Here is a 56,176-nt window from a genome sequence, read left to right as displayed (position 1 = left end):
AGCAAGACGTGTTCATGGGCGACATGCCCCTGATGACGCCGAACGGCACCTTTGTCGTGAACGGCACCGAGCGTGTGATCGTATCCCAGATGCACCGTTCGCCGGGCGTGTTCTTTGACCACGACAAGGGCAAGACCCACTCTTCGGGTAAGCTCCTGTTCGCTTGCCGCATCATCCCCTACCGTGGTTCCTGGCTAGACTTTGAATTCGACGCCAAAGACATCGTCTTTGCCCGGATCGACCGCCGCCGCAAGCTGCCTGTGACGACCTTGCTCTATGCCCTTGGGCTGGACCAAGAGGCGATCATGGACGCCTATTACAAGACCGTCACCTACACGCTGGAAAAGAACAAGGGCTGGGTTGCACCCTTCTTCCCCGACCGCGTGCGCGGCACCCGTCCGACCTATGATCTGGTTGACGCGGCCACCGGCGAGATCTTGTTCGAAGCAGGCAAGAAAGTCACACCACGCGCCGTCAAAAAGCTGCTCGATGAAGGCAAGGTCAAAGACCTGCTGCTGCCGTTCGATCACATCGTCGGCAAGTTCGTGGCCCGTGACATCATCAACGAAGAAACCGGCGCGATCTATGTCGAAGCCGGTGACGAGTTGACGCTGGAGTACGACAAAGACGGCACGCTGATCGGTGGCACCGCGAAGGAGCTGATCGACGCGGGCATCACCGAGATTCCGCTGCTGGACATCGACAACGTCAATGTCGGCCCCTACATGCGCAACACCATGGCGATGGACAAGAACATGAACCGTGACACCGCGCTCATGGACATCTACCGCGTCATGCGTCCGGGCGAGCCGCCCACCGTTGAGGCCGCTTCCGCGCTCTTCGACACGCTGTTCTTTGATAGCGAGCGTTATGACCTCTCGGCTGTTGGTCGCGTGAAAATGAACATGCGTCTGGCGCTTGAAAAGCCCGATACACAGCGCACGCTGGACCGTGATGACATCGTTGCCTGTATCAAAGCGCTGGTTGACCTGCGCGATGGCCGTGGCGACATCGACGACATTGACCACCTCGGCAACCGTCGTGTGCGTTCCGTCGGCGAACTGATGGAGAACCAGTACCGCGTTGGGCTGCTGCGCATGGAGCGCGCGATCAAAGAGCGGATGTCTTCCGTCGAGATCGACACCGTGATGCCGCAGGACCTGATCAACGCCAAACCAGCCGCGGCTGCGGTGCGTGAATTCTTCGGCTCCTCGCAGTTGTCGCAGTTCATGGACCAAACCAACCCGCTGTCCGAAGTGACGCACAAGCGTCGCCTCTCGGCGCTTGGGCCGGGCGGTTTGACCCGTGAGCGTGCGGGCTTTGAAGTCCGTGACGTTCACCCGACCCACTATGGTCGGATGTGTCCGATTGAAACGCCGGAAGGGCCGAACATTGGTCTGATCAACTCGCTGGCCACCTTTGCCCGCGTGAACAAATACGGCTTCATCGAAACGCCTTACCGCGTTGTCAAAGACAGCACCGTCACCGACGAAGTGCACTACATGTCCGCGACCGAGGAAATGCGTCACACCGTGGCACAGGCCAACGCCAACCTCGACGAGAACATGAAGTTCGTGAACGAGCTGGTTTCGACCCGTCAGTCCGGCGACTACACGCTGGCGCCGACGGAGAACGTGGACCTGATCGACGTTTCGCCTAAGCAGTTGGTCTCGGTCGCCGCATCGCTGATCCCCTTCCTGGAAAACGATGACGCCAACCGCGCTCTCATGGGCTCGAACATGCAACGTCAGGCCGTACCGCTTCTGCAAGCCGAAGCGCCGCTCGTCGGCACCGGCATCGAAGAAGTTGTGGCACGCGATTCCGGGGCGGCCTATACGGCCCGCCGCGCGGGTATCATCGACCAAGTCGATGCGTCCCGTATCGTGATCCGGGCCACCGAGGATCTGGAACTGGGCGACGCGGGTGTGGACATCTACCGCATGCGCAAGTTCCAGCGCTCGAACCAGAACACCTGCATCAACCAGCGTCCGCTGGTGAAAGTGGGCGAGAAGGTCACCAAGGGTCAGGTCATCGCCGATGGTCCGTCGACTGACATGGGGGAACTGGCGCTCGGCAAGAACGTCGTCGTCGCCTTCATGCCGTGGAATGGCTACAACTACGAAGACTCCATCCTGATCTCCGAGCGGATTTCCCGCGACGACGTCTTCACCTCGATCCACATCGAGGAATTCGAAGTCGCCGCGCGTGACACGAAGCTTGGGCCGGAAGAGATCACCCGTGACATCCCGAACGTCGGCGAGGAAGCTCTGCGCAACCTCGACGAAGCCGGTATCGTTTACATCGGTGCGGACGTGGAGCCGGGCGATATCCTTGTGGGTAAGATCACCCCCAAGGGCGAAAGCCCGATGACGCCGGAAGAAAAGCTTCTGCGCGCCATCTTTGGTGAGAAAGCCTCTGACGTGCGCGACACCTCGTTGCGCGTAAAGCCGGGCGATTTCGGCACCGTTGTCGAAGTGCGTGTCTTTAACCGTCACGGTGTTGAGAAAGACGAGCGTGCGCTGCAGATCGAGCGTGAGGAAGTCGAACGTCTGGCCCGTGACCGGGACGACGAGCTGGCGATCCTTGACCGCAACATCTATGCGCGTCTCAAGGATATGATCCTTGGCAAAATCGCCGTCAAAGGCCCCAAAGGCGTGAAGGCGAACAGCCAGATCACCGAGGAACTGCTGGAAACGCTGACCCGTGGTCAGTGGTGGCAGCTGGCCCTTGAGGACGAGGATGACGCGAAGATCGTCGAAGCCTTGAACGAGCAGTATGAGATCCAGAAACGGACCTTGGATGCGCGTTTCGAGGACAAGGTCGAGAAAGTCCGTCGTGGCGACGATCTGCCCCCGGGTGTGATGAAGATGGTCAAAGTGTTCGTGGCGGTGAAGCGCAAGCTGCAGCCGGGCGACAAGATGGCCGGTCGTCACGGGAACAAGGGTGTGATCTCGAAAGTGGTGCCGATGGAGGACATGCCGTTCCTCGCCGATGGTACCCCGGTCGACTTCTGCCTTAACCCTCTGGGTGTTCCCTCGCGGATGAACGTTGGTCAGATCCTTGAGACACATATGGGTTGGGCCGCACGCGGTCTGGGCCTTAATGTTGACGAGGCGCTGCAAGAGTACCGTCGTTCGGGTGACCTGACACCGGTGCGCGAAGCGTTGAGCTTGGCCTATGGCGATGATGTCTACGAAGAAGGCATCAGCGGCATGGACGAGGACACGCTTTTGGAAGCTGCGGGCAATGTGCGCCGCGGTGTGCCGATCGCCACGCCGGTCTTTGACGGTGCCAAGGAAGCGGACGTCAACGACAGCCTCAAGCGGGCTGGCTTTGACACCTCCGGTCAGTCGGTGCTGTTTGATGGTCGGACAGGTGAGCAGTTTGCCCGCCCGGTGACTGTCGGCGTGAAGTACCTGCTCAAGCTGCACCACCTGGTGGACGACAAGATCCACGCACGTTCGACCGGGCCGTACAGCCTCGTCACACAGCAGCCGCTGGGTGGTAAGGCACAGTTCGGTGGCCAGCGCTTTGGTGAGATGGAAGTCTGGGCTCTCGAAGCTTACGGCGCCGCTTACACATTGCAGGAAATGCTGACCGTCAAGTCGGACGACGTCGCGGGCCGGACCAAGGTCTATGAAAGCATCGTCAAGGGCGAGGATAACTTCGAAGCGGGCATTCCAGAGAGCTTTAACGTTCTCGTCAAGGAAGTGCGCGGCCTCGGCCTGAATATGGAACTCCTGGATGCGGAGGAGGATGAGTGACGCGGTAAACGGGATTTTTTAAAAATCCCGGCCCGTTTTCTTTAAAAGAAAACGGGTCCGGTCCCTCCCAACGCACCCCTTTCAAGGATCTGAAAATGAACCAGGAACTGACAAACAACCCGTTCAACCCGTTGACGCCGCAAAAAGCGTTTGACGAAATCAAGGTCTCTTTGGCCTCTCCCGAGCGGATCCTCAGCTGGTCCTTCGGCGAGATCAAAAAGCCGGAAACCATCAACTACCGGACGTTCAAGCCTGAGCGTGACGGTCTGTTCTGCGCGCGTATCTTTGGGCCGATCAAAGACTACGAATGCCTTTGCGGCAAATATAAGCGGATGAAGTATCGCGGCGTTGTCTGCGAGAAATGCGGTGTGGAAGTCACGCTGCAAAAGGTCCGTCGTGAGCGTATGGGCCACATTGAACTGGCATCGCCAGTGGCACACATCTGGTTCCTCAAGTCGCTGCCTTCGCGCATCGGCCTGATGCTGGACATGACTCTGCGCGATCTTGAGCGGGTTCTCTACTTTGAGAACTACGTGGTGATTGAGCCGGGCCTCACTGATCTTCAATACGGTCAGATGATGACCGAAGAAGAGTATATGGACGCCCAAGACGCCTATGGCATGGACGCTTTCACCGCCAATATCGGTGCCGAAGCGATCCGCGAAATGCTGGCAGCCATCGATCTGGAATCTGAAGCCGAAACCCTGCGCGCCGATCTGAAAGAGGCGACAGGCGAGCTGAAGCCCAAGAAGATCATCAAGCGTCTGAAAGTGGTCGAGTCCTTCCTTGAGAGCGGCAACCGTCCCGAGTGGATGGTCATGACCGTGATCCCGGTGATCCCGCCAGAACTGCGCCCGCTGGTGCCGCTCGATGGGGGCCGTTTTGCGACGTCTGACCTGAACGACCTGTACCGCCGCGTGATCAACCGGAACAACCGTCTGAAGCGCCTCATTGAGCTGCGCGCGCCTGACATCATCGTCCGCAACGAAAAGCGGATGTTGCAGGAATCCGTCGATGCTCTGTTCGACAACGGCCGCCGTGGCCGCGTCATCACCGGTGCCAACAAGCGCCCGCTGAAGTCGCTGTCGGACATGCTGAAAGGCAAGCAGGGTCGCTTCCGTCAGAACCTTTTGGGTAAGCGCGTCGACTTCTCAGGTCGTTCGGTCATTGTGACTGGTCCGGAGCTTAAGCTGCACCAATGTGGTCTGCCCAAGAAGATGGCGCTCGAACTGTTCAAGCCCTTCATCTACTCGCGGCTCGAGGCCAAAGGTCTGTCCTCCACCGTGAAACAGGCCAAGAAGCTGGTCGAGAAAGAGCGTCCCGAAGTTTGGGATATTCTGGATGAGGTGATCCGTGAACACCCCGTCATGCTCAACCGCGCGCCGACGCTGCACCGTCTTGGGATTCAGGCATTCGAGCCCGTGCTGATCGAAGGGAAAGCAATCCAGCTGCACCCGCTGGTCTGCTCGGCCTTTAACGCTGACTTTGACGGTGACCAGATGGCCGTCCACGTGCCGCTTTCGCTGGAAGCCCAGTTGGAAGCGCGCGTTCTGATGATGTCCACGAACAACGTTCTGTCGCCTGCAAACGGCGCACCGATCATCGTGCCGTCGCAGGATATGATCTTGGGTCTCTACTACACGACCCTCGAGCGTGAAGGCATGGTTGGCGAAGGCATGGTCTTTGGTTCCGTTGACGAGGTGCAGCATGCCCTCGACGCCGGTGCGGTTCACCTGCACTCCAAAATCAAAGCGCGGATCAAGCAGATCGACGCCGAAGGCAACGAAGTGATGAAACGCTTCGACACGACCCCCGGTCGTGTGCGTCTTGGCGCCTTGCTGCCGCTGAACGCCAAAGCGCCGTTTGACCTGGTCAACCGCTTGCTGCGGAAGAAAGAAGTGCAGCAGGTCATCGACACCGTCTACCGTTATTGCGGTCAGAAAGAGTCGGTTATCTTCTGTGACCAAATCATGACCATGGGTTTCCGCGAAGCTTTCAAAGCGGGTATCTCCTTCGGCAAAGACGACATGCTGATCCCCGACACCAAATGGCCGCTGGTTGAAGAGACCCGCGAGCAGGTGAAGGACTTTGAACAGCAGTATATGGACGGCCTGATCACTCAGGGCGAAAAGTACAACAAAGTCGTCGATGCATGGTCGAAGTGTAACGACAAGGTCACCGAAGCCATGATGGGCTCGATCTCGGCCACGACGTACCACGAGAATGGTTCCGAGAAAGAGCCGAACTCGGTCTACATGATGGCCCACTCCGGTGCGCGTGGCTCGGTCACTCAGATGAAGCAGCTGGGCGGGATGCGCGGCTTGATGGCGAAGCCGAATGGCGACATCATCGAGACGCCGATCATCTCGAACTTTAAAGAAGGTCTGACCGTTCTCGAGTACTTCAACTCGACACACGGTGCCCGTAAGGGTCTGTCGGATACTGCTTTGAAGACAGCGAACTCCGGTTACCTGACACGCCGTCTGGTGGACGTGGCGCAGGACTGCATCGTGCGCGAGCATGACTGTGGTACTGAGATCGCGATCACTGCCGAAGCGGCTGTCAACGATGGCGAAGTTGTCTCCTCGCTGGCCGAGCGTCTGCTGGGTCGTGTCGCGGCAGAGGATATCCTCAAGCCCGGCACCGAAGAGGTAATCGTGCCTGCAGGTGGTCTGATTGACGAACGTCTGTCCGACGCCATCGATGAGGCGGCTGTGCAGTCCGCACGGATCCGCAGCCCGCTGACCTGTGAGGCCGAAGAAGGTGTCTGCGCCATGTGCTATGGCCGTGACTTGGCCCGTGGTACGCTGGTGAACCAAGGTGAGGCCGTCGGCATCATCGCGGCGCAGTCGATTGGTGAACCGGGTACACAGCTGACGATGCGGACGTTCCACATCGGCGGTGTTGCTCAGGGTGGTCAGCAGTCCTTCTTGGAAGCCAGCCAGTCCGGCAAAATCGTGTTCGAAAACGCTCAGACATTGGAAAACAGCTCGGGCGAGATCCTCGTCATGGGCCGGAACATGAAGCTGTCGATCGTTGACGAGAATGGTGACGAACGTGCCAGCCACAAGGTCGGCTACGGCACCAAGCTCTTCGTCAAGGATGGCGATACCATTGCTCGCGGCGACAAGCTGTTCGAATGGGATCCCTACACCCTGCCGATCATTGCTGAAAAGCCGGGTATGACGAAGTATGTCGACCTCGTGTCGGGCATCGCGGTGAAAGAAGACACCGATGATGCGACAGGCATGACCCAGAAGATCGTGATCGACTGGCGCGCGGCCCCCAAAGGCAACGAGCTTAAGCCCGAGATCATTCTGGTCGGTGACGATGGCGAGCCGGTCCGCAACGATGCGGGCAACCCGGTGACCTATCCAATGTCCGTGGATGCCGTTCTGTCCGTTGAGGATCAGACCGAAATCCAAGCGGGTGACATCATCGCGCGTATCCCGCGTGAAGGTGCCAAGACCAAGGACATTACCGGTGGTCTGCCCCGTGTGGCCGAACTCTTTGAGGCACGTCGCCCCAAGGATCACGCTATTATCGCCGAAATCGACGGCTATGTGCGCTTTGGTAAGGACTATAAGAACAAGCGCCGCATCGCGATTGAAAGCTCGGATGATCCGGACGTGAAGGTTGAATACATGGTGCCCAAGGGGAAACACATCCCCGTTGCCGAAGGCGACTTCGTGCAGAAGGGTGACTACATCATGGACGGCAACCCCGCGCCGCACGACATTCTGGCAATCATGGGCGTCGAAGCCTTGGCCGAATACATGATCGACGAAGTGCAGGACGTTTACCGCCTGCAGGGTGTGAAGATTAACGACAAACACATCGAAGTCATCGTGCGTCAGATGCTGCAGAAGTGGGAAATCCAGGAAAGCGGCGATACCACGCTGCTCAAGGGCGAACACGTCGACAAGCAGGAATTCGATCAGGCCAACGAAAAGGCGCTCAAGAAGGGTGGCCGTCCTGCCAAGGGCGAGCCCATCTTGTTGGGTATCACCAAGGCGTCGCTGCAGACCCGCAGCTTCATCTCTGCCGCGTCCTTCCAGGAAACAACGCGCGTGCTGACCGAAGCTTCGGTTCAGGGCAAGCGGGACAAACTGGTTGGTCTGAAAGAGAACGTCATCGTGGGCCGTCTGATCCCTGCGGGTACTGGTGGGGCAACCCAGCAGATGCGCAAAGTGGCGACAGACCGCGACAACGTCGTGATCGAAGCGCGCCGCGAAGAGGCCGAAGCCGCTGCTGCACTGGCCGCGCCGGAAGCCTCCGCGCAGGACGATATCGTCGGTGGCGATGTCTTCAACGCGCCGGTCGGTGACGACGAGAGCCGCGATTGATCGCAGGTTTGAATTGAGAATTAAAAGCCCCCGCAGTGAAAGCTGCGGGGGCTTTTATGTTTAAGTAAGAGCTTTCCCCTTATCTACCGCTGAGGGCTTTTACCCACGCCAAGACCGCGCTACTTTGCTGGATCGTATCCTTCCGACAAGGCTTCTAATGACATCTCGTATTCTGCACATCGACGACGATCCTATTATCCTTGATCTGGTCAAAACAGTCTTCTCGGACGACCGCTCTATTGTGGTCGTCTCTTGCCTCAATGCGCATGATGCTTTGGAAGTGGTTGAGGACCTGCATCCCGATATTATTATCTCGGACATCTCGATGCCCGATATGGGCGGGCTGGAACTGGCGCAGAACATCAAGCAGATTGAGGCTGTCTCGAACATCCCGATCATCTTCCTTAGCGGACGGTCGCGCGATCTGGAAATCTACGACTCCTTCCGCAAACTCGCGGCGATCGTTTTGCAGAAACCTCTGGAGCCTTCCTATTTGCGCCTAAAGGTGACCCAGCTTTTGAGCGAGGCCGCTCAGGCGGCTAAGGCTTCGAAGGACTGACGTCAGTTGCGAGGGGCAGGGGGCATCGCTCTCGCTGCTCCGCCCATCCTTGACAGCTTCTCTTGCCGCTGCCAGTCATTTGGCGCGCGACATGGAATTGGCCGCGCCTGATTTTTGCGGAGTCCATTTCATGTCCCCCAATACCATCGGCGCTTTGCTGATGATTGCCTCGATGGCCTGTTTCACGATCAATGACACGATGCTGAAGGCGACAGATGGGGCCGTGCCGTTGTTCCAACTTCTGTTCCTGCGCGGGGCGATTACCTCGGTCCTGATCCTTGCGCTGAGCCGCCACCTTGGACGGATTGACCTGCGCTTGCCACGCCGCGATTGGCAGGTGATCGGGTTGCGCTCGGTCGCGGAGGTTGCGGCGGCCTATTTCTTTCTCTCGGCGCTGTTCAGCATGCCGCTCGCCAATGTCACGGCGATCCTGCAGGTGGTGCCGCTGTCGGTCACGCTGGCGTCCGCGCTGGTGCTGCGCGAGGCCGTCGGTTGGCGGCGATTGTCAGCGATTGCTGTGGGCTTTTGCGGTGTGTTGCTGATCGTCAAGCCGGGGGCCGAAGGGTTCAATATATGGTCGATCTACGTTTTGATTGCGGTGCTCTGCGTTACGGTACGTGATCTGTCGACACGGGCGCTGTCGCCAGCGGTGCCCTCGATGACGGTAACATTGGTGACCGCGCTTTCTGTTATGACGGCCGCGGGGCTGGCCTCGCTTTCGGCCCCATGGGCGCCAGTGACCACTGACCTCGCGCTGTTGATCGGCGGTTCAGCAGTCTTTGTCCTCGGCGGTTATTTCTTTTCAATCCAGGTGATGCGGGCAGGAGATGTCTCTTTCATCGCGCCGTTCCGCTATACCGGGCTGCTCTGGGCGCTGGTCTTGGGCTGGGTCGTGTTTGGCGACTGGCCGGGGACGCTAACGCTTATCGGCGCGGCGATTGTCGTGGCGACCGGGGTCTTTACGCTCTACCGCGAACGCAAGGTAAAGCTGTCAGGCTGAGAAAACCTGCCGGACGTGATCCTCGTCAATCGCAAAGCGGTCGCGGAACAGAGCGGCTCCTTCGGCATCCAGCGGCGCGACCTTCACTTGCTGTGCCACGCCCTGACGCGAATCGTTGGATCCATTGTGGCTCCGCACGAACATTGCAGCGTCGGGCAGGCTCACAGTCGGCATGAAACGGGGCAGTTTCTCATGGGCGAAGTTCATGATGGTCAGCGGACTGCCCCCTTTGACGTACATCGCGAGTGCTGCGACGTTCAGCGGGCGAAAGACCTCCGCCGCGCGGATGCCGGAGGCGTCGAATTCCGCCACATAGCCCTTGGGCCAGTCAAAGGCGACGGAGCGTTCGCCCTTGAGCAGCCCCGCGCTATTCTCGACCGCGCGGCGCAGGCGCGCGATGAAGTCGACCGAAACTGCGTCATCGTCATCATAGCGAAATTGCAGGCACGGCTCGTTGGGGTGAATGCGGGCGTCGTTCAGCACTTCTTTCATCACCTCGCGGTGCCGGCGGGGCGGCTCGCGGTGAATCACTGCCTGCGGCAGGTCTGCCAATAGCGATTCGAGGCGCTTCTCGTGCTGTTGAGGGAATTGGTCACCGATGACAAAGACTATGCCGAAATCGGGGTCTGTCTGCGCCTCAAGGCAGGGCAGGGCGACGGTTTCGAGCAGGCGGAAGCGTTCCTCCAGCCGGGCTTCGTCATAGAGGTAGGCAATGCGTTCCTCGGTGGTTTCATGGCCGACCTGAAAGCCGCCGAGCGCCGGGTAGGAGAAGCGGCAGAGGCCGATCGCTTGCATGGGGGGTCCTTTCGCGTCTTTGGCCGACTATGCCGAGTGGGGGGTAGCACTGGCAAGGGTTTGAAATGCGGGCCTCGGCCCGGAAACAAGCCGTAGGCGCCGGGCCATCGCCTGCCCGCCCGGACGGGTAGGCGATTTGGTGAGGCTGGGCGCATCTTCGCTAAGGCACATCACGGCTGATCCATAAAGTGGCAAGATCTACTGTTGGGTCGCCGACCCGCGGGCAGGCGATGGCCCTCGGGACTGATAGCTGCCCATCATAAGCACATCGCTCGGCATCCGCCCGCCCGCGCCGCCCCCCGAGGCTGTTGACACCCCCCGCGCAACGTCCTATACGCCCGCTATCTCGGAGGTGGAGGCCGCTCTGCCAATCCGAACTCATAACTCAAGTGGTCACGATCCGGCCTACTACTGGCCCGATCCTCTGTTAACCCACCGCCTCGTTTTCCTCGGTACGGGAACGTTGCGGTCATTTTGCTTTGTGGACGCACGAAGTAGTCGAATTTAGCCGCATGGGGGATCCCCCGTGTACACAATCTGAGCGATACGGGGATATATCCGGAATGCCAACGATCCAGCAGCTGATCCGCAAGCCGCGACAGCCAAAAGTCAAACGTTCGAAATCCATGCACCTGCAGGAGTGCCCGCAAAAGCGTGGCGTCTGCACACGGGTTTACACAACCACACCTAAAAAGCCGAACTCGGCCATGCGTAAGGTCGCCAAAGTGCGCCTGACCAATGGTTTTGAGGTCATCTCCTACATCCCGGGTGAGAGCCACAACCTTCAGGAACACTCCGTGGTTCTGATCCGCGGCGGTCGTGTAAAAGACCTTCCGGGTGTGCGTTACCACATCCTGCGCGGTGTTCTCGATACCCAAGGTGTCAAGGACCGGAAGCAGCGCCGCTCCAAGTACGGCGCCAAGCGTCCGAAGTAATCTCGCAGTGGTGGGGCACGCCCCCGCCAATCCATTCGATGTAGGGTGGGGCCTGGCCCCACCACCCGCCAAGAGGAAGACACTGACATGTCACGCCGCCACGCCGCTGAAAAACGCGAAGTCCTGCCAGACGCCAAATACGGCGATCTGGTTCTCACCAAATTCATGAACAACCTGATGATCGACGGCAAGAAATCTGTCGCCGAGCGCATCGTCTACAACGCGATGACCCGCGTCGAAGACAAGATCAAACGCGCGCCGATCGAGGTCTTCCACGAAGCGCTGGAAAACATCCAGCCGTCCGTCGAAGTCCGCTCGCGCCGCGTGGGTGGTGCCACCTATCAGGTGCCGGTCGAAGTGCGCCCCGAGCGTCGTCAGGCGCTGGCGATCCGCTGGTTGATCAAAGCCGCCCGTGCCCGCAACGAAAACACCATGGAAGAGCGTCTTGCAGGCGAGCTGATGGACGCTGTCCAGTCCCGTGGTACCGCCGTTAAAAAGCGCGAAGACACGCACAAGATGGCCGACGCCAACAAAGCGTTCAGCCACTACCGCTGGTAATTTCAACGTCGCGCCCGGTTTCGGGCGCGATCTGTTCGTACTGACATTTTCGAGGAAGCAGCCCCATGGCACGCGACTATCCGCTAGAACGCTACCGCAACTTCGGCATCATGGCCCACATCGATGCCGGCAAGACCACTTGCTCCGAGCGTATCCTTTTCTACACCGGCAAATCCCACAACATCGGTGAGGTGCACGACGGCGCCGCAACGATGGACTGGATGGAGCAGGAACAGGAACGCGGGATTACCATTACATCCGCCGCGACCACCACGTTCTGGCAGCGCCAGGAAGAGCCCACAGCCGATGCGACATCCGACACCAAGTTCCGGATGAACATCATCGACACCCCCGGCCACGTTGACTTCACCATTGAAGTTGAGCGTTCGCTGGCGGTTCTCGATGGCGCGGTTGCCGTGCTTGACGCCAACGCCGGTGTTGAGCCACAGACCGAAACCGTGTGGCGTCAGGCTGACCGCTACAAGGTTCCGCGTATTGTTTTTGTCAACAAGATGGACAAAATCGGCGCGGACTTCTTCAACTGCGTGAAAATGATCAAGGAACGCACAGGCGCCACGCCTGCGCCGATCCAGATCCCAATCGGTGCCGAGAACGAGCTGGAAGGCATCGTTGATCTGGTCACCATGAAAGAATGGGTCTGGTCCGGTGAGGATCTGGGTGCCGGCTGGGAACAGCGCGACATCCGTGACAGCCTGAAGGACACCGCCGACGAATGGCGTGCCAAGCTCATCGAGACCGCGGTCGAGATGGACGACGAGGCGATGGAAAACTACCTGATGGACGGCGCCGAGCCGGACGTCGACACCCTGCGCGACCTGATCCGTAAGGGCACGCTGGCGATCAAATTCATCCCCGTTCTCTGTGGCTCCGCCTTCAAGAACAAAGGTGTTCAGCCGCTGTTGAACGCCGTGATCGACTATCTGCCCAGCCCGCTGGACGTTGTCGACTACATGGGCTTCAAGCCGGGCGATGAGACAGAAACCCGTAACATCCCGCGCCGCGCGGATGACAATATGGCGTTCTCTGGCCTTGCGTTCAAAATCATGAACGACCCCTTCGTGGGCTCGCTGACCTTTACCCGCGTTTACTCGGGCGTGCTTAAGAAGGGCGATACCCTTCTGAACTCGACGAAAGGTAAGAAAGAGCGCGTCGGTCGTATGATGATGATGCACTCGATCAACCGTGAGGAGATCGAAGAAGCCTTTGCGGGCGACATCATCGCGCTTGCCGGTCTGAAAGACACCACCACAGGTGACACGCTCTGCGCGCAGAACGATCCGGTGGTTCTGGAAACCATGACCTTCCCCGATCCGGTGATCGAGATCGCGGTTGAGCCGAAGACCAAGGCCGACCAGGAAAAGATGTCTGCTGGTCTGGCCCGTTTGGCCGCCGAAGACCCCTCTTTCCGCGTCGAAACCGATCTGGAATCCGGTCAGACCATTATGAAGGGCATGGGCGAACTTCACCTCGACATCTTGGTGGATCGCCTCAAGCGTGAATTCAAGGTCGAAGCGAACATCGGTGCGCCGCAGGTTGCTTATCGTGAGACGATCAGCCGCGAAGCCGAAATCACTTACACCCACAAGAAACAGTCGGGTGGTTCGGGTCAGTTCGGTGAAGTGAAAATGATCCTGATGCCGACCGAGCCAGGCGAAGGTTACTCCTTTGAGAGCCGCATCGTCGGTGGTGCCATTCCCAAGGAATACATCCCGGGTGTGGAAAAGGGTATCAAGTCGGTTCTGGACTCCGGTCCGCTGGCGGGCTTCCCGGTCATCGACTTCAAGGTTGCTCTGATTGACGGTAAGTTCCACGACGTTGACTCCAGCGTTCTGGCCTTTGAAATCGCCGCCCGTATGGGTATGCGCGAAGGCATGAAGAAGGCTGGCGCGAAACTGCTGGAACCGATCATGAGGGTCGAAGTTGTGACACCGGAAGAATACACCGGTGGCATCATTGGTGACCTGACATCCCGTCGTGGTCAGGTGCAGGGTCAAGACACGCGCGGCAATGCCATCGCGATCGACGCCTTCGTGCCGCTTGCGAACATGTTCGGCTACATCAACACGCTGCGTTCGATGTCTTCCGGTCGTGCGAACTTCACCATGCAGTTCGACCACTACGAGCCTGTGCCGCAGAACATCTCTGACGAGATCCAGGCCAAGTTTGCTTGATTGAGAGAGCTGGGTGTAAACGATGGTTGTTAATTGCGCTAAGCATAACATCTCGTACTTCGGTGTGCCGAAGTGTGCATCCAGCTCCCTCAAGGCTTTGTTGTATCAGGCAGAGCACGGCGTGGAATTTGTACCCTATACCGGGAAAAACGGGCGTCGGGTTCATATTCATAACGTGTACCCAACTCGCCCTTTTGCGGAAGTGGGGTCCAGCCGTTTAGAAGGTGCTTGGACATTTGCAATGGTTCGAAACCCATTGGCGCGAATAAGTTCTTGCTACAAGAACCGCATTTTAACAGGGCCAGCTAGCAAACGATTGAAGTCGGGCGATCCAGTGGCTGAAGAGATGGGGCTTGCTGCAAACCCCACCTTAGACGCGTTCGTATCAAGGCTCGAAGATTTTCGCACCTTCGATAAGGACGTTTGGTGGCACACTGCCCCTCTCGTCTATTTTCTAGGGGATGACGCGTCTTTCTATAGCGCGCTCTTCGATATGTCGGAATTGGCGTCCTGTTATGAGGCGCTAAAAAAGCATATTGGCAACCTGCCCGCGCTACCGCATTTGCAGCGGCGCGGACAGCATCTAGAGGTCGGTTCGTTTTCGAGCAAATCGATCGACAAAATTCGAGATACCTACGCTAAAGACTTCCAGGTCTACGGCTCGTATTTCGCTTGAAAGAAACTTAAACACCCTGATCCGGGTTGAGACCGGACGCACTTAGGAGGCCACCATGGCAAAGGCAAAGTTTGAACGTAACAAGCCACACGTCAACATCGGCACAATCGGCCACGTTGACCACGGTAAAACCACGCTGACCGCGGCGATCACCAAATACTTCGGTGACTTCCAAGCGTATGACCAGATCGACGGCGCGCCCGAAGAAAAGGCCCGCGGCATCACCATCTCGACCGCGCACGTCGAGTATGAGACCGAGGCCCGTCACTACGCTCACGTCGACTGCCCCGGCCACGCTGACTATGTGAAAAACATGATCACCGGTGCCGCTCAGATGGACGGCGCGATCCTCGTCGTGAACGCCGCCGATGGCCCAATGCCCCAGACGCGTGAGCACATCCTGCTCGGCCGTCAGGTTGGCATCCCCGCCATGGTTGTCTTCATGAACAAAGTTGACCAGGTCGACGACGAAGAACTGCTTGAGCTGGTTGAGATGGAAATCCGCGAGCTGCTGTCGTCCTACGACTACCCCGGCGACGACATCCCCGTTGTGCCCGGTTCCGCTCTGGCGGCGATGGAAGGCAACAAGCCCGAAATCGGCGAAGAAGCGATCAAGAAGCTGATGGCCGCTGTGGACGAGTACATCCCGACGCCCGAGCGCGCCGTGGACCAGCCCTTCCTGATGCCCGTCGAAGACGTGTTCTCGATCTCCGGTCGTGGTACCGTTGTGACCGGTCGTGTCGAGCGTGGCGTGATCAACGTGGGCGACGAAATCGAAATCGTCGGCATCCGCGACACCAAGAAAACGACCTGCACAGGCGTCGAAATGTTCCGCAAGCTGCTGGACCGTGGTGAAGCTGGCGACAACATCGGCGCGCTGCTGCGTGGCGTTGAGCGTGACGGCGTTGAGCGTGGTCAGGTTCTCTGCAAGCCGGGTTCCGTGACCCCGCACACCAAGTTCGAAGCCGAAGCCTACATCCTCACCAAAGAGGAAGGTGGCCGTCACACGCCGTTCTTCGCGAACTACCGTCCGCAGTTCTACTTCCGTACGACTGACGTGACCGGCACTGTTCAGCTGGCAGAAGGCACCGAGATGGTCATGCCAGGCGACAACGTGTCCTTCGGCGTTGAGCTGATCGCACCGATCGCCATGGAAAACGGCCTGCGCTTCGCGATCCGCGAAGGTGGTCGGACTGTTGGCGCAGGGGTCGTTTCCAAAATCACTGAGTGATTTTGGAACGGGCCTTCGGGTCTGACCTGTAAGACTTTGAAAGGCCGCAGCACTCGCTGCGGCCTTTTGCTTTGCCGGGGCGGCCTTAACCGCCCATCTCCTTATGCTCGGCACAAACGTACCGAGCCGGAGCCGACATGACCCATACCCCCCGCGCCATCGCTGACCTGCCCACGCCCTGCGCTTTGCTTGATGAGCCGCGCATGACGCGCAATATTTCGCGTTTGGCACAACAGGCCGAAGACATAGGCGTCACCCTCCGCCCGCATCTCAAGACGTGCAAATCACTGGACGTCGCGCAGCGGCTGCTGACAGGCGGGACCGGTCCTGCGATGGTTTCGACCCTCGCTGAGGCAGAGGTCTTTGCCGACGCCGGCGTGACGGACACCACCTATGGGGTTGGCATCGCCCTGAACAAACTTGACCGTGTGCTTGCCCTGCTGCGACGCGGCTGCCGCTTGACTGTATTGGTAGACAACGCGCCGCAAGCCCGCGCCGTCGCCGAAGCGTCGCGGATGGCGGGCATCCCTATTCCTGCCTTGATAGAGATCGACAGCGATGGCCACCGCAGCGGGCTTTCGCCCCATGATCCGGCGCTGATTGAGATCGGGCGGTTGCTGGAAGAGGGCGGGGCGGAGCTGGCCGGGGTGTTGACCCATGCGGGGGAGAGTTACGGCGCGGTCGGGCAGGCGGCGCAAGCGCGCTTTGCTTGCGCGGAACGAGACGCAGCGGTGCAAGCGGCGAAGCGGTTGCGCGAGGTGGGGCTGCCCTGCCCGGTGGTGAGCGTCGGCTCTACGCCCACCGCCCATGCCGCGACCGACCTCAGCGGCGTGACGGAACTGCGCGCCGGGGTCTATGTCTTTTTCGATCTGGTCATGGCCGGGATCGGCGCCTGTGCTGTGGAAGATCTGGCGCTTTCGGTGCTGACCTCGGTGATAGGGGCGCAAAAGGACAAGGGCTGGCTGATGGTGGATGCAGGCTGGATGGCGCTGTCGCGCGACCGGGGTACGGCGGCGCAGGCGGTGGATCAGGGCTATGGGCTGGTCTGTGATGTGGAGGGGAATGTCTTGCCGGATTTGATCGTGGCGCAGTGCAGTCAGGAGCATGGGACGATTGCCGCGCGGCCGGGGTCTGGGGCGCAGGTGCCGTATTTAGCGCCGGGGACGTTGTTGCGGATTTTGCCGAACCATGCCTGTGCGACGGCGGCGCAGCATGGGGGGTATCATGTGTTGGACGGAGAGGGGGATGTGACGGGGTATTGGGCGCGGTTTGGGGGGTGGTGATGGCGCTATGGGTTGAACGCTGGCCGGGTTGAGAGGCTCGACCTGGGTGTGATTGAACGCTGGCGGGGTGCGCTGTCATGCCTTGACCGGCATGACTTTGCGCACTGGTTCTAAAAACCGAGGCGTTTTTAGAACCCTCTTGCCCCCGATCTCGATTCACCCTATAGGACGCCCATCACCGGGGTGCGTCAGACGCGCCCCGTTTGATTTGATACCAAGGCGCGATGAGGGGGCGGGATGAGCCTGTTTCCTCCAATCCGTTGAAATCCCAAAATAAGGGATATGCATATGGCCGCTCAAAGCCAGAACATCCGCATTCGCCTCAAGGCGTTTGACTATCGGGTGCTCGATTCTTCCACACAGGAAATCGTCAGCACTGCCAAGCGCACTGGCGCTTCGGTCCGCGGTCCGATTCCGCTGCCGAACAAAATCGAGAAATTCACCGTTCTGCGTGGTCCCCACGTTGACAAGAAATCCCGTGACCAGTTCGAAATCCGCACGCACAAGCGTCTGCTGGATATCATTGATCCGACCCCCCAGACCGTGGACGCGCTGATGAAGCTCGACCTCGCCGCTGGCGTGGACGTCGAGATCAAGCTGCAATCGTAAAGCTGGGAGGGTAATCATATGTTGCGCTCAGGCGTTATTGCAAAAAAAGTCGGCATGACCCGGCTGTTCATGGAAGACGGCAAGCAGATTCCTGTGACCGTTCTCCAGTTGGACAAGCTTCAGGTTGTCGCACAGCGCACCGCAGAACGTGACGGCTATACCGCCGTTCAGCTGGGTGCCGGTACGGCGAAAGCCAAACGTACAAGCCAAGCCATGCGTGGCCACTTCGCTGCGGCGAAAGTGGAACCCAAGCGCAAGGTTGCTGAGTTCCGCGTCGACGCCGACGCGATGCTCGAAGTCGGTGAGGAAATCATCGCGGACCATTACTTCGCTGGTCAGTATGTTGACGTTGCAGGCACTTCGATCGGTAAAGGTTTTGCCGGTGCGATGAAGCGTCACAACTTCGGCGGTCTGCGGGCGACACACGGTGTTTCCATCAGCCACCGTTCGCACGGCTCCACAGGCCAGTGTCAGGATCCCGGCAAGGTTTTCAAAGGTAAGAAAATGGCCGGTCACATGGGCGCTGCCCGTGTCACCACGCAAAACCTCGAAGTCGTCAAGACTGACAGCGCGCGTGGCCTGATCATGGTGAAAGGCGCCGTTCCTGGCTCCAAAGGTGGCTGGGTCACTGTCAAGGATGCGGTCAAAAAGCCGTTCCCCGAAGACGCGATTCTGCCCGCCGCTCTGAAATCCGCCGCTGAAGAAGCCGCCAAAGCCGCCGAAGAGGCAGCCGCCGCAGCCGCAGCAGAGGCCGAAGCCGAAGCCAAGCGTTTGGCCGAAGAGCAAGCCGCACAGGAAGCCGAAGCGCTGAAAGCCGCAGAAGCTGAAATCGCAGCTGAAGGTTCGGATGCCGACAATTCCGATGCCGACGCTGACAAGAAAGAAGGTGACGCATGAAACTCGATGTCATCAAACTCGACGGTGGCAAGGCCGGGTCCGTAGACCTGGACGAAGCCCTGTTCGGCTTGGAGCCGCGTGCCGACATCCTGCACCGCGTCGTGCGCTGGCAGCGTAACAACGCGCAGCAGGGTACGCACAAGGTCAAGACACGGTCCGAGACCAGCTACTCGACGAATAAGATCTATCGCCAAAAAGGCACCGGCGGCGCTCGCCACGGTGACCGGAACGCGCCGATCTTCCGTAAGGGTGGTATCTACAAGGGTCCAACCCCGCGTAGCCACGGCCACGAGCTGACCAAGAAGTTCCGCAAGCTGGGCCTGTGCCACGCGCTGTCCGCGAAGATGAAAGCCGGTTCGCTGGTGATCATCGACGAAGCAACATCCGAGGGCAAAACCGCCGCTCTGGCCAAGCAGGTGTCGAACCTGGGCTGGAAACGCGCGCTGGTCATCGATGGCGCTTCGGTCAACGAGAACTTCGCACAGGCCGCACGCAACATCGAAGGTCTGGATATCCTGCCGTCGATGGGCGCAAACGTCTATGACATCCTCAAGCGTGACACTCTGGTGATCACCAAAGCGGGGATCGAAGCATTGGAGGCACGCCTGAAATGAGCGCCAAGCATGAACACTACGACGTGATCCGCAAGCCGATCATCACCGAGAAAGCAACCATGGCGTCCGAGCAGAACGCTGTCGTTTTCGAAGTGGCGATTGAAAGCAACAAGCCGATGATCAAAGAGGCCGTTGAGGCGCTCTTTAACGTCAAGGTGAAGGCCGTGAACACGTCCATCACCAAAGGCAAGGTCAAGCGTTTCCGGGGCCAGATGGGCCGCCGCAAGGACGTGAAAAAGGCTTATGTGACGCTCGAAGAGGGCAACACGATCGACGTCTCGACCGGCCTGTAAGGCTGACGGAAAGACATTTAGGAAAGGCCTCCGCTTTGCGGGGGCCTTTTCGTTTCAGAGATGATAGGTCAGGGCATTGGCGATCAGCAGGCGCAGTGGGCTGTCGTCAATGGGCGGGTCGGCAGTGAACAGAACTGCCCGGTTGCCCTCGTAAGAAAATTCGCTGGGGAAAGTTGCACTGAAATCCGAGATCAACGCGGTCTGGCAGTGGACGTAGAGCGCAAAGCCTCCGGATTTTGGGGTGCCGAGCCTTAACGTCGTTCCGGACTTTGTCTCGGGCGTCAGATAGGCCGGTTGTCCCCATTTCAGCGTTTCTTCTATCCGGCCCGTACCGTCAGTTCGCTCAGCCACTTCAAAGATCAACTGCCGTAAATGCAACAGGCCCGGCCGAACGGCATGCGGGAATGCCGCAAAGGCCCTGCGAACCTGCGAACTCTGAAAGGGGGGCTGGGGATCGTCCATGCGCTAGCCTAGGTCCGAACGACTGTGAGGGCAAATCCGCAAAACCGGCTGAATCTGGCCGCGAAGCGGTAAACCTCGCGTTAATAGTGAAGCCATACGTTGCTTGCTGCGTACATTCCTCTACAAGACAACAGGCAACGATAAAAAGCAGATAGATGTCTCACGAAAATGTATCCTCTGGCGCGCCTTCGGACGTGTCGAACGCACGCGACTGGGTTCGGGTGCTCGCGCGTTACCGCGAGCCGAGCACTTGGCGCAGCAGTTTTGAACTGGCGGTCACGCTTGGCCCCTTCCTTTTGCTCTGGGCGCTGGCCTGGTGGGCGCTCTCGGTCAGCGGCTGGTTGGCCTTTGGCATTTCACTGGTCAATGCGGGTTTCCTGCTGCGGCTCTTTGCGATCCAGCATGACTGCGGCCATGCGGCGTTCTTTAACAGCCGCCGGACCAGCGATTGGGTAGGTCGGGTTCTCGGGGTATTGACCCTCACACCCTATGACGTCTGGCGCCGAACCCATTCGATCCACCATTCCTCGGCGGGCAACCTGAGCCGTCGGGGCATTGGTGACGTACATACGCTGACCTTGGCCGAATACCGCGCCATGGGGCCACTGGGGCGGTTTCATTACCGGCTCTACCGCAATCCTGTGGTGCTGTTTGGTCTCGGGCCAAGCTACTTGTTTTTCCTTCAAAACCGGGTGCCGCTGGGGCTTATGGCCAAGGCGCGGTATTGGGTCAGCGCGATGGGCACCAACCTGTCGATCCTTACCGCTCTCGCCGTAATCTTCTATTTCGGGGGGATCATGCCGATCCTGCTGATCTTTGTGCCGAGCACTTTGCTGGCGGCGACCGCGGGCATGTGGCTCTTCTATGTGCAGCACCAGTTCGAAACGACCCATTGGGAAGAGAATCAGAACTGGGACTTGCATGATGCAGCGTTCCACGGCTCGTCGCATTACATCCTGCCGCGGCCTCTGCAGTGGCTGAGCGCGAACATCGGCATTCATCATGTCCACCACCTCTATAGCCGCATCCCGTTCTACCGCTTGCCGGAAGTCCTGCGCGATCATGCGCCGCTTGCCGAGGGGAATAAGATGACGATCCGTGAAAGTCTTACTAACGCGCGGCTGCATCTTTGGGATGAAAACACCAAGCGGCTGCTGTCTTTTGCCCAGGCGCGCCGGGCCGCTTAACTTAAATTAAGTTAAAAACCGGGCTTGTTTTGGAACGGCCTCCGCCTCGGCGGGGGCCGTTTTTGCTTGGGGCGACAACCTTTGCAGTGTCTTATCGGATAGCGCTGCGCCTCATTCGCAATCATGCTGCGACTGGCCAAAATGTTCCAAAAAAAAGCCGGTAATTTTCTTGGAACACAGCAGAAACTTGCCGGTTGTCTCACCATGGAAGAAGGGGCGGTCGCCGCCTCGCAAGTTCATCAAATGGGAGAGACCTTATGATCTATACCAAGACACTCATGGTTGGCGTATCCGCCGTAGCCCTTTTCGCCGCCGCTCCGGTGCTGGCGCAGGACGCGACTGAAAAGGTCGAAGAGACCATCGAGCGCAATGCAGAAGCCGAAGCTGAGATGGAAGCTGGCGCGGAAGTTGAAGCCGAAGTTGAAGGCGACGCTGCAGCCACTGCCAATGTCGCAGGCGGTCAGGTTGTTGTTGAGCAGGAAGATGCCAACGTCGACGTGAAAGTGCCCGAGCCGGATGTAAACGTGTCTCAGGAAGCTCCGGTTGTGACTGTTGAGCAGGCCCAGCCCGAAGTGACCGTTCAGGTGCCCGAGCCGACAGTGCGCGTGCAGCAGCAGGCCCCGATCATGACCGTCGAGCAGGCACAGCCGCAAGTAACCGTCCGCATCCCCGAGCCCGTCGTGACCGTTCAGGTGCCGAAGCCGCAGGTTGATGTCGATACTGGCGAGCCGATCGTTGATCTGGAGCAGCCGGAGCCCGTCGTGAAGTTCGTGCGCCCCGAGCCGAAGATCACAATCGAAGAAGCCGAACCCCGCGTAACTGTTGAGCAGGCCGAAGCCGATGTGAACGTTGCTGAGTCCGATGAGGCACAGGTCGACGTGAAGCAGGAAGAAGCCAACGTGAACGTTGAGCAGAGCGACGATGCTAATGTGGTTGTCGAAGAAGCTGCTGAGCCGGAAGTTAACGTTGAAGGCTCCGAAGAAGCTGAAGTGAACGTCGAGCAGGAACAGGCCCGCGTTCTGATGGAAGACTTTAACGCCGACGAGCAGGGCAACATGTCCGACGAAGACCGTGCGCGTTATCAGGAAGACGTCCAGCGTCTGCCCATCTTTGACCTGAGCGCCGATGACCTGAAAGGCCGTAGCGTTGCAACCGAGACCGGTGAAGATGTAGGCGAGATCGACTTTATCGGCGTCCGTGGTGACACCGTTGTTGCGATCGTCGGCGTTGGTGGTTTCCTTGGCATGGGCGAAAACGAAGTCGCCATTCCAGTAGAGAAGCTGATCCTGCGTGAAGACGAAGTGATCGTCCCCGGTGTGACCGAAGAGCGTCTGGAAAGCATGCCAGAGTTCAACGAAGCCGAAGTGAAAATCCTTGAGCCAGGTATGCGTCTGGCCGAGAGCATCGGCCTTGACTAAACCCAACGCGGTTTATGCATAAGCTATCGAGAGAAGGCGCTTCGGCGCCTTCTTTTTTGTCGGCATCTTTGTCAGCATGGAGAGCGGGAAACCGCCTTTGCTGGAACTGCTCATATTAAATGTCTTGCTTTGTGGGGGCAGGGCGGCGATACAGGCCCTGCGACGTTACTACACTATCGATTATTCTGCTCCTTACGGCTCAGTCTGACGATCTTTAACTGACTTAGCCGACCTGCCGCATTCCGCGGGCAGTTTTTATCTAGGAGTACGACGATGGCCAATGGCACCGTCAAATGGTTCAACGCAACTAAAGGTTTTGGTTTTATCGCCCCCGAGGGCAGCAGCAAAGACGTGTTCGTGCACATCTCTGCCGTTGAGCGCGCCGGCCTGACCGGTCTGGACGACAACCAGAAAGTGACTTTCGACATCGAAGCTGGCCGTGATGGCCGCGAGAGCGCAGCGAACCTCGCACTGGCCTAAGCCAGTCGGGTGCCGTAACGCACCGATGTTAGAATGATTGAGAAGGGCGCATCGGTTTCGATGCGCCCTTTTTCTTTTGCGCAACTTGTGGTCTTACTTAAGCTTTCCTGCGGGCAGTAGAGGGGCATACATATGACAACTCAAACCGATGACGAAATTCAAACCGACGATTCTATCGATGAGGTAACAGAAACCTCGACCGTAGAGTTTAACATAGTTGTCACCGCAACCGATTGGAGCTTGAATCAACTCGCAACAATGTTTCAATCTGAGGATATAATCGTTCCAGACTACCAGCGTAAGTTTGTCTGGGATATTCGTAGAGCATCTAAATTGATCGAGTCCTTTGCAATCGGATTGCCGGTTCCGCAAGTATTCTTTTACGAAAATAGTGACGGGCAACTTGAAGTAATCGACGGCCAGCAGAGGATCACTTCGATTGCGTATTTTTTTGAAGGATATTTTGGGCCGCCGAACGCTTCGGGAAATCGGAAGGTTTTCGGATTAAAAGGGTTGGAGCAGCGGCGTGAATTAGAGGGTATGACGTTTGAAGACTTAGACGAACGGACTAGGCGAAAATTGAAAAACACTAGCCTCCGTGGTGTAACTGTGAAGCAACTAACGCCAGAGGAAGAACAGCCGGAAAGTGTTTATCATATTTTCGAAAGGCTCAATACAGGCGGGCAGCCACTCAATGCTCAAGAGATCAGGAACGCCGTCTATCGTGGCCCGATTTTGGCTAATCTCGAAAAATTGAATAAAAACCCCCACTGGCGAGCAATCTACGGCAAGCCAGAACCTGATCCTAAGCAGAGGGATATAGAGTTAATACTTCGACTTTTCTCTTTGTTTGAGAATGTAGAGCAGTACTCGCCACCTATGAAGGACTTTCTCTCACGTGAAATGGCCCTCAACAAAGAATTCGACGACGAACGCGCCGCTAGGTTCATCAAAAGCTTCCAACGAGTAGCAAAGGTAGTGAATGAGGCGCTGGAAAAAGCGTTTCGTCCCAGAGGTCTTCTGAATGCTGCAACCTTAGAGGCTGTGATGGGCGTCTTGTTGGAATTGCCTAAGAGTTTTACGTTTGATAGCAAAATGTATGACCGGCTAATCGTTGATGAAGGCTTCGTAGAGGCGATTTCATCCAACACGACAAGCCGAGATCAGGTCTTGTCGCGTCGCCATATCGCTCAACAAGTACTAGCATCCAATGAATGAAGTCGTTGCGTCACATTTTAAACATATTAGAGAACTTGCGAGGAGTATTGAAGGACGACTTGACCAAGACACTGCGGTTGACCGGAAGATTAAAGGTGAGCTTGCGGGAATGTTCTCGGTTACGATAGTCGCAACATACGAGAGCATAATTAAAGAAACACTTATCGAATATGCTGGTCGCTTTCACTCGAAGTATCAATCCCATGTCGAGGGTGATTTCTCTAAGATGAACGCGCGAATTTCGCTGGACAACTTGAAGGCGTATTCTATCCAGTTTGGATTAGCGCCTTGGCGAGATGCCGATGCACCCAGAAACGCGACGACTTTCCATAAGGTACTGCATCTGGACCGCCCGATCATCGAAAGACGATTCAGAAAGGACCTTGCAGCGAGCTATGGGAACCTGTTTCGATGGCGTAATGATTACGCTCATGAACGTACAGCTAGTACCACGTTTGGCGAAGTCTACGAGTCCCATAGGGTGGGGCAGTATGTTATCCGGGCATTCGTTAAGGCGTTCGAACAGGGGTAGACATCCTTTCTTGGCAACACTAAGAACCCCCATCGGCCCAGACCCCGGATTCGTCCGGGGTTTGGCTATTTGAACGATCCCGGTGGATCGGATGCTTAGCTCGCAAGAGATAATCGCCCCATCTGCCACTCCTACAGGGGACCTTCGGGGCCCTATAACCAACGCGCCTTCGTCTCGATGCGGGCGTGCCAAGCAAACGGAAGACAGAGAACATGGCACTCAAGTCGTACAAACCGACGACGCCAGGCCAGCGTGGACTGGTACTGATCGACCGTTCGGAGCTGTGGAAAGGCCGCCCGGTCAAAGCCCTTACTGAGGGTTTGACCAAATCTGGCGGTCGGAACAACACCGGACGAATCACAATGCGTCGTACAGGTGGTGGTGCAAAGCGCCTCTACCGTATCGTTGATTTCAAGCGTAACAAGCTGGACATGTCCGCTGTTGTCGCGCGGATCGAATATGACCCCAACCGGACCGCTTTCATCGCACTGATCCAGTACGAAGACGGCGAGCAGGCCTACATCCTGGCCCCCCAGCGTCTGGCCATCGGCGACAAGATCATCGCCGGCGCCAAAGTGGACATCAAACCCGGTAACGCGATGCCTTTCTCGGGCATGCCGATCGGTACGATCGTCCACAACATCGAGATGAAGCCCGGCAAGGGCGGTCAGATCGCACGTGCCGCCGGCACCTACGCCCAGTTCGTGGGTCGTGACGGTGGCTACGCTCAGATCCGTCTGAGCAGCGGCGAGCTGCGTCTCGTGCGTCAGGAATGCATGGCCACCGTTGGTGCCGTGTCCAACCCCGACAACTCGAACCAGAACTACGGTAAAGCGGGCCGCATGCGTCACAAGGGCATCCGTCCTTCTGTACGTGGTGTGGTGATGAACCCGATCGACCACCCGCACGGTGGTGGTGAAGGCCGGACCTCTGGTGGTCGTCACCCGGTTACCCCTTGGGGTAAGCCTACGAAGGGTGCCAAGACCCGCAACAAGAACAAAGCGTCCAGCAAGCTTATCATCCGCTCGCGTCACGCCAAGAAGAAGGGGCGTTAATTCATGGCTCGTTCAGTATGGAAAGGTCCTTTTGTTGACTCTTATGTCCTCAAAAAGGCAGAGGCTTCCCGCGAGGGCGGCCGTAACGAAGTGATCAAGATCTGGTCGCGCCGCAGCACGATCCTGCCCCAGTTCGTGGGCCTGACGTTTGGCGTGTACAACGGTCATAAGCACATCCCTGTTAACGTTAGCGAAGACATGATCGGTCAGAAGTTCGGTGAATACTCCCCGACTCGGACCTACTACGGTCATGCCGCCGACAAAAAAGCGAAGCGGAAATAAGCCATGAGCAAGGATAAGAATCCCCGCCGCGTGGCAGACAACGAAGCAATGGCAAAACTGCGCATGCTTCGCACCAGCCCGCAGAAACTGAACCTGGTTGCAGCTTTGATCCGTGGCAAGTCCGTGGACAAGGCGTTGACTGACCTCACCTTCTCCAAGAAGCGGGTCGCGCAGGACGTGAAGAAATGCCTTCAGTCCGCGATTGCCAACGCCGAGAACAACCACAACCTGGACGTCGATGAGCTCATCGTGGCCGAGGCCTATGTTGGTAAGAACCTGACCATGAAGCGCGGTCGCCCGCGGGCCCGTGGCCGGTTTGGCAAAATCATCAAGCCGTTTGCCGAGATCACGATCAAAGTGCGTCAAGTTGAGGAGCAAGCCTGATGGGTAACAAAGTCAATCCGATCGGTATGCGTCTTCAGGTGAACCGCACCTGGGACAGCCGCTGGTACGCCGACACCAAGGATTACGGTGATCTTCTGCTCGAAGACCTCGCAATCCGCGACTTCATCAAGAAAGAGTGCCACCAAGCTGGTGTTGCCCGTGTGATCATCGAACGTCCGCACAAAAAGTGCCGCGTGACGATCCACACAGCACGCCCTGGTGTCATCATTGGCAAGAAAGGCGCGGACATCGAGACGCTGCGCCAGAAGATCGCCAAGATGACCAACTCGGAACTGCACCTCAACATCGTTGAAGTGCGCAAGCCCGAGCTGGACGCACATCTGGTTGGTGAGAGCATCGCACAGCAGCTGGAGCGCCGGGTGTCTTTCCGCCGCGCCATGAAACGTGCCGTGCAGAACGCCATGCGCATGGGCGCACTGGGCATCCGCGTGAACCTCGCGGGTCGTCTTGGTGGGGCCGAAATCGCGCGTACCGAATGGTACCGTGAGGGTCGCGTGCCGCTGCACACATTGCGTGCCGACATCGATTACGCACATGTCGAAGCGGCCACCGCTTACGGCATCATCGGGATCAAGACATGGATCTTCAAGGGCGAGATCATGGAACATGACCCCGCCGCGCGTGACCGTAAGGCACAGGAACTCCAAGACGGCCCAGCACCTCGCGGTGCCGGCGGTCGTCGCTAAGGGGGAATGACAAATGCTTCAACCAAAGCGTACTAAATTCCGTAAGCAGTTTAAGGGCTCGATCAAGGGTCTGGCAAAGGGCGGGTCTGACCTGAACTTTGGCACCTACGGCCTGAAGGCACTGCAGCCGGAGCGGGTTACCGCCCGTCAAATCGAAGCGGCACGCCGTGCCATGACGCGTCACATGAAGCGTCAGGGCCGTGTCTGGATCCGCATTTTCCCGGACGTTCCGGTAACCTCCAAGCCCGTCGAAGTTCGTATGGGTAAAGGTAAAGGTTCCGTCGACTTCTGGGCCGCCAAGGTCAAGCCGGGCCGTATCATGTTCGAAATCGACGGTGTCGGTGAAGACGTGGCACGCGAAGCCCTGCGTCTGGCAGCCATGAAGCTGCCGATCAAGACCCGGGTTGTGGTCCGCGAGGACTGGTAAGCCTCTCGCCCCGTCTGGGGTGATTGCAAAACGAAAAGAACCCCCGCCGAGCGATCGGCGGGGGTTTTGCTTTGTCAGGAGGTCGCGGGCTGCGGCAGGTCGAGCCAGAGTTTCCCTTTGCGGTAGCCGCCTTTCACCAAATGGCCTGGCTCGGTCACTTCTGGATGCGCCTCGGCCCAGTCGCGGAACTGGTCACGGCTCACGATCTGGCCGCGATAGTCCTTCGCGGCTTTCAGGATGAACGGGTCTGCAGGGGTGCCTTTGGGGACGACCATCACGCGATCCACCGGCAGATCGAGCTGCGCGCTGAGCGCCCGGTCATGCTGATATTGCCCGACCAGCAGATAGCCTGCGTTAGCATCAAAAACCACGCCGGGGGTATAGCCGTGGGCGCGGAGGTGGTCGACGACATCTCGAACGGTCTGGATGTTCGGCGTTCCGTCCTGCCAGTGCATGACGTTCGAGCCATCAATAATGATCCACTTTTGCCGTGCCCCCGCGCGCCACGCTTTCACCCATAGAATGACGCTTGCGATGAGGCCGGGGAGGGCGATCAGCAGGAAGTCCGACCATTCGGGGCGGCTATAAGCAATACCGACAGAAAGGGCCGAGGCAAATAGGAGGAGGGAAGGAGTCTTCATGTCGCCGTGGTCCTTAGGGTCGGGTGCTACTTTAGGGCGAGCATTGCGAATATCGGATGGGCGGGCAAGGCCGTTGCGGCTGGTCAGTTGGCGCGCGTGCGGCTACCATTGATGTGCGCCCCCGGAGTCCCTGCCTAGAAAGGCCCAGTCCTATGAAGCACGTCCCGAAGCCCAACACCGACGAAGACCTGATCCGCGCCTTTCTCGATAAGGGCGGGGAGGTGAAGAAGGGCAAGACCAAGCCGATGCCGAGCGATCTGGGGCTGAGCAACAATCAGTGGGGCAACAAGCTGACTAAGGAAGAGAAGGCGGCAGTCAAGGCGCAGGAAGAAGCGGCGAAAAAGGCTAAGAAGTAGACCATAGCCCGGAATCAAGCCGCAGGCGCCGGGCCATCGCCTGCCCGCCCGGACGGGTAGGCGATTGACCAAGGCTGGGTGGCACTTTGCTAAGTCACGTCACATTTGAACCATAAAGTGGCAAGGTCCAACCGTTGGATCGCCGACCCGCAGGCAGACGATGGCCCTCGGCATCAAGCCCAGTTGTAGTTAAAACTTACCGAGACCCGATCTTCTTCGATCATGTTCATCGGCACCTCATGCCGCAGCCAGCTTTCCCAAAGCAGCACATCGCCCGCTTCGGGCGCGACATAGATAAAGGGCCGCAACTCTTCGCGCGCCTCCTTCACCCGACCGGGGGCCGCCATCATCATCGGCAGGCGTGGGTCTTCAAAACGGATCGCGCTGGCCCCTTCGGGCATGGTCACATAGGTCGTGCCCGAAATCACCGAATGCGGGTGAATATGCGAGGTATGGATGCCGCCCTCGGGCAGGATGTTCAGCCAAAGTGAATCCAACACTAGCTTGCGGTCGCCGAGATCGAATTCGAGGTCTTTGGCAAAGGCCGCGACATGTTTGTCCAGCACCGCGACGAGATCCTTAAAGATCGGGAAGCGGTAGGGCAGGTCGTCCAGCGAGGCGTAAGAGGTGTAGCCGGCATAGCCGTTCTCTTCGCACCAGTCCTGACCGGCCTCGTCATCCTCGGCGATCGAGAAACAAGAGGCGGCGAGCTCATCGGTGTCGATGGGTTTGCCATGCGCCGAAAGGGCGGCATGATAGAGGCGGGTGGCGAAAAGCGATTTGATGTTTGACATGGGCTCTATTTATCGAGCCGGGCAGTGCTTGGCGAGCGCAATATCCTTTGGCGCGTGCCGCAGGCACGGGCCGCGCCTGACCTTCTCCGTCGCACCAAAGGTGCGCCGGGTTATTAGGCTCGCCTTTGGCGAGACGGGAAGGCGCTTTGCACGGCTGCACCTGACAGATGGGTTGCGTATCTTGCGGTGACTTGCCAAACTTCGAACACCCGCTGCCTTCCCAAGGTCAGGCGCAGCCCTCAGCGCATTCCGCGCCAATCCCGCATAAGGGGTTGCGTTATGACGGCACCCCGCGTATTGGCACCTTTCATCATGAACTCCACCAGAATCATGGTCACCCCACAGGGGCCTACTGGTGATGTTGAAAGGAAGAGGCCGTGAAAGCCAGCGAACTGCATGACAAGACGCCGGACCAGCTCCGCGACGAACTTGTGAACCTGAAAAAAGAATCCTTCAACTTGCGTTTTCAGCAGGCCACCGGCCAGCTGGAGAACCCCGCACGTCTGAAGACCGTGAAGCGTGACGTGGCCCGTGTCCACACCGTGCTGAACCAGAAAGCCGCTGCTGCGGCAGCCGAATAAGAGGAGCCTGAAAAATGCCCAAGCGTATCCTTACAGGCACCGTGACATCGGACGCCAACGCACAGACAGTTACCGTTTCCGTAGAGCGCCGCTTTACGCACCCGGTTCTGAAGAAAACCATTCGTAAGTCCAAGAAGTACCGGGCTCACGATGAGAACAACACATTCAAAGTGGGCGATTCCGTTCGCATCATCGAATGTGCACCCAAGTCGAAAACCAAACGTTGGGAAGTTCTGACTTCGGAAACAGCCGAAGCCTGAACCCCTTAAACGAAACCCTGGGATGAGGGCCGCATCGCCCCCCAGAAGGTCGGGAGAAACCAAATGATCCAGATGCAGACCAACCTGGATGTTGCTGACAACAGCGGCGCGCGCCGTGTTCAGTGCATCAAGGTCCTGGGTGGTTCCAAGCGTAAGTACGCATCCGTCGGCGACATCATTGTCGTGTCGGTCAAGGAAGCCATCCCTCGCGGTCGTGTGAAAAAAGGCGACGTCCGTAAGGCCGTCGTCGTTCGCACCGCCAAAGAAGTTCGTCGTGACGATGGCACCGCCATCCGTTTCGACCGCAATGCGGCTGTTATCTTGAATAACAACAACGAGCCTGTCGGCACCCGTATCTTCGGGCCGGTTGTTCGTGAGCTGCGTGCGAAGAACTTCATGAAAATCATCTCGCTCGCTCCGGAGGTGCTGTAATCATGGCTGCTAAACTTCGCAAAGGTGACAAGGTCATCGTGCTGTCCGGCAAGGACAAGGGCAAGACGGGCACCATTTCGTCCGTTGACCCCAAGTCGAACAAGGCCATCGTTGACGGCGTGAAAATCGCCATCCGCGCCACGCGCCAGACACAGACATCTCAGGGCGGCCGCATCCCCAAGGCGATGCCGATCGACCTGAGCAACCTCGCACTGGTAGATGCCAACGGCAAAGCTACCCGCGTGGGCTTCAAAATCGAAGGCGACAAGAAAGTGCGCTTTGCCAAGACCACGGGGGACGTGATCGATGCTTGATACCGCAACCTACACACCCCGCCTTCAGGCCGAATACCGCGAAAAGATCCGCGCCGCCCTGAAAGAGGAATTCGGCTACAAGAACGACATGATGATCCCCAAGCTGGACAAAATCGTTCTGAACATCGGTTGTGGTGCCGAAGCCGTGCGTGACAGCAAGAAAGCCAAGTCGGCTCAGGAAGACTTGACGACGATTGCAGGCCAGAAGGCTCTGACAACCATCGCCAAGAAATCCATCGCTGGTTTCCGCGTTCGTGAGGAAATGCCGCTGGGTGCGAAAGTGACCCTGCGCGGTGACCGCATGTACGAATTCCTTGACCGTCTGATCACGATCGCAATGCCCCGTATCCGCGACTTCCGCGGCGTTCCGGGCAAAAGCTTTGATGGCCGTGGCAACTACGCCATGGGCTTGAAAGAGCATATCGTGTTCCCCGAGATCGACTTCGACAAAGTTGACGAGACCTGGGGTATGGACATCGTGATCGCCACCACGGCGAAAACCGACGCTGAAGCCAAGGCGCTGTTGAAAGCTTTCAACATGCCCTTCAATTCATAAGCGCGGGAAGGATTAGAAATGGCTAAGAAATCCATGATCGAGCGCGAGAAGAAGCGCGAAGCACTGGTCAAGAAGTACGCTGAGAAGCGCGCGGCTCTGAAAGAGATCGTGAGCGACGAAAGCAAACCGATGGAAGAGCGTTTCCGCGCTTCCCTGAAACTGGCGAAACTGCCGCGCAACAGCTCTGCTGTGCGTCTGCACAACCGTTGCCAGCTGACGGGCCGCCCGCACGCCTACTATCGTAAACTGAAAATTTCGCGGATCGCGCTGCGGGACCTTGGCTCTTCGGGCCAGATCCCCGGCATGGTCAAGTCGAGCTGGTAAGGAGCGCATCAGATGAACGATCCTATCGCAGATATGCTGACACGCATCCGTAACTCTTCGCTGCGCGGCAAATCCACAGTTGTGACACCAGCTTCCAAGCTGCGTGCATGGGTGTTGGACGTGCTGGCCGACGAAGGCTACATCCGCGGCTACGAAAAGATGACGGGCGCCGACGGCCACCCCGCTATCGAGATCAGCCTGAAATACTACGAGGGCGAGCCTGTTATTCGCGAGTTGAAGCGGGTCTCTAAACCCGGTCGTCGCGTTTACATGGCCGTCAATGACATCCCAGTGGTCCGTCAGGGCTTGGGTGTGTCGATTGTCTCCACCCCCAAGGGTGTGATGTCGGACGCGTCTGCACGTTCTGCCAATGTTGGCGGCGAAGTGCTCTGCACCGTATTCTAAGGAGTAGACCATGTCTCGTATTGGTAAGAAACCTGTCGCCATGCCTTCGGGCGTTTCGGCAGAGGTCAGCGGTCAGACGATCGAAGTTAAAGGTCCCAAGGGCACCCGCAGCTTCCGTGCGACTGACGACGTAACACTGACGGTCGGAGACGATGCAATCACTGTGACACCGCGTGGCAAGTCCAAGCGCGCGCGTCAGCAGTGGGGCATGTCCCGCACCATGATCGAAAACCTGGTGACTGGTGTCACCACGGGCTTCAAAAAAGAGCTTGAGATCCAAGGTGTTGGTTATCGTGCGGCCATCAACGGCAACACGCTTCGACTGAACCTCGGCCTCAGCCACGATGTTGACTACGTTGCGCCCGAGGGCGTCACCGTGACAGCACCGAAGCAGACCGAAATCGTTGTGGAAGGCATTGACGAACAGCTTGTTGGTCAGGTCGCTGCGAACATCCGCGCTTGGCGCAAGCCCGAGCCCTATAAGGGCAAAGGCATCCGCTACAAGGGTGAGTTCGTGTTCCGCAAAGAAGGCAAGAAGAAGTAAGGAACGGAAAGATGGCAAACACCAAAAGACAGCTGTTCCTGAAACGCCGCATGCGCGTTCGGAACAAACTCCGCAAAGTGAACGCCGGGCGCATGCGCCTGTCGGTACACCGTTCGTCCAAAAACATCTCGGCTCAGTTGATCGACGATGTGAACGGCGTCACACTGGCCTCCGCCTCCACCATGGAGAAGGACCTGGGTCTCGTTGGCAAAAACAACGTCGAAGCGGCAACCAAGGTTGGCGCATTGATCGCCGAGCGTGCCAAGAAAGCCGGCGTGGAAGAAGCATACTTCGACCGTGGCGGTTTCCTGTTCCACGGCAAGGTCAAAGCTTTGGCCGAAGCGGCCCGCGAAGGCGGTCTGAAGATCTGATTGTGCGGTGCGTGGGCAACCACGCACCCACCATCACCACGTAGGGTGTGTGCTCCGCACGCACCTTTCCTGCGAAGAGGGCCACGCTGGCCCTCTCGATGATCCGGGGGCCGCTGGCCCACCAGGATTGATCCTAAGGGTCCTAAGGGGCCACAGAATAAGGAAGATGCCAGATGGCAAGAGATGACAACCGTGGGGGCAACCGCCGCAACCAGCGCGACGAGACCCCGGAATTCGCTGACCGTCTGGTCGCGATCAACCGCGTGTCCAAGACCGTTAAGGGTGGTAAGCGTTTCGGCTTCGCCGCACTCGTGGTCGTGGGCGATCAGAAAGGCCGCGTCGGCTTTGGTAAGGGTAAAGCGAAAGAAGTACCCGAGGCCATCCGCAAGGCGACTGAGCAAGCCAAGCGTCAGATGATCCGCGTGCAACTGCGCGAAGGTCGTACGCTGCACCATGACATGCACGGCCGCCACGGCGCCGGCAAAGTCATCATGCGGACAGCACCTGAAGGTACCGGTATCATCGCCGGTGGTCCGATGCGTGCCGTGTTCGAGATGCTCGGTGTGAAGGACGTTGTGTCCAAGTCGGTCGGTTCGCAGAACCCCTACAACATGATCCGCGCCACTTTGGACGGTCTGAGAAAAGAGCAATCGCCCCGTTCCGTCGCGCAGCGTCGCGGCAAGAAAGTGGCTGACATTCTGCCCAAGCGTGATGACAACGTCGAGTCCTCCGCACAAGTGGCTGAGGAGGCATAAGCATGGCCAAGACAATCGTAATCAAGCAGGTCGGCTCGCCGATCCGCCGCCCCGCCAAGCAAAAGGCAACCTTGGTTGGCCTGGGTCTGAACAAAATGGGTCGTACCCGTGAGCTGGAAGATACACCTTCCGTCCGCGGCATGATCAACAAGATCTCGCACATGGTTGAGATCGTCGAAGAGAAAGGCTGAACTTCGGTTTAGCGGTAGGGTGGGGATCCACGCTACGAAGACGCCTCGCAGGAAACTGCGGGGCGTTTTGCGTTGCGGGGCAGGGTGCGTCGTTTCGTAGCACCGCAGGCCCGGAATCAAGCCGCAGGCGCCGGGCCATCGCCTGCCCGTCCGGGCGGGCTGGCGATTTAGGGAGGCTTGGTGCAACTCTGCTAGAGCGCGCGAGTGCTGCACCATAAAGTGGCACGGATCACCATTCGGATCGCCACCCCACGGGCAGGCGATGGCCCTTCTGGGCAGCGAGGCCCCGCGCGTACGTCAAGCTACGCCGCCACCCCCTTGTCACGCCTTCCGCCATCCCCTATACGCCCCCGGTGGCCCGTGTTGGGTCGCAATGGAATCGAAACGCCGCGTTTGGCCACTCCCGTCGCTGGGGGCCATTTCCGGCAAAAGGAGAAGCGACATGAAACTTCACGAACTTTCCGACAACGAAGGCGCAACCAAAAAGCGTATGCGCGTTGGCCGTGGCCCTGGCTCCGGCAAGGGTAAAATGGGTGGCCGCGGTATCAAGGGTCAAAAGTCCCGTTCCGGTGTCAGCATCAACGGCTACGAAGGCGGCCAGATGCCAATCTACCAGCGTTTGCCCAAGCGTGGCTTCAACAAGCCAAACCGCAAATCTTTCGCTGTTGTGAACCTGGGCCTGATCCAGAAATTCATCGACGCCAAGAAGCTGGACGCAGGTTCCACCATCGACGCGACCGCCCTGATCGCTTCCGGTCTCGTGCGCCGCGAGCTGGACGGCATCCGCGTTCTGGCCAAAGGTGACATCACCTCCCAGATCGACCTGAACGTTGCTGGCGCCTCCAAGTCCGCAATCGAAGCGGTCGAGAAGGCCGGCGGCAAGGTGACTGTGGCGGCTGCGAAGGCTGCTGAAGCCTCCGAGTAAAGCGGCCTTAAGGCTTGTGAGCGGCGCGTCAGCCGCTTACATAACCTCAAGTTTTCCCGAACGCCGCCCGCCGGAAAACGGCCCGGGCGGCGTTTTCGCAACAAGAGAAGAGACCCCTCATGGTATCTGCCGTCGAAAACATGGCCGCGAACACGAGCTGGGCCGCATTGGGCAAGGCAACAGACCTGCGCAATCGGATCCTGTTCACACTCGGGCTGCTCATCGTTTACCGCCTTGGCACCTTTATCCCGGTGCCCGGCATCGACGGTGGCGCATTGCGCGACTTTATGGAAAGCGCGGGCCAGGGTATCGGCGGTATGGTCTCGATGTTCACCGGCGGCGCGCTTGGCCGCATGGGGATCTTCGCTCTGGGCATCATGCCCTATATTTCGGCCTCGATCATCGTCCAGTTGCTGACCTCCATGGTCCCGGCGCTGGAGCAGTTGAAGAAAGAGGGCGAGCAGGGCCGCAAAAAGATCAACCAGTACACGCGCTACGGCACCGTGGCGTTGGCGACCTTGCAGTCTTACGGCCTCGCGGTCAGCCTTCAGGCCGGTGACATTGTTGCCGACGGTCAGATGGGCTTTGGCTTTATCGCGGCCTGTATGATCACGCTGGTGGGCGGCACCATGTTCCTGATGTGGCTGGGTGAGCAGATCACCGCACGCGGCATCGGCAACGGCATCTCGCTGATTATCTTTGTCGGCATCATCGCCGAAGTCCCCGCCGCCATCGCGCAGTTCTTTGCCTCGGGCCGCTCGGGCGCGATCAGCCCTGCGGTGATCATTGGCGTTCTGGTCATGGTGATCGCGACGATTATGTTCGTGGTCTTCATGGAGCGCGCGCTGCGCAAGATCCATATTCAATACCCCCGCCGCCAAGTCGGCATGAAGATGTATGACGGCGGCACCAGCCACCTGCCGGTCAAGGTGAACCCCGCAGGCGTGATCCCGGCGATCTTTGCCTCGTCCTTGCTGCTGCTGCCGGTCACCGTCAGCACCTTCTCGGGCAATTCCACCAGCCCGGTGATGTCTTGGCTCTTGGCGAACTTTGGCCCCGGTCAGCCGCTCTATCTGCTGTTCTTTGTGGGCATGATCGTTTTCTTTGCTTATTTCTATACTTTCAACGTCAGCTTCAAACCCGATGACGTGGCCGACAACCTCAAAAACCAGAACGGCTTTGTGCCTGGCATCCGCCCCGGCAAGCGCACGTCGGAGTACCTTGAGTATGTCGTGAACCGCATCCTTGTGTTGGGCTCAGCCTATCTCGCTGCGGTCTGTGTTTTGCCAGAAATCCTGCGCGGCCAGTTCGCCATTCCCTTCTACTTCGGCGGCACGTCGGTGCTGATTGTTGTGTCGGTGACCATGGACACGATCCAACAGGTGCAGAGCCATTTGCTCGCGCATCAATACGAAGGCCTGCTTGAAAAATCGCAACTGCGCGGTAAGGGTGCAGGCAAAGGCAAAGGTACACGCAAGAAACGGAGCCCCGTACGTCGATGAACATTATTCTACTCGGGCCTCCGGGCGCAGGCAAAGGCACGCAAGCACGTCATCTGGTCGAGACCCGCAACATGGTTCAGCTCTCTACGGGCGACATGCTGCGCGAAGCCAAGGACAGCGGCACGGAGATGGGCAAGATTGTTGCCGATGTTATGGACCGTGGTGCTTTGGTGACAGATGAGATCGTGATCGGTCTGATCCGTGAAAAGCTCACCGATAAGGCTGCGCATGGCGGTTTCATCTTTGACGGTTTCCCGCGCACATTGGCGCAAGCCGATGCGTTGGCCGAGTTGATGGCAGATGAGGGTCAGACCCTTGATGCCGTGATTGAGATGAAGGTCGACGACGAGGCGCTGGTCGCCCGTATTACTGCACGCTCCACCTGTGCGAATTGTGGTGAGGTTTACAACGACCTGACCAAGCCGATCCCGGAAGATGGCAAATGCACCAACTGCGGCGGGACCGAGTTCAAGCGTCGGGCGGATGACAACGAGGAAAGCCTCAAGACCCGTCTGATGGCCTATTACAAGCAGACCTCGCCGCTGATTGGTTATTACTACGCCAAAGACATGCTGAGCGGTGTGAACGGTCTGGGCAAGATCGAAGAAGTGCGCGGCGCAATCGCGAGCATTCTTGACGCCTGAGGCATCTGAGATTTCTGCTGCGGGGGCTTCGGCCCCCGTTTGCGTTTGGGGCAGGGCGGCGCTCTGCGGCCGATCGGCAGTTCTTGCTGCACGACGGCTTGACGCTCTGCGCAAAACCTCATAGTCACCCCTATCTCGAAAGAGAATCAAATTGCGGGCCGGCCTTTTGCCTTCCCCCGCAAGATCACCTGATCAGCCTTAGCCCGATGGCCTTATCGCCTCGGGCTTGTGTTGTGAAAAAAGGGTCTGGAACGACGGACCCGCAACGAAAAGGAATAGCTAACGTGGCACGTATTGCCGGCGTAAACATCCCGACTGCAAAGCGGGTTCCCATCGCCCTCACCTATATCACCGGTATTGGCACCTCCTCCGCCAAAGCCATCTGCGAAGCCGTCGGCATCGACGAGACCCGCCGGGTCAATGAACTGTCGGACGCCGAAGTTCTGGCCGTGCGCGAGCACATCGACGCGAACTACACCGTCGAAGGTGACCTGCGTCGTGACACGCAGATGAACATCAAGCGCCTGATGGACCTTGGTTGCTACCGTGGCCTGCGCCACCGTCGGAACCTGCCGGTTCGCGGCCAGCGCACCCATACCAACGCACGCACACGCAAGGGCCCCGCAAAGGCCATTGCTGGCAAGAAGAAATAAGGGAGGGTCTGAACAATGGCACGCGATAAGACACGCACCAAGCGTAAGGTCTCCAAGAACATCGCCGCAGGTGTGGCGCATGTGAACTCGAGCTTTAACAACACCAAGATCCTGATCTCGGACGTGCAGGGCAATGCAATCGCATGGTCCTCCGCCGGCACCATGGGCTTCAAAGGGTCGCGTAAATCGACACCCTACGCTGCTCAGATGGCCGCCGAAGATGCGGGCCGCAAGGCTCAAGACCACGGCGTCAAGACGCTGGAAGTCGAAGTGCAGGGCCCCGGTTCGGGTCGTGAATCCGCACTGCGCGCTCTGGCGGCTGCCGGTTTCAACATCACCTCGATCCGTGATGTGACCCCGATGGCCCACAACGGCTGCCGCCCGCCCAAACGCCGCCGCGTTTAAGCCGGGACTGTTTTACATGGGGTCGCGCCTTGCGTGCGGCCCCATACCGCTTTTCAGAAACCTCGAGCGTTTGTGTCATTTGGACATGAGGCACAAACAAGGATGGAGGGACGCATGATCCACAAGAATTGGGCTGAATTGATCAAGCCGCAACAGCTTGACGTCAAGCCGGGCAATGACCCGGCCCGTCAGGCAACCGTTATGGCCGAACCGCTGGAGCGGGGCTTTGGCCTGACGCTCGGCAACGCGCTGCGCCGCGTGCTGATGTCCTCGCTGCAGGGTGCGGCGATCACATCCGTACAGATCGACAACGTGCTGCACGAGTTTTCCTCTGTGTCCGGTGTCCGCGAAGACGTGACCGACATCATCCTGAACCTCAAAGGCGTCAGCCTGCGCATGGAAGTCGAAGGGCCCAAGCGCCTGTCGATCTCTGCCAAAGGTCCAGGCGTCGTAACTGCCGGTGACATCTCCGAATCCGCCGGCATCGAGATTCTGAACCGCGAGCACGTGATCTGCCACCTCGACGATGGGGCAGATGTCTACATGGAGCTGACCGTCAACACCGGCAAGGGCTATGTCTCCGCAGACAAGAACAAGCCCGAAGATGCGCCTATCGGTCTCATTCCGATCGACGCGATCTATTCGCCGGTCAAGAAGGTCTCCTATGACGTGCAGCCCACCCGTGAGGGCCAGGTGCTGGACTATGACAAACTGACCATGAAAGTGGAAACAGACGGGTCCATCACGCCGGATGACGCCGTGGCCTTTGCCGCGCGCATTCTGCAGGATCAGCTGGGCATTTTCGTGAACTTCGACGAGCCGGAATCGGCCTCCCGTCAGGACGACGACGATGGGTTGGAATTCAACCCGCTGCTGCTCAAGAAGGTCGACGAGCTGGAGCTTTCGGTGCGTTCGGCAAACTGCCTGAAGAACGACAACATCGTCTACATCGGCGATCTGATCCAGAAGACCGAAGCCGAAATGCTGCGCACGCCGAACTTTGGCCGCAAGTCCTTGAACGAGATCAAGGAAGTGCTGTCGGGCATGGGCCTGCACCTTGGCATGGACGTCGAAGACTGGCCGCCAGAAAACATCGAAGACCTCGCCAAGAAGTTCGAGGATTCGTTCTAAGAGACACGGCCCCGGAAACTTTGAAAGTTTCCGGGCCGATTTCTTCAAAAGAAATCGGGCACCGTTACGACCGGGCACAAGCCCCAAGGAGAGCCCAAGACACGCATCGCGGGCCAGACAAAGCAAAACCGCCCGTAGAGGGCATCAAATTGGAGACTAAGAAATGCGTCACGCACGTGGATACCGCCGCCTGAACCGTACACATGAACACCGCAAGGCGTTGTTCTCGAACATGGCAGGCTCGCTCATCGAGCATGAGCAAATCAAAACAACCTTGCCGAAAGCCAAGGAATTAAAGCCGATCATCGAAAAGATGATCACGCTGGCCAAACGTGGCGATCTGCACGCCCGTCGTCAGGCAGCAAGCAAGCTGAAAGAAGACCAGTATGTCGCGAAATTGTTCGACATCCTCGGCCCGCGCTACAAAGACCGCCAGGGTGGTTACGTCCGCGTTCTGAAAGCTGGCTTCCGCTATGGTGACATGGCGCCGATGGCGATCATCGAATTCGTCGACCGCGACCGCGACGCCAAAGGCGCCGCTGACAAAGCGCGTCTGGCTGAAGAAGACGCCGCGGAATAAGATTTCGCAGATTGCGGATCGGAAGGCCCTGCCATTTGGCGGGGCCTTTTTTGTTTGGCGGGGTGCAGGGATATTTTTGGCCAAAAAGAAATGGGTGTTGCGCAGGCTGGAGCGGCTGCGCATATCTGAGGGCATGAGAATAGTCCTGATGATCCTGATGCTGTTCGCCGCCCCCCTGGCGGCGCAGCAAGTGCCCAGCTCCGCCGCGCAGATGCAGTTGAGCTTTGTGCCGCTGGTTAAAGAAGCCACCCCCGCGGTGGTGAATATCTACGCCAAGATCATGACCGAAGCCCGGCGCACGCCGCTGCAGTCTGACCCGTTCTTCGAGCGCTTCTTTCGCGATCAATTCTCTGAACGCCCACGGGTGCAGAACTCGCTCGGCTCGGGGGTGATCCTTTCGGGAGACGGGATCGTGGTGTCGAATTACCACGTTGTTGGCACCGCGACCGACATTCGCGTGGTCCTGAACGACCGGCGGGAATACAGCGCGCATGTGCTTTTGGGGGATGCGGAAAGTGATCTGGCGATCCTTAAGCTGGAGGGCGCGCAAGACCTGCCGTTCTTGGAGTTGCGCGACAGTGATGCGGTCGAGGTCGGGGAGTTGGCGCTGGCCATCGGCAACCCCTTTGGCGTGGGACAGACGGTCTCGAGCGGCATCGTCTCGGGCCTTGCGCGCTCTGGCGCGGCGAATAACGGCGGGCTGGGCTATTTCATCCAGACCGATGCGCCGATTAACCCGGGCAACTCCGGCGGTGCGCTGATTGATATGGCCGGGCGACTGATTGGGGTGAATACCTCGATCCTGACCCGGTCTGGGGGCAGCAATGGGATCGGCTTTGCCATTCCTGCCGATCTTGTCGCGGCCTTTGTCGAACAGGCGCGGGCGGGGGAGGCGGTGTTTAACCGGCCTTGGGCCGGGCTTTCGGGGCAGCCGGTGGATTTTGATATGGCCGGGCCGCTGGGGCTGGACCGTCCGGGCGGGATCATCGTGTCGGGTCTGCATGCTGCAAGCCCGTTTCATAAGGCAGGGCTAAAGGTGGGCGATGTGATCGTCAGCGTGGATGACCAGCCGGTGAATACGCCGGCAGAGATGATCTACCGCATGTCCGTCGCCGGTCTTGGTCATAGCGCGCGGGTGACGGTGATGCGCGACGGGTCGGCGCAAGAGATGACCGTGGCGCTGATCGCGGCCCCCGACACGCCGGACCGGGCTGAGGTCACGCTTGGCGGGCGGAGCCTTCTACCGGGCTTGCGCGCCGCGCGGGTCAATCCGGCGGTGATATCCGAAATGAACCTGCCGCTGGAAAGCACGGGCGTTGTGGTGCTTGATGCTGGACGCTTTGGCCCGCGGGTGGGGCTGCGGGACGGGGACGTGATCCAATCGATCAACGGGGTTACAGTCGAAGACACAAGCGCGCTGCTGGCACTGCTCTCGGGGCAGGTGCGGCGCATTCAAATGGTAATCCAACGCGGCGACCGGCGCATCGCGCTGCGGTTTAGGGGGTAGCGTGGCGGATCTATTTGGCGACGGCGACGCAGTGGCCGACAACGGGCACCGCCCGTTAGCAGACCGCCTGCGCCCGCGCAGTTTGGGTGAAGTGATCGGGCAGGATCAGGTGCTCGGGCCCGATGGACCGCTGACCGTGATGCTGGCCTCTGGCGCGCTGTCTTCGCTGATCTTCTGGGGGCCGCCGGGGGTGGGCAAGACCACCATCGCGCGGCTGCTGGCGGATGAGACGGACCTGCATTTTGTGCAGATCAGCGCGATTTTCTCGGGCGTGCCGGAACTGCGTAAGGTCTTTGACGCAGCCAAGCTGCGGCGGCGGCAGGGCAAGGGAACGCTGCTCTTTGTCGACGAGATCCACCGTTTCAACAAAGCGCAGCAGGACGGGTTTTTGCCGCATATGGAGGATGGCACCATCCTGCTGGTGGGGGCCACGACTGAGAACCCCAGTTTTGAGTTGAACGCCGCTGTGCTGTCGCGCGCGCAGGTGCTGGTGCTGGAACGTTTGCCGCATGATGATCTGGAGCGTTTGGCGCAGCGGGCGGAGCAGGAGCTGGGCAAGCCGCTGCCGCTACAGCCCGATGCCCGCGAAGCGCTGTTGGAAATGGCCGATGGCGACGGGCGCGCGCTGCTCAATCTGATCGAACAGGTGACGGCATGGAAAGGCGATGCGCCGCTCGACAAACCGGGGCTGTCAAAGCGTCTGATGCGCCGGGCGGCGCAATACGACAAGGGCGGCGATTCGCATTACAACCTGATCTCATATTTAACTCTATAGACCAAAGCAAAAAAATACCCAAACCAGCGTTTTGAGGGTCGTTTCGACGACGGGGTATATTTTTACGGCAAAATGTAATATTGAATGGTGAATTAACTACCTGCCCACAGCCTGCAGATCATCATCAGGAGCAGTATGAGCGGATTTGAGGTTGTCACTTGCGAAGTCGAACACCAAGGCATGGTGAGAACCGTCAAGATGATCCGAGACGGTGATACGCTCGCACCCTACTTCCCTGCGTCTATCTGGCTCATGAATGAATACTACCGGAAGCCGAGAGGCTATGATCAACTGGCTCACCAAGTCGCAAATTTCCTGAACTTTGCCAAAAGCAAAGGGATAGAGCCTCTCCAAGTCGATGCGTTCTTTCTCGAAGCATACTTAGACAAACATCTCTTTCAAGAGAAGCGATTAGAAGCGACTACCGTTGAACACTATCACGGGTTCATCGCAAAGTTCTATAGGGCGATGGAGCATCTGGGGTTCATTGAGAAGGCTATAGAGGTATCGGAATACATAAATCATAGTCTGCAAGAGGAAGTGAATCTGGCGGCCGGAACAAAGAATTCACTCGATCCGTTTGGCCTTTACGCGAAATACCTTTCCTATAAAGACTTCGAAACCCTCTCTGGTTACGTTGTTAAAAAGAACGCGAGGCTAAGAAGGCGAGATGAACTCATACTTCGTGTAGCCTACGAGACCGGTTGCCGCGGCGCTGAAATTGTTGATCCCGACAACTTCAGTATTCCAAGAATTAGGAGTGAGCTGAAGAAAGCTGAAAGCAGCCAGAGAAACGAATTTTTGTACGCAATCATTGGTAAGGGGCGGGGTTCCGGAAAGGTACGGAAGATTGCTTTCCCAACTGCCTTGGCGAAGGATATCCTCCGCTATGTTAATACCTTTCATGTGTCGGGCGATATTGCGTTTGGGTCGGCGCGCGACAGAAGATTAAGCACGTCATATCCGTCAAAAATTTATAAGTCTTGCAAGGACGCCATACTATTGAATGGGAATGCGAACACTCCCAATCTCGATATGTGGATACGGCATAGCCGGACACGGACATTCCACGGATTGAGACATACCTACGCGACTAACCTTGCAAATAGGCTTCGCGCTTTGAACGAAAACTATGAGCAGCTTAGAGAGAGGTTAGGGCATGAAAGTCTCGACACCACGAATATATACATCAACTTCGAAATCCTTCTCCATGGCAACGCCGAAGAACAGAATGCCAAAATGGTCGATCAAACATCTGATGCCAGCCAAGTCCGCTACTTGACGGAGGAGTTTGAATGACTAATCGATCTTCATTTGCGGAAGCGCGTTTAATTCGTGGAGGCCTTACTGAAGAAGAGAGCGACTATGCTGCAGAATACCGTAGCAACGTCCAGAATGTACCAGGCACATTGAAGGGGGTGGCACGGATTGGTGTAGATAGCCTCGGCGTGGTTCAAGAGGTTGGCGTCCCTGCCCAACTACGATGCCACCGATATATCGGGCCGATGATTGCAGTCATAAATTCCCCAGAATCGGGCATCACAGCTTCCCGTGTGCCAAGTTATAAAAGAGCATTTGAATATATAGTGAAGGTAGCGGTCAGCGGTGAAGAATCAGACAGGCGTTATTTTGGAAGAGCGCTACTCAAGCGTTTAAAGTCTGAGTTGACATCAGAATACAGCATTAAGGCAAGCATGGACGACGCCAAGAGGCTGTTCAATAAAGCCGCCGATAAGAGCGATGATCTAAAAGTGAAGCGCGAGATCAGAACCCTTATCGGGGGGAAGGGGGCAAAAGCCCTCGATAGCGGCTATTGGCCAAACCTAAGAGCGGTAGAAAGATACCCGACCAGGTCTCTCGAAGATGTATTCGGCGATAGTCTTAACTATACGAATGAGCAGTACATCGATGCTGTTACTGATTATGCATCTGCGTTTATCCGAAAATGGTCAGATGTTCGAAAGCGACTTCGGAACGAACATCCAGAGCTATATGCTAAGATCTGTGATGCGGTGACGCGGATCGGCGTGGAACGGCTCAAGAAGATTGAAAGAACACAAGCGTACTCACCCAGAGTTCTGAAATGGGAGAATGAGTGGTTCGAAATCTTGGGTATTAACATCGAGATTCTGGTGGCTATGGATGATGCGTTTCTCAATGCAATCGCAATGTCCCAATGGCGGAAGTCAATACATTTCGAACGTTTTTCATCCGCAGTGAATTTGGCCAAAAATGGAGCGAAGGGTTTCGCAGACCAGCTTTTGAAAGTCACTGCGTCATGTTCATACCCGAAATCTCAATGGTCTATTTGGGAAAATGGAGGGAAGAATTTCTCCATTATGTCCAGATTAATGCTTTCACTTCTCGACTTCTTAGGCCCCAGTTTGGAAGAAGAGACGTGCCTTGTCTGGCTGTTGGCATCACGAAGAATTCAGTTGTCTAACACGGTTCGCCTCAAACGGGCGCAAATTGATGAAGATGCGACAGGAATTTGGATTAGAAGCTTCAAGGGGCGGAGTGGTAAGGCCGAGAACGTTTGTATTAAGAAGAATACTAGGATGGGTCGAGCGCTTAAAGCATATCTGTGGGACTATGATCAGCGCCCATTGGGGAATGTCGTTTCTGAAGCGATGATATCACCCTATAAACCGCAGACTGCCCGTTTTAGCTCCACCTGGAATTTCTATCATTTGGCTTTCTCCGATCACTCGGAAGGGCTGATCGAGTACGGTTTGTCAGACGCAAACTTAATTGTAGTTAAACAGATATACTTAAGCGTCGTTCAAGTCAAACGTCAGAATGGCAGAGCGTTTAATTTTGGTGACGTCGAAAGGCGTACGGCTAAAGCGCTGCTTCCTTCGGCAATTGCTCAGTCGCATGTATATGCGGAAGAAGCAAAACGAGGAGGATTCATTAAATCCACTACGCTGCTGAAGTCCTATTACAGTGAAGATCCAGATGAACTCTCACGACAAGCGCAGAATGAATTTCATACATTGAAGACCCGTGAGGAAATCTATCGGGCGCGGTCGAGAGATAAAGTGAAGCTGAGGAAGGGCAGGGCGTTTGCCGCCGCCGTGTCAGAGGAAATGGCCAGTATTTCACATGATATTATTGGTGAATGGGAGGAGAGAACAAGCCCGTTTTCAGTTTCTGCTTTAGTGGATTTTATAGGCTTGCGGGGAAGTAGTCTCGAAGCTCCTCCCGAAACAATCCTAGCGGCCGCCAAGGCAGAGAAATTTATTGTCGAAAAAAGCGGTTTGATTAAAAAGGATGGAATGATTTATCTCTTCGATTCCGGTCTCACGGCTCGCATGATGATGGAAGAGGTGCGCCATATCGAGGGAGAGTTAGAGGGTCTTTTTGCCACCCAAGACCTCGACAAGGCTATCAATGCGTGGGCAAAGCTTAACTTTCTTGAGTTGCTCCTGAAGCGCTTCAGTGCTGTCAGTCTGAAAGATGCATCTGAAAAATATGGGCATTTGGAACGCAGGATACCACATGCACCGATATCGGAAGGGGGGAACTCATGGATCGTGGAATGATAGATGCTGCTAGTTCGTCTGACGGTGCTCCTCTCATTGACTCTTCTTGTTACGCCAAGAACCCAGGTAAGTATTTCGACGATATTTGGTTTATTCATCACGTCGATTCAGGCGAGGTAGTGAAAATTGACTTTAGGAGTCGTTTCGGGGAGCTTCGAAGCTGGCAGCAGCTGGTCGCAAAGAATATTGTGTTCTTGCGTTGTGAAGGGGTGGATAATGGCTTTGCGACTGTGCAGAGTCCCAGAAGCATGAGTTCTACCTATGGTAACATTGCCTCAGTATTTCATTTCATGAACAGTAAGTTTCAGGGGCGACTGCTAGCTGATCTCAGTGAGAGTGAACTTATAGAGCTCGTGATACACAATATCGATGGTTCGATTGCTCGGGGGCCCACGGTGTTCAGTAGAATTCGTCTACTTGCGTGGATGTATGATCTGCGGTACGCGGAGCACCGTTTGGTGCCTGAGCAGTACTTACCGGCGTCTAATCTAAGTGGGCGTTGGGAAGACCTTTGCTCAGTATGGGTGAGAGATGCCGGCGAAAGCTACGCAGATTGGCGGGCTGGCGGAAGTTTTTCGATCGTTCCTTTCGAAATTGCTTTGGCTGTCCTAGGTTATTGTTTCCAGCTGATAAAATCGGATGAGACCAAATACGTCCTCGCGTGGTTTCAAACGGAACGAAGGCTTCGCGAAGAGGGAAGGCTTCCTAGTTGGAAGACCGCTGGCCAATTTTTCTCAAATTTTGGTGAACGGAGCACATGCTATGGCAGCCGATTAAAGGCTTGGTCTGTAGATCAAGTGTTCTTCGAGGAGCTTTGCAAGTGTTACCCGAACGTGAAGTCGAGAGATCAGCTTCCCCTTCCATCAATCCCATTCGCGATTGGCACACATTCAATTAAGAGTTCAATTACCCGAAAGGGGGACCATCTTCTTACAGCATGTTATTTGGCGATTCTTATTTTGACTGGTATCCGACATAGTGAAGCGAGCGGAATGGCACGCGACGCGTTCGAGAAAAAGGGGGCGGACTATATCTTCGCGTCGAACATCGAAAAAACCAACCATGGGGTCGTTACGGATCGGCATGTTTCGGCTGCTGTCGCCGATTTTATCGATGTCCTGGATGGTCTAGGTGGCGTCGGCTTGACCTGCGAGAGGAGGAAAGAGCTTTTCTCCTACTTTAGGTATAGTTTCAACTCGCAGAACCAGCCGGTATACTCTCTGAATAAAAACGCTATTAACGTTACGATGCAGGTTAATTCCTTCTACGAGATTTTTCTTGAGGGACAGGGTGATGATGTCCGTAACTATTGCCCGCACGTAACAGCTCATGGATTCCGCCATGCTTGGGCCGAGTTTGCCATGCGCCGTTTCGATGGAAATATTATGCCACTTATCCGCGATCATTACCGGCACCATTTCGGGTCGAAAATGACTGGAGTCTACACGCATAATAAGGTCGAGCTGTCGGAGTATCAGCACCTTGGTAGGCGCCAGATTTTTGAACTCGTCAGTCGATACGTAGATGGTGCTGCCACCCTCCATGGGCAGCTGGGTGAATTCCTCACGAGGCAAGCGGACAATATTGGTTTAGTCGAGATGCACGATAAGAGTGCGCGTGATGCAACCATTAGGCAGATTATAGAAGAGCATGTTGGCGAGCCGATTGTCACCCCTCATGAATATGGTTTATGTGTTTTGACTGAGAACACAAAACAACTCGCGAATTGCCGTGACGAAGCGGGTATTCCAAGAACCCAAACGGCTGATGTAGATAGCTGCGTAGGGTGTGTAAATAGTTGCATAATAAAACAAACTGACAACAAGGATGATCCTCACTTCCTGACATTAAAACGACGTCTTGCGACCTACCGAGCGGAGGCTCAGGAATGGCAAGGCAATGATCTGATCGGCCCACTGTTCGTTGATGGCGCTCAAAAGACTCTTAGGGCTCTGGAGGCTCTGGTGAGAAAAATGGAGAAGGTGGATGTCTGACCTTGAAATGGAAGATTTTGATCTCGATTTCTCTCCTCAGCTGCCTGACAAAGCTCGCCCGCCTCTCTGGTATTATGATGCTGATGTTGCGCAAAGCTACAAAAGCATTGTGGATGTCGCACTCGTAGCGTTCGAGAAGAAGCTGGCATTCACCCGGGGATTGAAGCCCGGACGCACAGTCAAAATCAAGGAGTGGAAATTGGTCGCCGCAACTCTCAACAAAGCAGCGGGGCTCAACGAGGGACACCTCAGAAATAAGGATCGGCGAGATGTTCTGCGCACTGTAGAGTTCATAGGGTCGCTGAACACGCGCTTGGAGGCCGCGATCAAGGCCCGGAGTTTGAGCAACGCTAGGCCCTCAGCAACTGAGAGAAAGGCCGCCTACTCCGCCCTGCTTGAAAAGTATCGTAAGCTCGAGCAGATAAAGCTTTCGGAGTATGCCAAAGCGGCGTTCGAGCAAAACATGGCCGATCGCCTAGCGTCCCAGAACCATTCCTATGTTTCGCTATTCCAACAGAACAATCGTCTTCTCGAAAATAACGCCAAGTTGGATGAGGATGTAGAGCGACTACAAGGGAAGCTTGTTGAAGCATACGAAGAGATCAGCAGGCTTAAAGATCAGTTGAGGACCAAGTTCCAGATGAAGGTGGCGGAATAATGTCCAGCGGTCGGCAATTAGGGAGCGAGAACTTTGCTCGCTTCGTTGCATGGGTCTCTGAGCGGGAAGCGCGGGGTGATCATGCGGACTATATTCGTCGGGGTAAGCTAAACCGCAAGGAGGTTGCCACTGAGCTTGGCTTCAACAGACGTTCATTTGGACAGAACCCCGCCATCAAACAACTCGTCGAAGAACTCGACGTTCGATGGGGTTCGCAACATCCAGCCCTATCCAAATCCATCGCTGAGGAAAGCGCCGCGAGGGAAAGAGCCAATGATCGAATGAAGCGCACAGCGACGTCGAATTCGAAGCTGTTGCAGCGGATCGCAAGCTTGCAAGAGGAGAACCGACAATTGCGCCGTGAACTCGAAGAGGTGAAGCATTTCAAGTCGGCGAGAGATGCCTTCTTGGAGACGACGAAAGACTTCCGCTGACCCATGCTCATCCAGGTATCGAAGAGGCGTCGAAATGGCTCTGTCAGCGCCATGCGCATCGCAGCTGATGGCAGCGTCATACACGTGGCGAATAGCCTCTCTGTTTCGCTGCCAGAAGCCTGCAAGGATGCTGCCAAGGTTGGTTCCTTGTGGGAAGTCGACGGGCCGACGGCACAGACAACGTTCACGGCCGGCGGATACACAATCATCGAGGATCATCTCGAAGCCCATACAGCTCGGTTCGTAAAGCCAAACACTCGCTTGCTGGAAACGTGGCTCCAGAGAAACGTGAAGGGCATTGGGGAGGTCAAGGCTGGTCGCCTGGCCCGCAATCCTCGCTTGATCGAGATCATCGAGGAACGGGACATTAGCTCGCTTTTGGAGGCTGGGGTTCCGAGTCGGTCCATCGGCCCACTGCTACTGGAATTCCCAAGCGATGCCTACATGGCAGCTATCAACTGGCTTGCTGATCACCATCTGCCGGTAAAGCTGGCTGAAACGCTTTCGGCGGTTTGGCGTGAGAAAACCATCGCGATGTTGAAGGAGAACCCGTTTCGGCTGCTGAACTTCGACGTCCCATTCGAGCTGTGCTGCAAGATTGCAAAGGGGTTGGGCTTTGCCTCGGATCACCCGAAATACCAAGCTGCGTTGGCAGCTGATCTCATTTCGCAATATTGTCGCGCTACGTCATCGACTTTGATGCTACGGCCTGCGTTCGAGAAGAAATGCAGAGAGATGGGTGTCGACTTCAATGTCGTCCTGCGGCACGCGATGGAACAGGAACTCATCGGCTATATCCGTGGCGAGGACGGCTTTCAACTTGAAGGGGAATTTCTGCTTGAGGCCCTTACGGGGCAGAGGCTGCGTGATGCAATCCTTCGACCGCCGGGCGCGGGCAGCAGCGCGGCGGATTGGGAGTGCAATCTAACCGTTGAGGCGGTTAAGGAGCGATTGCGCGAATTTGAGCAGACCATTCAATTCAGGCTCACGGATGAGCAAAGGCGTGCGGTGTTGCTTGCGTCAAGTATGAACGTGTTCGCGCTATCGGGCGGAGCAGGGACGGGCAAGACGACAATCCTTCAGGCTATCGTGACGGTGTTGGAGAGGGTCTCCTTTGGTGTTGATATCTTCCAGGTCGCGTTGTCAGGGCGGGCTGCACAAAGGATGGTTGAAGCCACTGGTAGACCTGCTTCGACAATTGCTAAGTTCTGTGCGGACATGGCAAGGAAGAAGCAGGACCAGCGTCCCGACCATTGCATCGTTGTGATCGATGAAGCCAGTATGGTCGATCTATATTCCATGCACGCCCTTCTGCTACACCTACCTGCTGCCACGCGTTTTATCTTCGTAGGTGACGTGGACCAATTGCCGCCCGTCGGGGGCGGCCTGTTGTTTCATAACATTATGAAATCGACCTTCCCGGCCGTCGAACTAACTGAGGTGAAACGCCAAGGAGCCGAGAGCGGAATTCATCGGTTTGCAACGGCGGTGAGGCATCAACACGGGTGCATAGCTTTGCCTGACTATCAGGAGGGAGTGGAAATTGATTGCGCTGTCCTACGACGCGTCGACCCAGATGAAATTGGTCAGTTGTTCCAGGTTCACGGGGGGGCTGAACGGTGCGCAATTCTAACCTCGATGCAAGCTGGCGAAGCTGGTGTCGGAAACCTGAACATGGGCATGCAACGCCGGCTGGGCTTCAACCGTCCTGTAGTTCGTCTAGTCCATGAGGACGGCGTCTATGACTACGTAAATTTCACAGGCAGCAAGTTCTACCTGAACGATCCAATCCTCATAACAAAGAACGACTACGACATTGGCGTTAGAAATGGCGATCTCGGCACCATCGTGGAGATCTTCGATGAACAAACCGAGGACGGGCACCTTGGCTGCGTTAAGATCGGCGGCCGGATGTTCGATCTAAATGCAGACCTGTTGGACAAGATGAGCCTCGGTTACGCTATGACCATCCATAAGGCGCAGGGGTCGCAGTGGGAGAACGTAATCCTCGTCTTGAACAGAAGGGCAACGCACATGCTGGATAAGACGCTGCTCTACACGGGCGCGACACGCGCACAGAAGAAACTAATTGTTTGCAGTGAGGATATGGGCCTGGTCCAGCAAGCGGTGGATCGAGGCTCAATCGCCCTCCAGCGAAAGACTAACCTTTTACAGCACCTGGACGCGGACTTCTAAGGTGGCCCGAATTCGATGCACGTTTGTCGCGAACCTCGAACGAAGACCTGATGTGCCTTTGATTGGGGAAATGAATGGAGCGACGAATGAACCTGTTTGAGCAACAAGACGATGCGACTGAGCCTGAAACAGGAAAGGCTAAGACCCGCCCCTTGGCTGACCTACTGAGGCCTCAAGCCATCGAGGAAGTTATCGGTCAAGACAAGCTACTGGCCGGCGATGGTCCGCTGGGCTCCATGTTGGCAGCAGGGAAAATCTCGTCTCTAATCCTGTGGGGGCCGACCGGCGTCGGGAAGACCACTATTGGCAGGCTGCTGGCTATGAAAACGGATTTTCATTTCGAGCAGATCAGTGCAATATTCAGTGGCGTCGCGGACCTTAAGAGGGCTTTCCAGGCGGCGCGCGGCCGCCACCGCAGGGGGCAGGGAACACTCCTTTTCATTGACGAGATCCACCGTTTCAACAAGACCCAGCTTGACGCCTTGCTGCCAGTGATGGAAGACGGGACGGTTACCGTATGCGGAGCAACGACAGAGAACCCATCATTCTCTGTGAACAGGGCTGTGCTTAGCCGGTGTCAGGTGATGGTCTTGGAGCGCCTTGACGAACGAGCGCTATCCGCCATAATTGCACGCACTGAGAGGGTTCTTGATAGCCCCCTGCCTTTGGACGACGAAGCGAAGGAGCTCCTTTGTGCCATGGCGGATGGTGATGGGCGAGCTCTTCTGAATTTGGTCGAGAGCACGCTCACTTGGCCCCGGGACCATATCTATTCTGCAAAGGAAGTGGCCAATCGCTTGACACAGCGCGCGGCGCAGTATGATCGCGCGTCAGATGGTCACTACTCGATCGCAAGTGCCATCCAGAAATCGATAAGGGGTTCTGACCCCGAGGCCGCAATTTACTGGGTCCATAGAGCGCTTGAGGGCGGCGAAGATCCTCGTTTTATCCTGCGGCGGCTGACAATGATCGCATGGGAGGACGTAGGGTTGGCAGATCCGGAGGCATCCCGTATCTGTCTGAGCGCGTGGGACACTTTCGAAAAGCTTGGCAGTCCCGAAGGCGATCTGGCTGTATCTCAGGCCGCAATTTACTTGGCCTTGGCCCCGAAATCGAATGCCGGCTATTTGGCACACAAAGCCGCGCGCGCTGATGCGAAAATATCCGGTTCCGCACCTCCCCCCATGCACATCGTGAATGCGCCCACAGCAATGATGAAGAATCTTGGATACGGCGAAGGGTATCAATATGATCACGATGCTCCCGACGGTTTCTCTGGTCAGGTTTTCTTTCCTGATGGGATGGCAAGGCCCCAGCATTATCTGCCTGTTGAACGCGGGTTCGAGCGAGAACTATCAAAAAGGGTTCGCTACTTCGAAAAGCTTCGGAAAGTCCGCAACTCCGAAGGCGGGTAAGAACTAGTAGGTGCGCCCCGCCGATCATTTCGCAGCAATGAGGGCCGACCGCTCTCATCATTAAGGGCCGTAGGTTGGCCCTCATTGTTTGTTGCGACCGGGCTATCGCCTGATAGACTTTTTACCTTCCGCGGTAGAAAAGGCGCTGGTACCAAATACTCGCACAGGAGGCTGTATATCTGCATGAATTGCAGGACGGGTTTCAAGCCAAGCGCTTAATCAAAGACTGGGTCGGGTTTTACAACTCCGAGGTGTCACACACGGCTCTCGACAAACAATCCTCTGACGACGCATTCGTTGAAGCAGAGCGGACCCAGAGGGCGGCATGAAACCAACCAAATTACATCTTAGCTGAGCCACAAAGCTGTCCTAAAAAACAGGACCATTTCAGGGGCACGAGAGAGGGGCGATATCGAGGTGAGCTTCACCGATACCTCGGGCTGATGTTCGCAGAAGCGCATCGGTGAAACACATGACGGAGCGAAACTCATCACTGGCAGGGGCGGCGCAGGTGAAAGCGATGCCCGCAGCTTACCCGACGGCCACTTCGGACGTAGGGTCGATTTTCTGACGGGGTGGCGTTCGGTCTTTTAACGCTGTCTGAAAGCAGTTTGTGGGGCCTTATCGTGGAGGCATTTCACTCGCCCCACCGACTTGGCCGGATGGTCCGCCACTCTTCATTCTTGTGCGCATGAGTGCGCTCCATACCGTTTGCTCTGGCAAACGATGCCGGTGACATTGTCACTGTCTTTCAGTATCTTTGTTGTCTTCGTGGTCGGGTTTCTTCTCTACGTCGCCGTGGCCGAAGAGTTGGACGTTCTGGTGCGCGTGGTGGATGTTCTCGAACTCAAAGCTGGAATGCATTATGCTGAACTCCGCACTCAGCCGTTCTTTGATTTCCGCCTTGACCGGTTCGATGCGGCTCCAGCCCGCCTCTGTCAGCACCACGTGACAGTCGAGCGCTGCTTCGTGTTCCTGCATTTGCCAGAGATGAACGTGATGCACGTCCTCGACACCATCCACCTCGGTCATCGCCCGGACCACTGCACGGCTATCCATGTCGGGGGGGCTGCCGAGCATCAACGTACGGATCGGCTTTCCGATTTCGGTCAGGGCGAGGTAGAGAATGTAGAGGGCAATGGCAATCGTGATCGCCGGATCGACCCAAGTCACGTCGTAGAGAATGATCAGCGTCCCCCCGATGATCACCGCTACTGAGGCCAGTGCGTCGGATAGATTGTGTAGGAAGAGCGCGCGGATGTTCACGCTGCCTTTCTGCATCGACCAGGTGAGCCATGCGGTCAAGCTGTCTACCGCGAGCGCCACGCAACCGAGGATAACGACGGTCCAGCCAGCGACCTCCGTTGGCTCGATAAAGCGCATCGCGCCCTCGTAAATCAGATAGACGCCGACAAGGATTAGGGTGGTGTAGTTGATCAGCGCCGCTACGATCTCGATCCGGCCATAGCCGAAGGTCATGCGTTCATCTGCCGGTCGCCGGGCAATCTTGCGCGCGACGAAGGCGATGACTAGCGATGCCATATCAGAGAAATTGTGCAGTGCGTCTGCAATGAGGGCAAGACTGCCAGAAAAGATGCCGCCGACGACCTGCGCAACAGTCAGAAGAGCATTGGCCCAAATGGCGACCGATACCCTCCGGTCCCCGGAAGTCGGGTCCATGTGGGCATTACCGTGATCATGCGGCATAATGCGGCTCCTCTTGATTGTGGGCCGTAATCTCTGGCGAGGGGACCAAGCGGCCCGACCGGAGCGCGGCGACACGTGCGTTCATCCAATGGCGAATTCCGTGTCGGTAGAGCCATCCACGAAGGCGTCCGAATTCCTGCCGATGTTGCCGATAGAATTCATCCGGGGCATCAAATGTTCCGAGGTCGCGCGTGATGCCAGTGCGTTGGATGTAGGTGTCACCACCGCGCCAGTCGACCGGTGGTGCGCCGAGACAATCTGTCCCGATGCCGTAACCGCAGAACTCTTTGCGTCCGGGGAAGTGCGCTTGGAGCCGGGTTAGGTAGTCAGTATCCAGAATAAAGCCTTCGAGGTTCACCCAGGTGCCAATAACGCGAACCTCGACCCATGAATGCAGGATCTCTACCGGCGCAATCGGGTAGACTGCTTCGGGCACGACGCCACGCTGAAGAGCCTTGTGAATGGTGAAGCCATGCAGCCGGCAAGGGAAACCGAGCGCGCGCAGAAGCGCCATCAGCAGCGTGGCCTTAGTATTGCACTGGCCATAGCCGTCCATCAGCACGACTGAGGCCGGAATGTTGTCCGCGCGGTTATAGCCGAAGTGGATCTCATTACGGACGAAATCATATGCTGCGCCGATCCGACCATGTTCGGAAAGCGCCAGCCAGCCACGCTTTTCGATGAGACTACTGATCGGGCCTCGGCAAAAGTCGAGTAATTCTGTCGGCTGAAGCAAAGTTGTGTCGGCATTCATTCCCGTCTCCATCGAATCGTGATGAGACAAGTGTAATTGCTACAGTAGATGTAGCTTCAAGTCGAAAGTTATCCCGTGCGCTGCGCTACTAGGATGATGTTCGCTCCCGCGAGGCACCATCACCAAAAAAGTCGAAATCCATTTTGAACATCCTGGAGGTTGATCCCTAGGTTAATGCGCTACACGAAGCCAACTACAAGTTCGGACCACCTAAGAACTCGAATTCCGTTCAGGGCGGTTAGCTCAGTTCATTTGTGTGGAAAAATCTGCTGCGATGGTGAGGTGCCCACATGCCAATGGATAGCGATGACCGTTTCCTTAACTACATCTTAGCTGGGGGCTGCGGCGTTAGCTGGGGTTTATGGGGCTACTTACATGCCTGTATGCCTGTGAAAACGGATCAGCGCCAATGGCCCGCGTCAGGAAGTGGCTGGCGTTATACATTCATAAAAGCCGGCCTTTGACCCTTGGCCGCAAACCGCCTGCTATTGTCCGTTGGCAGAGAATTGAAACGGTGAACTCGTATCATCAGTTGCTAGAAGTAGCTTTTTTCGTCACAGAAACCGCCCGAGTAGGGGTGTTAACACAAATAAGGGAACGGATTTAGGTTCCAAGAAGCCCGGTTCGATAGAAATATTTCTCTTGAACCTACAGCGGCTTTAGGAGTTAGGACCGCAGGCGAAGAACGGCATTCGAGTCAAACAGGCCATACTGCTTCAGGCTTTCCTTACTGAACGGCAGAGTGGTCTTGTTTAAGCTTAGTTTGCCTACCTAACGTTGAAGGAATAAGAATGATGCTGACAAGACGACATTTTCTCCAGACCAGCGGTGCGCTGTTTTCTACTCCAATCGCTGGCCCGCTACTGGCAGCCACCCGGCCCACCAAGGAGGAGAAGGCCGCCTGGGACGCGCAGGTCACACCT

57 protein-coding genes and 1 pseudogene (1 of these 58 cut by a window edge) are annotated in these 56,176 nt (G+C 57.0%); 52 read left to right on the top strand and 6 right to left on the bottom strand.

Features of this window, described 5'->3' with window-relative positions:
- The 4 genes from rpoB to BLS57_RS00275 form a co-directional block, all read left to right on the top strand.
- Positions 1–3,764 carry the 3' portion of a DNA-directed RNA polymerase subunit beta gene (rpoB, locus tag BLS57_RS00290; protein ID WP_093738035.1) on the top strand. Its footprint begins 373 nt before the window's first position, so 3,764 of the gene's 4,137 nt are visible here — the last part of the coding sequence; its start codon lies beyond the left edge, outside the window; its stop codon occupies positions 3,762–3,764.
- Positions 3,765–3,859: 95 nt separating this feature from the next.
- A complete protein-coding gene (gene rpoC / locus BLS57_RS00285) occupies positions 3,860–8,110 on the top strand; it encodes a DNA-directed RNA polymerase subunit beta' (protein ID WP_093738033.1) in 4,251 nt (1,416 codons plus the stop codon).
- 157 nt (positions 8,111–8,267) lie between these two features.
- Positions 8,268–8,669, top strand: a complete 402-nt coding sequence (locus tag BLS57_RS00280; RefSeq protein ID WP_093738031.1) for a response regulator — start codon at positions 8,268–8,270, stop codon at positions 8,667–8,669.
- A 130-nt stretch (positions 8,670–8,799) separates the two neighbouring features.
- On the top strand, positions 8,800–9,669 hold the full coding sequence (locus tag BLS57_RS00275) for a DMT family transporter (RefSeq protein ID WP_093739091.1): 870 nt from the start codon (positions 8,800–8,802) through the stop codon (positions 9,667–9,669).
- On the opposite strand, the gene BLS57_RS00270 is transcribed toward BLS57_RS00275, so the two are convergent.
- On the bottom strand, positions 9,661–10,464 hold the full coding sequence (locus BLS57_RS00270; RefSeq protein WP_093738029.1) for a putative rhamnosyl transferase: 804 nt from the start codon (positions 10,462–10,464) through the stop codon (positions 9,661–9,663). The two genes, BLS57_RS00275 and BLS57_RS00270, sit on opposite strands and share 9 nt — an antisense overlap.
- Before the next feature lie 563 nt (positions 10,465–11,027).
- On the opposite strand from BLS57_RS00270, the gene rpsL reads away from it, so the two are divergent.
- From rpsL to BLS57_RS00220, 10 genes are all read left to right on the top strand, one after another.
- Positions 11,028–11,399: a 30S ribosomal protein S12 gene (gene rpsL, locus BLS57_RS00265; protein WP_007118826.1), complete on the top strand. Its 372-nt coding sequence runs from the start codon at positions 11,028–11,030 to the stop codon at positions 11,397–11,399.
- An 87-nt stretch (positions 11,400–11,486) separates the two neighbouring features.
- On the top strand, positions 11,487–11,957 hold the full coding sequence (gene rpsG, locus BLS57_RS00260; RefSeq protein WP_007118827.1) for a 30S ribosomal protein S7: 471 nt from the start codon (positions 11,487–11,489) through the stop codon (positions 11,955–11,957).
- A gap of 65 nt (positions 11,958–12,022) precedes the next feature.
- A complete protein-coding gene (gene fusA, locus BLS57_RS00255) occupies positions 12,023–14,149 on the top strand; it encodes an elongation factor G (protein WP_093738027.1) in 2,127 nt (708 codons plus the stop codon).
- A gap of 22 nt (positions 14,150–14,171) precedes the next feature.
- A complete protein-coding gene (locus BLS57_RS00250; RefSeq protein ID WP_093738025.1) occupies positions 14,172–14,825 on the top strand; it encodes a sulfotransferase family 2 domain-containing protein in 654 nt (217 codons plus the stop codon).
- A gap of 55 nt (positions 14,826–14,880) precedes the next feature.
- Positions 14,881–16,056: an elongation factor Tu gene (gene tuf, locus BLS57_RS00245; RefSeq protein WP_093738022.1), complete on the top strand. Its 1,176-nt coding sequence runs from the start codon at positions 14,881–14,883 to the stop codon at positions 16,054–16,056.
- Positions 16,057–16,193: 137 nt separating this feature from the next.
- A complete protein-coding gene (locus BLS57_RS00240) occupies positions 16,194–17,339 on the top strand; it encodes a DSD1 family PLP-dependent enzyme (RefSeq protein WP_093738020.1) in 1,146 nt (381 codons plus the stop codon).
- A gap of 288 nt (positions 17,340–17,627) precedes the next feature.
- Positions 17,628–17,948, top strand: coding sequence for a 30S ribosomal protein S10 (gene rpsJ / locus BLS57_RS00235; RefSeq protein WP_007118830.1), 321 nt, complete (start codon positions 17,628–17,630; stop codon positions 17,946–17,948).
- 18 nt (positions 17,949–17,966) lie between these two features.
- Positions 17,967–18,845: a 50S ribosomal protein L3 gene (rplC, locus tag BLS57_RS00230; protein ID WP_093738018.1), complete on the top strand. Its 879-nt coding sequence runs from the start codon at positions 17,967–17,969 to the stop codon at positions 18,843–18,845.
- Entirely contained in the window at positions 18,842–19,459 is a 618-nt protein-coding gene (gene rplD, locus BLS57_RS00225) for a 50S ribosomal protein L4 (protein ID WP_093738016.1), read from the top strand. The genes rplC and rplD overlap by 4 nt, the downstream gene beginning before the upstream one ends.
- Positions 19,456–19,752: a 50S ribosomal protein L23 gene (locus BLS57_RS00220; RefSeq protein WP_007118833.1), complete on the top strand. Its 297-nt coding sequence runs from the start codon at positions 19,456–19,458 to the stop codon at positions 19,750–19,752. The genes rplD and BLS57_RS00220 overlap by 4 nt, the downstream gene beginning before the upstream one ends.
- Positions 19,753–19,806: 54 nt before the next feature.
- Here the strand turns inward: BLS57_RS00220 and BLS57_RS00215 are convergent, their stop codons facing one another.
- Positions 19,807–20,214: a DUF1801 domain-containing protein gene (locus tag BLS57_RS00215; protein WP_093738014.1), complete on the bottom strand. Its 408-nt coding sequence runs from the start codon at positions 20,212–20,214 to the stop codon at positions 19,807–19,809.
- Between the two features lie 155 nt (positions 20,215–20,369).
- Here BLS57_RS00215 and BLS57_RS00210 point away from each other — a divergent pair, with 155 nt between their 5' ends.
- The 10 genes from BLS57_RS00210 to rplP all read left to right on the top strand — a co-directional run bounded on the left by BLS57_RS00210 (position 20,370) and on the right by rplP (position 27,904).
- Complete coding sequence (locus tag BLS57_RS00210; protein WP_093738012.1) at positions 20,370–21,401, top strand: fatty acid desaturase family protein; 1,032 nt, start codon at positions 20,370–20,372, stop codon at positions 21,399–21,401.
- Positions 21,402–21,658: 257 nt separating this feature from the next.
- Positions 21,659–22,819: a PRC-barrel domain-containing protein gene (locus tag BLS57_RS00205; protein ID WP_093738010.1), complete on the top strand. Its 1,161-nt coding sequence runs from the start codon at positions 21,659–21,661 to the stop codon at positions 22,817–22,819.
- A 273-nt stretch (positions 22,820–23,092) separates the two neighbouring features.
- Positions 23,093–23,299, top strand: a complete 207-nt coding sequence (locus tag BLS57_RS00200; protein ID WP_093738008.1) for a cold-shock protein — start codon at positions 23,093–23,095, stop codon at positions 23,297–23,299.
- Positions 23,300–23,431: 132 nt separating this feature from the next.
- Entirely contained in the window at positions 23,432–24,517 is a 1,086-nt protein-coding gene (locus BLS57_RS00195; RefSeq protein WP_093738006.1) for a DUF262 domain-containing protein, read from the top strand.
- Complete coding sequence (locus tag BLS57_RS20100) at positions 24,510–25,049, top strand: HEPN domain-containing protein (protein WP_093738004.1); 540 nt, start codon at positions 24,510–24,512, stop codon at positions 25,047–25,049. The genes BLS57_RS00195 and BLS57_RS20100 overlap by 8 nt, the downstream gene beginning before the upstream one ends.
- 212 nt (positions 25,050–25,261) lie before the next feature.
- A complete protein-coding gene (gene rplB / locus BLS57_RS00185; RefSeq protein ID WP_067625855.1) occupies positions 25,262–26,104 on the top strand; it encodes a 50S ribosomal protein L2 in 843 nt (280 codons plus the stop codon).
- A gap of 3 nt (positions 26,105–26,107) precedes the next feature.
- Positions 26,108–26,386: a 30S ribosomal protein S19 gene (gene rpsS / locus BLS57_RS00180; protein WP_007118838.1), complete on the top strand. Its 279-nt coding sequence runs from the start codon at positions 26,108–26,110 to the stop codon at positions 26,384–26,386.
- A 3-nt stretch (positions 26,387–26,389) separates the two neighbouring features.
- Complete coding sequence (gene rplV, locus BLS57_RS00175) at positions 26,390–26,770, top strand: 50S ribosomal protein L22 (RefSeq protein WP_067267968.1); 381 nt, start codon at positions 26,390–26,392, stop codon at positions 26,768–26,770.
- The gene (rpsC, locus tag BLS57_RS00170; RefSeq protein WP_067625857.1) at positions 26,770–27,477 is read left to right on the top strand and encodes a 30S ribosomal protein S3; all 708 of its coding nucleotides are present in this window, start codon (positions 26,770–26,772) and stop codon (positions 27,475–27,477) included. The genes rplV and rpsC overlap by 1 nt, the downstream gene beginning before the upstream one ends.
- A gap of 13 nt (positions 27,478–27,490) precedes the next feature.
- Positions 27,491–27,904 (top strand): 50S ribosomal protein L16, encoded by a 414-nt coding sequence (gene rplP / locus BLS57_RS00165; RefSeq protein WP_007118841.1) that lies wholly within the window; start codon positions 27,491–27,493, stop codon positions 27,902–27,904.
- A 74-nt stretch (positions 27,905–27,978) separates the two neighbouring features.
- Here rplP and BLS57_RS00160 read toward each other — a convergent pair whose 3' ends face one another.
- Positions 27,979–28,545 carry an NYN domain-containing protein gene (locus BLS57_RS00160; protein ID WP_093738002.1) on the bottom strand — a complete coding sequence of 189 codons (567 nt, stop codon included), beginning with the start codon at positions 28,543–28,545 and terminating at the stop codon, positions 27,979–27,981.
- A 152-nt stretch (positions 28,546–28,697) separates the two neighbouring features.
- Between BLS57_RS00160 and BLS57_RS00155 the strand changes: the two genes are divergently transcribed.
- Positions 28,698–28,901 carry a hypothetical protein gene (locus BLS57_RS00155; protein WP_093738000.1) on the top strand — a complete coding sequence of 68 codons (204 nt, stop codon included), beginning with the start codon at positions 28,698–28,700 and terminating at the stop codon, positions 28,899–28,901.
- Between the two features lie 173 nt (positions 28,902–29,074).
- Here BLS57_RS00155 and BLS57_RS00150 read toward each other — a convergent pair whose 3' ends face one another.
- Complete coding sequence (locus BLS57_RS00150; RefSeq protein WP_093737998.1) at positions 29,075–29,695, bottom strand: TIGR02466 family protein; 621 nt, start codon at positions 29,693–29,695, stop codon at positions 29,075–29,077.
- A gap of 377 nt (positions 29,696–30,072) precedes the next feature.
- On the opposite strand from BLS57_RS00150, the gene rpmC reads away from it, so the two are divergent.
- From rpmC to BLS57_RS00015, 27 genes and pseudogenes are all read left to right on the top strand, one after another.
- A complete protein-coding gene (gene rpmC, locus BLS57_RS00145; protein WP_007118846.1) occupies positions 30,073–30,276 on the top strand; it encodes a 50S ribosomal protein L29 in 204 nt (67 codons plus the stop codon).
- A 14-nt stretch (positions 30,277–30,290) separates the two neighbouring features.
- Positions 30,291–30,536 carry a 30S ribosomal protein S17 gene (gene rpsQ / locus BLS57_RS00140; RefSeq protein ID WP_007118847.1) on the top strand — a complete coding sequence of 82 codons (246 nt, stop codon included), beginning with the start codon at positions 30,291–30,293 and terminating at the stop codon, positions 30,534–30,536.
- A gap of 63 nt (positions 30,537–30,599) precedes the next feature.
- Positions 30,600–30,968 (top strand): 50S ribosomal protein L14, encoded by a 369-nt coding sequence (gene rplN, locus BLS57_RS00135; RefSeq protein WP_007118848.1) that lies wholly within the window; start codon positions 30,600–30,602, stop codon positions 30,966–30,968.
- Between the two features lie 2 nt (positions 30,969–30,970).
- Positions 30,971–31,282, top strand: coding sequence for a 50S ribosomal protein L24 (gene rplX / locus BLS57_RS00130; protein ID WP_067267981.1), 312 nt, complete (start codon positions 30,971–30,973; stop codon positions 31,280–31,282).
- A complete protein-coding gene (gene rplE, locus BLS57_RS00125) occupies positions 31,275–31,838 on the top strand; it encodes a 50S ribosomal protein L5 (protein WP_093737996.1) in 564 nt (187 codons plus the stop codon). Before rplX ends, rplE begins: the two co-directional genes overlap by 8 nt.
- 18 nt (positions 31,839–31,856) lie before the next feature.
- The gene (rpsN, locus tag BLS57_RS00120) at positions 31,857–32,162 is read left to right on the top strand and encodes a 30S ribosomal protein S14 (RefSeq protein ID WP_007118851.1); all 306 of its coding nucleotides are present in this window, start codon (positions 31,857–31,859) and stop codon (positions 32,160–32,162) included.
- 12 nt (positions 32,163–32,174) lie between these two features.
- On the top strand, positions 32,175–32,567 hold the full coding sequence (gene rpsH / locus BLS57_RS00115) for a 30S ribosomal protein S8 (RefSeq protein ID WP_093737994.1): 393 nt from the start codon (positions 32,175–32,177) through the stop codon (positions 32,565–32,567).
- Between the two features lie 10 nt (positions 32,568–32,577).
- On the top strand, positions 32,578–33,111 hold the full coding sequence (gene rplF / locus BLS57_RS00110; protein ID WP_093737992.1) for a 50S ribosomal protein L6: 534 nt from the start codon (positions 32,578–32,580) through the stop codon (positions 33,109–33,111).
- 11 nt (positions 33,112–33,122) lie between these two features.
- The gene (gene rplR, locus BLS57_RS00105; RefSeq protein WP_093737990.1) at positions 33,123–33,482 is read left to right on the top strand and encodes a 50S ribosomal protein L18; all 360 of its coding nucleotides are present in this window, start codon (positions 33,123–33,125) and stop codon (positions 33,480–33,482) included.
- A gap of 173 nt (positions 33,483–33,655) precedes the next feature.
- Positions 33,656–34,237: a 30S ribosomal protein S5 gene (gene rpsE, locus BLS57_RS00100; protein WP_093737988.1), complete on the top strand. Its 582-nt coding sequence runs from the start codon at positions 33,656–33,658 to the stop codon at positions 34,235–34,237.
- A gap of 2 nt (positions 34,238–34,239) precedes the next feature.
- The gene (gene rpmD / locus BLS57_RS00095; protein WP_093737986.1) at positions 34,240–34,428 is read left to right on the top strand and encodes a 50S ribosomal protein L30; all 189 of its coding nucleotides are present in this window, start codon (positions 34,240–34,242) and stop codon (positions 34,426–34,428) included.
- 442 nt (positions 34,429–34,870) lie between these two features.
- Entirely contained in the window at positions 34,871–35,353 is a 483-nt protein-coding gene (rplO, locus tag BLS57_RS00090; protein WP_093737984.1) for a 50S ribosomal protein L15, read from the top strand.
- A 119-nt stretch (positions 35,354–35,472) separates the two neighbouring features.
- Entirely contained in the window at positions 35,473–36,855 is a 1,383-nt protein-coding gene (gene secY / locus BLS57_RS00085; RefSeq protein ID WP_093737982.1) for a preprotein translocase subunit SecY, read from the top strand.
- Positions 36,852–37,499 carry an adenylate kinase gene (locus tag BLS57_RS00080; protein WP_093737980.1) on the top strand — a complete coding sequence of 216 codons (648 nt, stop codon included), beginning with the start codon at positions 36,852–36,854 and terminating at the stop codon, positions 37,497–37,499. Before secY ends, BLS57_RS00080 begins: the two co-directional genes overlap by 4 nt.
- 284 nt (positions 37,500–37,783) lie before the next feature.
- A complete protein-coding gene (rpsM, locus tag BLS57_RS00075; protein WP_093737978.1) occupies positions 37,784–38,152 on the top strand; it encodes a 30S ribosomal protein S13 in 369 nt (122 codons plus the stop codon).
- A 15-nt stretch (positions 38,153–38,167) separates the two neighbouring features.
- Entirely contained in the window at positions 38,168–38,557 is a 390-nt protein-coding gene (gene rpsK / locus BLS57_RS00070) for a 30S ribosomal protein S11 (protein ID WP_093737976.1), read from the top strand.
- Between the two features lie 114 nt (positions 38,558–38,671).
- A complete protein-coding gene (locus BLS57_RS00065; protein ID WP_093737974.1) occupies positions 38,672–39,688 on the top strand; it encodes a DNA-directed RNA polymerase subunit alpha in 1,017 nt (338 codons plus the stop codon).
- A 163-nt stretch (positions 39,689–39,851) separates the two neighbouring features.
- Positions 39,852–40,268, top strand: a complete 417-nt coding sequence (rplQ, locus tag BLS57_RS00060) for a 50S ribosomal protein L17 (RefSeq protein ID WP_007118863.1) — start codon at positions 39,852–39,854, stop codon at positions 40,266–40,268.
- 133 nt (positions 40,269–40,401) lie between these two features.
- Entirely contained in the window at positions 40,402–41,775 is a 1,374-nt protein-coding gene (locus BLS57_RS00055) for a trypsin-like peptidase domain-containing protein (protein ID WP_093739089.1), read from the top strand.
- Position 41,776: 1 nt separating this feature from the next.
- Positions 41,777–42,541: pseudogene (locus BLS57_RS00050) on the top strand (AAA family ATPase); the annotation flags it as partial.
- A 144-nt stretch (positions 42,542–42,685) separates the two neighbouring features.
- A complete protein-coding gene (locus BLS57_RS00045; protein ID WP_093737972.1) occupies positions 42,686–43,849 on the top strand; it encodes a tyrosine-type recombinase/integrase in 1,164 nt (387 codons plus the stop codon).
- On the top strand, positions 43,846–46,095 hold the full coding sequence (locus BLS57_RS00040; protein WP_139186604.1) for a hypothetical protein: 2,250 nt from the start codon (positions 43,846–43,848) through the stop codon (positions 46,093–46,095). The genes BLS57_RS00045 and BLS57_RS00040 overlap by 4 nt, the downstream gene beginning before the upstream one ends.
- On the top strand, positions 46,080–48,089 hold the full coding sequence (locus BLS57_RS00035) for a hypothetical protein (RefSeq protein ID WP_093737968.1): 2,010 nt from the start codon (positions 46,080–46,082) through the stop codon (positions 48,087–48,089). The genes BLS57_RS00040 and BLS57_RS00035 overlap by 16 nt, the downstream gene beginning before the upstream one ends.
- Positions 48,082–48,747 carry a hypothetical protein gene (locus BLS57_RS00030; protein WP_093737966.1) on the top strand — a complete coding sequence of 222 codons (666 nt, stop codon included), beginning with the start codon at positions 48,082–48,084 and terminating at the stop codon, positions 48,745–48,747. Before BLS57_RS00035 ends, BLS57_RS00030 begins: the two co-directional genes overlap by 8 nt.
- Positions 48,747–49,181 carry a hypothetical protein gene (locus tag BLS57_RS00025; protein ID WP_093737964.1) on the top strand — a complete coding sequence of 145 codons (435 nt, stop codon included), beginning with the start codon at positions 48,747–48,749 and terminating at the stop codon, positions 49,179–49,181. The genes BLS57_RS00030 and BLS57_RS00025 overlap by 1 nt, the downstream gene beginning before the upstream one ends.
- A gap of 3 nt (positions 49,182–49,184) precedes the next feature.
- Positions 49,185–51,377, top strand: a complete 2,193-nt coding sequence (locus tag BLS57_RS00020) for an AAA family ATPase (protein WP_093737962.1) — start codon at positions 49,185–49,187, stop codon at positions 51,375–51,377.
- 86 nt (positions 51,378–51,463) lie between these two features.
- Positions 51,464–52,792 (top strand): replication-associated recombination protein A, encoded by a 1,329-nt coding sequence (locus BLS57_RS00015; protein ID WP_093737960.1) that lies wholly within the window; start codon positions 51,464–51,466, stop codon positions 52,790–52,792.
- A 741-nt stretch (positions 52,793–53,533) separates the two neighbouring features.
- Here the strand turns inward: BLS57_RS00015 and BLS57_RS00010 are convergent.
- Together BLS57_RS00010 and BLS57_RS00005 are read right to left on the bottom strand one after the other, a co-directional pair.
- Positions 53,534–54,499, bottom strand: coding sequence for a cation diffusion facilitator family transporter (locus BLS57_RS00010; RefSeq protein ID WP_093737957.1), 966 nt, complete (start codon positions 54,497–54,499; stop codon positions 53,534–53,536).
- On the bottom strand, positions 54,489–55,253 hold the full coding sequence (locus tag BLS57_RS00005) for a transglutaminase-like domain-containing protein (RefSeq protein ID WP_244153561.1): 765 nt from the start codon (positions 55,251–55,253) through the stop codon (positions 54,489–54,491). Before BLS57_RS00005 ends, BLS57_RS00010 begins: the two co-directional genes overlap by 11 nt.
- Between the last annotated feature and the right edge of the window lie 923 nt (positions 55,254–56,176).

This window comes from Sulfitobacter delicatus (assembly GCF_900102535.1).
GTDB lineage: Bacteria > Pseudomonadota > Alphaproteobacteria > Rhodobacterales > Rhodobacteraceae > Sulfitobacter > Sulfitobacter delicatus.
Note: the sequence above shows the minus strand (reverse complement) of the source record. Positions and strands in the feature narration are given on the sequence as shown.

Excerpts from the sequence above, each read along its gene's own strand:
- rpoC (WP_093738033.1), top strand. The coding sequence starts at position 3,860 with ATGAACCAGGAACTGACAAACAACCCGTTCAACCCGTTGACGCCGCAA.
- BLS57_RS00280 (WP_093738031.1), top strand. The coding sequence starts at position 8,268 with ATGACATCTCGTATTCTGCACATCGACGACGATCCTATTATCCTTGAT.
- BLS57_RS00275 (WP_093739091.1), top strand. The coding sequence starts at position 8,800 with ATGTCCCCCAATACCATCGGCGCTTTGCTGATGATTGCCTCGATGGCC.
- BLS57_RS00270 (WP_093738029.1), bottom strand. The coding sequence starts at position 10,464 with ATGCAAGCGATCGGCCTCTGCCGCTTCTCCTACCCGGCGCTCGGCGGC.
- rpsL (WP_007118826.1), top strand. The coding sequence starts at position 11,028 with ATGCCAACGATCCAGCAGCTGATCCGCAAGCCGCGACAGCCAAAAGTC.
- rpsG (WP_007118827.1), top strand. The coding sequence starts at position 11,487 with ATGTCACGCCGCCACGCCGCTGAAAAACGCGAAGTCCTGCCAGACGCC.
- fusA (WP_093738027.1), top strand. The coding sequence starts at position 12,023 with ATGGCACGCGACTATCCGCTAGAACGCTACCGCAACTTCGGCATCATG.
- BLS57_RS00250 (WP_093738025.1), top strand. The coding sequence starts at position 14,172 with ATGGTTGTTAATTGCGCTAAGCATAACATCTCGTACTTCGGTGTGCCG.
- tuf (WP_093738022.1), top strand. The coding sequence starts at position 14,881 with ATGGCAAAGGCAAAGTTTGAACGTAACAAGCCACACGTCAACATCGGC.
- BLS57_RS00240 (WP_093738020.1), top strand. The coding sequence starts at position 16,194 with ATGACCCATACCCCCCGCGCCATCGCTGACCTGCCCACGCCCTGCGCT.
- rpsJ (WP_007118830.1), top strand. The coding sequence starts at position 17,628 with ATGGCCGCTCAAAGCCAGAACATCCGCATTCGCCTCAAGGCGTTTGAC.
- rplC (WP_093738018.1), top strand. The coding sequence starts at position 17,967 with ATGTTGCGCTCAGGCGTTATTGCAAAAAAAGTCGGCATGACCCGGCTG.
- rplD (WP_093738016.1), top strand. The coding sequence starts at position 18,842 with ATGAAACTCGATGTCATCAAACTCGACGGTGGCAAGGCCGGGTCCGTA.
- BLS57_RS00220 (WP_007118833.1), top strand. The coding sequence starts at position 19,456 with ATGAGCGCCAAGCATGAACACTACGACGTGATCCGCAAGCCGATCATC.
- BLS57_RS00215 (WP_093738014.1), bottom strand. The coding sequence starts at position 20,214 with ATGGACGATCCCCAGCCCCCCTTTCAGAGTTCGCAGGTTCGCAGGGCC.
- BLS57_RS00210 (WP_093738012.1), top strand. The coding sequence starts at position 20,370 with ATGTCTCACGAAAATGTATCCTCTGGCGCGCCTTCGGACGTGTCGAAC.
- BLS57_RS00205 (WP_093738010.1), top strand. The coding sequence starts at position 21,659 with ATGATCTATACCAAGACACTCATGGTTGGCGTATCCGCCGTAGCCCTT.
- BLS57_RS00200 (WP_093738008.1), top strand. The coding sequence starts at position 23,093 with ATGGCCAATGGCACCGTCAAATGGTTCAACGCAACTAAAGGTTTTGGT.
- BLS57_RS00195 (WP_093738006.1), top strand. The coding sequence starts at position 23,432 with ATGACAACTCAAACCGATGACGAAATTCAAACCGACGATTCTATCGAT.
- BLS57_RS20100 (WP_093738004.1), top strand. The coding sequence starts at position 24,510 with ATGAATGAAGTCGTTGCGTCACATTTTAAACATATTAGAGAACTTGCG.
- rplB (WP_067625855.1), top strand. The coding sequence starts at position 25,262 with ATGGCACTCAAGTCGTACAAACCGACGACGCCAGGCCAGCGTGGACTG.
- rpsS (WP_007118838.1), top strand. The coding sequence starts at position 26,108 with ATGGCTCGTTCAGTATGGAAAGGTCCTTTTGTTGACTCTTATGTCCTC.
- rplV (WP_067267968.1), top strand. The coding sequence starts at position 26,390 with ATGAGCAAGGATAAGAATCCCCGCCGCGTGGCAGACAACGAAGCAATG.
- rpsC (WP_067625857.1), top strand. The coding sequence starts at position 26,770 with ATGGGTAACAAAGTCAATCCGATCGGTATGCGTCTTCAGGTGAACCGC.
- rplP (WP_007118841.1), top strand. The coding sequence starts at position 27,491 with ATGCTTCAACCAAAGCGTACTAAATTCCGTAAGCAGTTTAAGGGCTCG.
- BLS57_RS00160 (WP_093738002.1), bottom strand. The coding sequence starts at position 28,545 with ATGAAGACTCCTTCCCTCCTCCTATTTGCCTCGGCCCTTTCTGTCGGT.
- BLS57_RS00155 (WP_093738000.1), top strand. The coding sequence starts at position 28,698 with ATGAAGCACGTCCCGAAGCCCAACACCGACGAAGACCTGATCCGCGCC.
- BLS57_RS00150 (WP_093737998.1), bottom strand. The coding sequence starts at position 29,695 with ATGTCAAACATCAAATCGCTTTTCGCCACCCGCCTCTATCATGCCGCC.
- rpsQ (WP_007118847.1), top strand. The coding sequence starts at position 30,291 with ATGCCCAAGCGTATCCTTACAGGCACCGTGACATCGGACGCCAACGCA.
- rplN (WP_007118848.1), top strand. The coding sequence starts at position 30,600 with ATGATCCAGATGCAGACCAACCTGGATGTTGCTGACAACAGCGGCGCG.
- rplX (WP_067267981.1), top strand. The coding sequence starts at position 30,971 with ATGGCTGCTAAACTTCGCAAAGGTGACAAGGTCATCGTGCTGTCCGGC.
- rplE (WP_093737996.1), top strand. The coding sequence starts at position 31,275 with ATGCTTGATACCGCAACCTACACACCCCGCCTTCAGGCCGAATACCGC.
- rpsN (WP_007118851.1), top strand. The coding sequence starts at position 31,857 with ATGGCTAAGAAATCCATGATCGAGCGCGAGAAGAAGCGCGAAGCACTG.
- rpsH (WP_093737994.1), top strand. The coding sequence starts at position 32,175 with ATGAACGATCCTATCGCAGATATGCTGACACGCATCCGTAACTCTTCG.
- rplF (WP_093737992.1), top strand. The coding sequence starts at position 32,578 with ATGTCTCGTATTGGTAAGAAACCTGTCGCCATGCCTTCGGGCGTTTCG.
- rplR (WP_093737990.1), top strand. The coding sequence starts at position 33,123 with ATGGCAAACACCAAAAGACAGCTGTTCCTGAAACGCCGCATGCGCGTT.
- rpsE (WP_093737988.1), top strand. The coding sequence starts at position 33,656 with ATGGCAAGAGATGACAACCGTGGGGGCAACCGCCGCAACCAGCGCGAC.
- rpmD (WP_093737986.1), top strand. The coding sequence starts at position 34,240 with ATGGCCAAGACAATCGTAATCAAGCAGGTCGGCTCGCCGATCCGCCGC.
- rplO (WP_093737984.1), top strand. The coding sequence starts at position 34,871 with ATGAAACTTCACGAACTTTCCGACAACGAAGGCGCAACCAAAAAGCGT.
- secY (WP_093737982.1), top strand. The coding sequence starts at position 35,473 with ATGGTATCTGCCGTCGAAAACATGGCCGCGAACACGAGCTGGGCCGCA.
- BLS57_RS00080 (WP_093737980.1), top strand. The coding sequence starts at position 36,852 with ATGAACATTATTCTACTCGGGCCTCCGGGCGCAGGCAAAGGCACGCAA.
- rpsK (WP_093737976.1), top strand. The coding sequence starts at position 38,168 with ATGGCACGCGATAAGACACGCACCAAGCGTAAGGTCTCCAAGAACATC.
- BLS57_RS00065 (WP_093737974.1), top strand. The coding sequence starts at position 38,672 with ATGATCCACAAGAATTGGGCTGAATTGATCAAGCCGCAACAGCTTGAC.
- rplQ (WP_007118863.1), top strand. The coding sequence starts at position 39,852 with ATGCGTCACGCACGTGGATACCGCCGCCTGAACCGTACACATGAACAC.
- BLS57_RS00055 (WP_093739089.1), top strand. The coding sequence starts at position 40,402 with ATGAGAATAGTCCTGATGATCCTGATGCTGTTCGCCGCCCCCCTGGCG.
- BLS57_RS00045 (WP_093737972.1), top strand. The coding sequence starts at position 42,686 with ATGAGCGGATTTGAGGTTGTCACTTGCGAAGTCGAACACCAAGGCATG.
- BLS57_RS00040 (WP_139186604.1), top strand. The coding sequence starts at position 43,846 with ATGACTAATCGATCTTCATTTGCGGAAGCGCGTTTAATTCGTGGAGGC.
- BLS57_RS00035 (WP_093737968.1), top strand. The coding sequence starts at position 46,080 with ATGGATCGTGGAATGATAGATGCTGCTAGTTCGTCTGACGGTGCTCCT.
- BLS57_RS00030 (WP_093737966.1), top strand. The coding sequence starts at position 48,082 with ATGTCTGACCTTGAAATGGAAGATTTTGATCTCGATTTCTCTCCTCAG.
- BLS57_RS00025 (WP_093737964.1), top strand. The coding sequence starts at position 48,747 with ATGTCCAGCGGTCGGCAATTAGGGAGCGAGAACTTTGCTCGCTTCGTT.
- BLS57_RS00020 (WP_093737962.1), top strand. The coding sequence starts at position 49,185 with ATGCTCATCCAGGTATCGAAGAGGCGTCGAAATGGCTCTGTCAGCGCC.
- BLS57_RS00015 (WP_093737960.1), top strand. The coding sequence starts at position 51,464 with ATGAACCTGTTTGAGCAACAAGACGATGCGACTGAGCCTGAAACAGGA.
- BLS57_RS00010 (WP_093737957.1), bottom strand. The coding sequence starts at position 54,499 with ATGCCGCATGATCACGGTAATGCCCACATGGACCCGACTTCCGGGGAC.
- BLS57_RS00005 (WP_244153561.1), bottom strand. The coding sequence starts at position 55,253 with ATGAATGCCGACACAACTTTGCTTCAGCCGACAGAATTACTCGACTTT.